Below are 57,671 nucleotides of genomic sequence, written 5' to 3' on the forward strand. Positions count from 1 at the left end.
CCACCGAGGAGGCGAGCCACATCCACAGGTCGACGGTGGAGCCGTGCTCGGGCCCGCGGGCGGGGACGGGTCGTCGGCGGTGGCGCAGCCACAGGCGGTGGGCGAAGGGCAGCAGGAAGGCCAGTCCGGCGCTCATCAGGATGGCGGAGTTGCCGAGTGCCCGGCCGATCATCTGGGGCCAGTTGGATCCGAGGCCGGCGTAGTCGCCGGAGCCGGTGACGACCCAGAACAGGAAGCCCTTGGGTTTGGTGAGGATGACGGCGACCAGCGCTATCGGCAGCGCGAACCCGAAGCCGATCTTGGCGAGCGCGGGGGGCCAGCGGACGCCGCGGCGGCGGGTGTCCTGGAGCAGCATCCACAGCACGGGGAGCATGACGGCGCCGCCGGTCTGCTTGGTGAGCGAGCAGAGCGCGACCGCGATGCCGGCGGCCAGCCAGCGGCGGCGTTCGGCGTAGCGGAAGGCGGCGACCATGGCGGGCAGCATGAAGACTTCGAAGGTCGCGGCCTGGGTGTCCTCGGGCGAGAGCCCGATGGAGACCAGCAGGTAGAGGACGCCGGCGCAGCGCCCGGCCCGGTCGCCCCAGCGGCCGCGGGCGAGCGAGGCGAGCAGGATCGCGGTGGCCAGGTGGGCGACGATCGCGAGGGTGCGCAGCGGCCAGAGCGAGGCGGAGCCGAAGAGCGCGAAGCAGGCTTCGTACAGCCAGGGCAGCAGCGGGGGTTTGCGGTCGACGACGGTGTCGTAGAGGACGCCGCCGTCGGCGAGCATCCGGGCCTGGGTGGCGAGGTAGCCCTCGTCGGGGCTCCACACCGGCCGCAGGAAGGACGGCAGGTGGGTGAGGGTGGCCAGCACGGCGAGCAGCGGGACCAGTCTGGTCCAGTACCCGGTGCGGAGGCGCTCTGGGAGGCGCTCGGCGAGGGTACGTCGCGGGCTCGTGAGGGTCTGGGACACGGATGACAACCTACCGGGCGTGGACGGGCGTAGTCAGTGCCAGTCCACTAATGAGTGTGACGGTCCGACAATAAGCGCACCGTCACAGGGCCGAAAGGCGGTCCCGTGACGGTGCGCGAGGGTGATTCCGGGTGGTCAGCTCCGCGCGAAGGAGCGGGTGCTGACCAGGGTCTCGATCTTCTTGGCGAGGGCGGGGGCGGTGAGCCCGATCTCCTCCAGGATCTCGCCGCGCGAGGCGTGGTCGAGGAATTCCTGCGGGATGCCGAAGTCGCGCAGCGGCACGTCGACGTCGGCGTCGCGCAGCGCCTGGGCGATCGCGGAGCCGACGCCGCCGGCCCGACCGTTGTCCTCGACGGTGACGACCAGGCGGTGCTGGGCGGCGAGGCCCGGCAGCGCGGCGTCGACCGGCTTGACCCAGCGCGGGTCGACGACGGTGCTGGTGATGCCCTGCTCGGCCAGGAGCTCGGCGACCTCCAGGCAGGTCGGGGCCATCGCGCCGACCGAGACGATGAGCACATCGGCGGCCTCGTCGGCGGAGCCGGCCTCGGAACGGCGCAGCACGTCCATGCCGCCGACGGTGCCGACGGCGGGCACGGCGGGGCCGACGTTGCCCTTGGAGTAGCGGACCACGGTGGGGGCGTCGGCGACCTCGACGGCCTCGCGCAGCTGCAGGCGGACCTGCTCGGCGTCGCGCGGGGCGGCGAGCCGCAGGCCGGGGACGACCTGGAGGATCGACATGTCCCACATGCCGTTGTGGGAGGCGCCGTCGGTGCCGGTGACGCCGGCCCGGTCGAGCACGAAGGTGACGCCGAGCCTGTGCAGGGCGACGTCCATCAGGACCTGGTCGAAGGCGCGGTTCAGGAACGTCGCGTAGACGGCGACCACCGGGTGCAGGCCGTTGGTGGCCAGGCCGGCGGCGCAGACGGCGGCGTGCTGCTCGGCGATGCCGACGTCGAAGATCCGGTCCGGGTAGGCCTTGGCGAACGGGGCCAGGCCGACCGGGTGCAGCATGGCGGCGGTGATGGCGACGATGTCGCGGCGCTCGCGGCCGAGCGCGACCATCTCCTCGCCGAACACCGACGTCCAGTCCTTGCCGGAGGTCTTGACCGGCAGGCCGGTGTCGGGGTGGATCACGCCGACCGCGTGGAAGCGGTCCTCGTCGTTGTTCTCGGCGGCGTGGTAGCCGCGGCCCTTCTCCGTGATGCAGTGCACGATGACCGGGCCGCCGAAGTTGCGGGCCTTGGTGAACGCGGACTCCAGCGCCTGGAGGTCGTGGCCGTCGATCGGGCCGAGGTACTTCAGGCCGAGGTCCTCGAACATGCCCTGCGGGGCGATGAAGTCCTTCAGGCCCTTCTTGGCGCCGTGCAGGGTGTCGAACATCGCCTGGCCGACCACGGGGGTGCGCTGCAGCGCGTCCTTGCCCCAGGACAGGAAGCGCTCGTAGCCCTGGGTGGTGCGCAGGGTGGCGAGGTGGTTGGCGAGGCCGCCGATGGTCGGCGAGTAGGACCGCTCGTTGTCGTTGACGACGATGACGATCGGCAGGTCCTGGCTGTCGGCGATGTTGTTCAGCGCCTCCCAGGCCATGCCGCCGGTGAGCGCGCCGTCGCCGATCACGGCGACCACGGGGCGGTCCTTGTGGCCCTGGATCTTGTTGGCCTTGGCGAGGCCGTCGGCGTAGCCGAGGACGGTCGAGGCATGCGAGTTCTCGATCACGTCGTGCTCGGACTCGGCGCGCGAGGGGTAGCCGGACAGGCCGCCCTTCATCTTCAGCCGGGAGAAGTCCTGGCGGCCGGTCAGCAGCTTGTGGACGTAGCTCTGGTGGCCGGTGTCGAACAGGATCCGGTCGCGCGGGGAGTCGAAGACCCGGTGCATGGCGAGGGTCAGTTCGACCACGCCGAGGTTGGGTCCGAGGTGGCCGCCGGTCTTGGAGACCTCCTCCACCAGGAAGGCGCGGATCTCCTCGGCGAGCTCCGCGAGCTGCGCGGCCGTGAGTCGATCGAGATCGCGCGGTCCCCGAATGCGGGTCAGCAGGGCCACCCGTTCCTCCTCGTCCAAGTTCTCGCGCCCGCATGGGCCCGGAGGGCGTACGCCCCGCTTGAGTCTAATGTCCATTACCCGGCAGCAGTGCGGCGGGCAACCCCGTCGCCCGTTCGGGTGGCGGGGGCGGAAAAGCACCGAACCGCGCGACCGGCCCCGCTATGGCGGGGAGGTGTGCCGGTCGCGCGGTTGCGGGTGGTGCCGGGTCAGCCGCGTCCGTTGGACTTCTGGGTGCGGCGGGAGACCGAGTCCAGGACCACGGCGGCGAGCAGCACCGCGCCGGTGATCATGTACTGGATGGCCTGCTGGGCGTGGACCATGTCCAGACCGGTGGTGATGGACTGGATGACCAGGATGCCGAGCAGCGCGGACCAGGTCTTGCCCCGGCCGCCGAACAGGCTGGTGCCGCCGATGACGGCCGCCGCGATGGCGTTCATTAGCATGTTGGCGCCGCCGAGGCCCTTGTCCGCCGAACCCTGCTGGGAGGCGATGAACAGGCCGCCGAAGCCGGCCAGGCCGGCCGAGATCATGTACACCGAGGTGCGCACCCAGGCGACGTTGATGCCGGCCCGGCGGGCCGCCTCGATGCCGCCGCCGACCGCGAAGATCTGCCGGCCGTAGGTGGTGCGGCGGAGCACGAAGTCACCCAGCGCGACGATGCCGACGAACAGCACCAGCGGCAGCGGCAGGCCGCGGTCCTGGTTGAGCACGTAGGCGACCAGCAGCACGACCACGGCGAGCGCGCCGGTGCGCAGCGCGATCTCGGCGATCGGGCGGGCCGGCAGGCCGGCGGCCACCCGGCGGCGGGCCTCCAGCAGCTGGCCGGCGCCGAACAGCACGATGGTGAGGATCGCGAACAGCCAGGCCCAGATGATGTCGCCGTCGCCCAGGAAGTAGGTGTCCAGGTTGGCGATGACGCCGTCGTTGAGGTTGTTGACGGTGCCGAGGCTGCCGATGACCAGGTACTGCAGGCCGCTCCAGGCGAGCATGCCGGCCAGCGTGACCAGCAGCGCGGGCACGCCGATCTTCGAGAAGAAGAAGCCGTGCAGGGCGCCCAGGGCGACCGCGGCCGCGATGCCGATCAGCACCGCCAGCCACTCGTTGACGCCCTGGCGGACCGCGAGCACCGAGGAGATCGCGGCGCTGGCGCCGGCCACCGAGCCGAGCGAGAGGTCGATCTCGCCGAGCAGCAGCACGAAGACCACGCCGGTGGCGATCAGGCCGGGGCCGGCGATCCACTTGGTGATGTTGGTGAGGTTGTCGGCGTTGAGGAAGGAGCCGGTCTTCCACTGGAAGATGGCGGCGATGATGATCAGGCCGATCACGACCGGCAGCGAGCCGAGCTCGCCGCTGCGGACCTTGCGGCCGAACTCCTCGAAGTAGCCGGCCAGGCCCTCCTTGCGGACCAGCAGGCGCGGGTCGACGGCGGGCGGGGTGGGCGTGGTGGGGGTTTCGGTGCTCACTTGGCGTCCTCCGCGATACGGGCCTGACGACGGGTCACCGCGTTGTCGGTGGCGCCGGTGATGGCGGAGATGATCTCCTCGTGCGAGGTGGTGGCCACCTCGAAGCTGCCGTTGTTGCGGCCCAGGCGGAGCACCGCGACGGTGTCCGCGACGGCCTTGACGTCGGCCATGTTGTGGCTGATCAGGATCACGCCGAGGCCGCGCTCGCGCAGCCGCTCGACCAGGTCGAGGACCTGGGCGGTCTGCTCGACGCCGAGGGCGGCGGTGGGCTCGTCCAGGATGACGATCTTCGGGTCGCCGACCAGGGCGCGGGCGATCGCGACCACCTGGCGCTGGCCGCCGGACAGGCCGGCGATCGGGATCCGGACGCTCGGGATGCGGATCGACAGGGTGTCGAGGAGTTCGCGGGCGCGCTTCTCCATGGCGACCTCGTCCAGGGTGCCGAAGCGCTTGAGCTCGCGGCCGAGGAACAGGTTGCCGACCACGTCGAGGTTGTCGCAGAGCGCGAGGTCCTGGTAGACGGTGGCGATGCCGAGCGTCTGGGCGTCGTGCGGGCGGCCGATGGAGACCGGCTTGCCCTCCCACTCGATGACGCCCTCGTCGATCGGGTGGACGCCCGCGATGGTCTTGACCAGGGTGGACTTTCCGGCGCCGTTGTCGCCGACCAGGGCGACGACCTCGCCCGCATGGACCTCCAGCTGCACGTCGGTGAGTGCCTGGACGGCGCCGAAGCGCTTGGAGACCCCGCGCAACGCCAGTACGGGTGCGCCTGTCACGTGAACCATCTCCTTGAGTTCCGTGTCGGACCTGACGTTTCCGACACGGGCGACCCGCGCGCCGGTCCGGACGCGCGGGGTGGGACTGCGGGAACAAAAGGGGCCGGCGGGGGCTTCCGGGTGGTCAGGAAGCCCCCGCCGGACGGGAATTACTGCAGGCCGGCCGCGGTGCAGGCGGCGGCGAAGTCGGCGGTGCAGATGTCCGAGACCTTGTACAGGCTGTCGGCGATCACGGTGTCCTTGATGTTCGCCTTGGTGACGACCTTGGGCTCCAGCAGGGTGGCCGGGATGCCCTTGTCGGTGTCGCTGTCGACGGTCGCGGTGGCGACGCCCTTGATGTCCTTGCCCTGGAGCAGGTTGACCGCGAGCTCGGCGGCGCCCTCCGCCAGCGGCTTGTAGGCCTTGTAGATGGTGTAGGCCTGGTCGCCGGAGACCAGGCGCTGGATCGCGTCCAGGCCCGCGTCCTGGCCGCCGACCGGGACGTTGATGCCCTGGGCCTTCAGCTGGGTGATGATCGCGCCGGCCATGCCGTCGTTGGCCGAGTAGACGGCCTGGAAGCCGTCCTTGCCGAGCGAGGAGATGGCGGCGCCGATCTTCTGGCCCGCGACGGTGGGCTTCCACTCGCCGCTCTGCTCGTAGACGACCTTCTTGACCTTGCCGTCCAGCGCCTTGTGCGCACCGGACTTGAACTTGCCGGCGTTCGGGTCGGCGTCGTCACCGTTGATCATCACGATGTTGGCGTCGGCGGCCTTGGCGCCGAGGGCCTCGACCAGGGCCTGGCCCTGGAGCTCGCCGACCTTCTCGTTGTCGAAGGAGACGTAGGCGGAGACCGGGCCGGTGGCCAGGCGGTCGTACGCGATGACCTTGACGCCCTTGTCGGCGGCCTCCTTCACCCAGGACTGGGTCGACTTGGCGTCGAACGCGTCCAGGATGATCACCTTGACGCCCTGGGCGATCAGGGTGTCGAACTGCTGCTTCTGCTTGGAGGCAGAACCCTCGGCGTTGCTGTACTCGACCTTGCAGTCGGAGCAGAGCGCGTTGACCTTCGCCTCGATGAACGGCTTGTCGAAGGACTCGTAACGGGTCGAGGACGCGTTCTCCGGCAGCAGCAGGCCGATCGACTTGTTGTTGCCCGAGGCCGCGCCGTCCTTCTTGTCACTGCCGGCCTTGCCGCAGGCGGCCATGGTCAGAGCCATCGAGACGGCGGCGGTGCCGACGACAACGCGACGCATCATTGCGTTCATGGTGAGGGGTGCCTCCCTGACAGAGCCGCAACGTTGCGGCGAGGTGGGCAGGAGTCAACCCCGTCACCGAGCTTGTCGTCAATAAGTAAAGCATCAGGCCTCGGGATTCAGACCCTTTCGTTATCTTCCTGAAGGCTGACCCGATACCGGACGGTCACTTCCGCGCCCCACGGGGCCGCTCAGAGCCCGCCCGTCTCCCCCATCTCGCTCATCACCAGGGCCAGTGCGCCGAGCACCTCGGCCCGGCCGCCGAGCGTTCCCGGGACCACCGACAGCTGGCGCGCGGCACTGGGGATCGCGTACCGGGCCACCGAGTCCCGGATCGGGGAAAGCACCAGCTCACCGGCCTCGGCCAGGTCTCCGCCCAGGATCACCCGGCGGGGGTTGAGCAGATTGCACAGGGTGGCCACGCCCATGCCGATCTGGCGGCCCGCGTCGGCGATCACCCGGCGGCAGCCCAGGTCGCCCTGCTGGGCCAGCTGCACCACCTTTCCGAGGGTCAGTTCGCCCGGGTGGTTGGCGTTCAAGAGGTTGAGCAGGTAGCGGGAGCCGACGAAGGTCTCCAGGCAGCCGCGGTTGCCGCAGCGGCACACCGGGCCCGCCTCGTCGAGCGTGATGTGGCCGATCTCACCGGCGGTGCCGCCCGGGCCGCGGTAGATCTGGCCGTTGATCACCAGACCGGCGCCGACGCCGCTGGCCACCTTGATGTACGCCAGCTCGCCCAGGCCCCGGCCGGCGCCCCACACCAGCTCGCCCAGCGCGCCCAGGTTGGCGTCGTTGTCCACGTGCACCGGCATGCCGAGGCGCTGCGCGAGTTCCTGACCGGGCATCACGCCCGTCCAGCCCGGCAGGATCGCCGTCGAGCCGAGCGCCCCGGTCTCCTGGTCGATCGGGCCGGGCACGCCCAGGCCCACGCCGATCACCTTGTCGCTCCGGAAGCCTGCCTGCTCCAGCAGCCGCGCCACCATCCGCTCGGCCAGGTCGAAGCCCTGCTGCGCGGAGACGTCCACGTCCAGCGGCTCGCTCTCCTCGGCCAGCACCCGGTGGGCCAGGTTGCCGACCGCCACCCGCAGGTGGGTGTGGCCGAAGTCCACGCCCACCACGATCCCGGCGTCCCCGCTGAGCGAGACGCTGCGCGCCCGGCGCCCGCCCGATGAGGTGTCGGCGACCACCACGGTGCCGGACTCCTTGAGCTCCCGGACGATGTTGGACACCGTCGCGGCCGACAGACCCGTGCCCCGGGCGATCTCGGCCTGGGTCAGCGATCCGGCCATCCGCACCGCCCGCAGCACCCGTTCGAGATTCGCCCGGTGCAGCGAGGACTGCGATCCCGGTGTGTCCGTCGACATGTTCGACCCTCCAGGGCGCGCTTGAATTCGTTCAGCGTTCAGCTTCAACTTCTGAACCCTATGCTCCGGTACCTGTCGGAGGGGCAGTCAAGTACGAACACGGATCGTTACGCACGTGGGAGGATGCCCGGTAACCAAGCTCTGACGAAGGAGTCCTAGCGTGCCTGGCACCAACTTGACCCGTGAGGAGGCCCGCACCCGGGCCGCGCTCCTGCATGTGGAGGCGTACGACATCGAGCTCGACCTGAGCTCGGCGCGCGAGGGCGGCACGTTCCGGTCCACCACCGTGGTCCGGTTCACGGCCGCCGAGCCCGGCGCTTCCACCTTCATCGACCTGGTCGCCCCCGCGGTCACCGAGATCGTCCTCAACGGCAGCCCGCTGCCGCTGGAGAACTTCGCCGACAGCCGCATCGCGCTGCCCGACCTGGCCGCCGACAACGAGCTGCGCGTCGTCGCCGACTGCGCCTACACCAACACCGGCGAGGGCCTGCACCGCTTCGTCGACCCGGCCGACGGCGAGACCTACCTCTACACCCAGTTCGAGGTTCCGGACGCCCGCCGGGTGTTCGCCAACTTCGAGCAGCCCGACCTGAAGGCCGCCTTCGCCTTCACCGTCACCGCCCCGGCCGGCTGGGTCGTCATCTCCAACTCGCCTACCCCCGAGCCCACCGGCGACGGCGACACCCGGGTGTGGACCTTCGAGCCCACCCCGCGGATGTCCACCTACATCACCGCGCTGGTGGCCGGCCCCTACGTCGGCGTCTTCGACAGCTACCGGAACGGCGCGCAGAACGTGCCGCTGGGCGTCTACTGCCGCCCCTCGCTGCGCGAGTTCCTCGACGCCGACGCCATCTTCGCCGTCACCAAGCAGGGCTTCGACTACTTCCAGGACAAGTTCGACTTCGCCTACCCGTTCGCGAAGTACGACCAGCTGTTCGTCCCGGAGTTCAACGCCGGCGCGATGGAGAACGCGGGCGCCGTCACCCTGCGCGACCAGTACGTGTTCCGCTCCAAGGTCACCGACGCCTCCTACGAGCTGCGCGCCGCGACCATCCTGCACGAGCTCGCCCACATGTGGTTCGGCGACCTCGTCACCATGGAGTGGTGGAACGACCTGTGGCTGAACGAGTCGTTCGCCACCTTCGCCGAGGCCGTCTGCCAGGCCGAGGCCCCCGGCTCCAAGTGGCCGCACTCCTGGACCACCTTCGCCAACCAGATGAAGACCTGGGCGTACCGGCAGGACCAGCTGCCGTCCACCCACCCGATCATGGCGGAGATCAACGACCTGGAGGACGTCCAGGTCAACTTCGACGGCATCACCTACGCCAAGGGCGCCTCGGTGCTCAAGCAGCTGGTGGCGTACGTCGGCCAGGACGCCTTCTTCCAGGGCGTGCGCGCCTACTTCAAGCGCCACGCCTGGGGCAACACCCGCCTCACCGACCTGCTCGGCGCCCTTGAGGAGGCCAGCGGCCGCGACCTGCGCACCTGGTCCAAGGCCTGGCTGGAGACCGCCGGCATCAACGTGCTGCGGCCGTCGCTGGTCGTCGACGCGAACGGCGTCATCGAGTCCTTCGCCGTCCTGCAGGAAGCCCCCGCGCTGCCCGCCGGCGCCCGCGGCGAGGCCGTGCTGCGCCCGCACCGCATCGCCATCGGCCTGTACGAGCTGGTCGACGGCGACCTGGTCCGCACCGACCGGATCGAACTCGACGTGGACGGCGGGCGCACCGAGGTCCCGCAGCTGACCGGCCGGCAGCGGCCCGCCGTGCTGCTGCTCAACGACGACGACCTGTCCTACGCGAAGGTCCGCCTCGACGCCGACTCGCTGGCCGCCGTCACCGAGCACCTCGGCGACTTCACCGACTCGCTGCCGCGCGCCCTGTGCTGGGCCTCCGCCTGGGACATGACCCGCGACGGCGAACTCGCCACCCGCGACTACCTGTCGCTGGCGCTGTCCGGCCTGCGCCGCGAGAGCGACATCGGCGTGGTCCAGTCCGTGCACCGCCAGGTCAAGCTCTCCCTGGAGCTGTACGCCGACCCGGCGTGGCGCGAGACCGGCCTGCAGCGTTGGGCGGCCGCCGCCGAGACGGCGCTGCGCGAGGCCCCCGCCGGCAGCGACCACCAGCTCGCCTGGGCCCGCGCGCTCGCCGCCTCCGCCCGGACGGACGGTCAGCTCGCGCTGCTGGCCGCCCTGCTGGACGGCACGGAGAGCATCGAAGGCCTGGCCGTCGACACCGAGCTGCGCTGGACCCTGCTCGGCCGACTGGTCGCCACCGGCCGCGCCGACGAGGCCGCGATCGAGGCGGAGCTCGCCCGCGACAACACCTCCTCCGGCCAGGAGCACGCCGCCTCCTGCCGCGCCTCCCGCCCGACCGCCGAGGCCAAGGCCGAGGCGTGGACGTCCGTGGTGGACTCCGACACCCTCACCAACTACGTCCAGGAGGCCGTCATCGCCGGCTTCCAGCAGCCCGACCAGCGGGACCTGCTCGCGGCGTACACCGAGAAGTACTTCGCCTCGGTGAAGCACGTGTGGGAGACCCGCAGCCACGAGATCTCGCAGCAGATCATCGGCGGCCTGTACCCCGCGTACGCGGTCTCGCAGGCCACCCTGGACGCCACCGACGCGTGGCTCGCCGACGCCGAGCCGGCGCCGTCGCTGCGCCGCCAGGTCGTCGAGGCGCGGGCGGGCGTGGAGCGGGCGCTGAAGGCCCAGTCCGCGGATCGCTGACGCGAGGTCTGAGCGGGGGCCCGGGGGACTTGTTCTCCCGGGCCCCTGGCGTTTTCGGGTGTGCAGGGCCGGGGGCTGCGCGGCAAGCGCCGGCCGGTCCGTCAGGTCGCGAGCACGTGCAGGTCATTGCCCTGGGTCGCGATCTTGCAGGTGGGTGCGTTCCCCTTCGCGCAGTTCCTCGCGCCCCTGGTGGTGCGCGGGGAGGGTAGCGCGGAAGACCGTCGCGGCGGGGGTGCTGTGGGCGGTGGCGGTGCCGCCGTGGGCCTGGACGACGGCTTGGACGATGGCGAGGCCGAGGCCGGTGGAGCCGGTGCGGCGGGAGCGGGTGGGGTCGCCGCGGACGAAGCGTTCGAAGACGTGGGGCAGCAGGTCGGGCGGGATGCCGGGCCCGTTGTCGGTGACGGTGAGTCGGGTTCCGGTGGCGTCGGTGGCGAGGCGGAGGGTGACTTCGGTGCCGTCGGGCGTGTGGGTGCGGGCGTTGGCGAGCAGGTTGGCCACCACCTGGGTGAGCCGGTGCGGGTCGCCGGGGACGGTGACGGGCTCGGCGGGCAGTTCGAGCCGCCAGCGGTGCAGAGGGGCGGCGGCGCGGGCGTCGGCCGCGCAATCGAGGGTGATCCGGGTCAGGTCGACGTCCTCGACGGCCAGTGGGCGGCCCGCGTCGAGGCGGGCGAGCAGCAGCAGGTCCTCGACGACGGTGCCCATCCGCTGTGATTCGGCGGTGATCCGTTCCAGCGAGTGCCGGACGGGTTCGGGCACCGGCCCGGGGTGCCGCAGGGCGAGTTCGGCGTGGCCGCGGACGGCGGCGACCGGGTTGCGCAGTTCGTGGCCGGCGTCGGCGGCGAACGCGCGCAGGCGTTCCTCGACGTCCTGGCGGCGGGTCAGCGCGTCGCCGATGTGGCCGAGCATCCGGTTGAGCGCGGCGCCGACCCGGCCGACCTCGGTGCCGGGGTCGTCGTCCGGGACGCGTTCGCCGAGGTCGACCGCGCCGCTGGCCAGCGGCAGCGCGGAGACCCGTTCGGCGGTGGCGACCACCCGTTCCAGCGGGCGCAGCGCGAGCCGGACGCCGAGCGTGCCGGCGGCTGCGGCGACGGCCAACGCGGCGGCGAACACCACGAGTTCGATGAGCAGCAGGCGTTGGACGGTCTCGTCGACGGGGTGCAGGGGCAGGCCGGTGATCAGCACGTCCCCGTCGTGGCCGACGACGGCGGCGGTCCGGTAGTCGCCGAGCGCGGACAGCGTGATGTCGTGCGGCCGGCCGGTCGGCGGGAGGGCGCGCAGGGTGCGCACGTCGGCGTCGCTGAGCGGGACGGCGGCGTCGCCGGCCCCGCCGCCGACGATCGGCACGGGGTCGTCGTCGCCGGGCGGGATGCCGCCGACCACGGCGGCGTGGGTGACGGTGCCGTTCAGCAGTCGGGCGCCGAAGGTGCCGGGCGACTGGGCGCGGGTGTCGTGACCGTTCTGGTCGGGGTGTTCGAGGCTGGTGGCGTAGCGCCCGCCGGACGCGCTCAGCTGCTGGTCGAGCCGGTCGACCAGGAAGTGCCGCAGGGCCGCCCCGGTGGCGACCGCGACGCCGCCGCAGATCACGGCGATCAGCACGAGCACGCCCACCACCAGCCGGGCCCGGAGGGTGCGGGGCATCAGCCGCCCGGCGGCCGTCATCCGGTGGGGGCCTTGAGGACGTAGCCGGCGCCGCGGACGGTGTGGATCATGGGAGTGCGGCCGACGTCGATCTTGCGGCGGAGGTAGCTGATGTAGAGCTCCACGACGTGGGCCTGGCCGCCGAAGTCGTAGGACCAGACGGCGTCCAGGATCTGGGCCTTGCTGAGGACTCGGCGGGGGTGCTCCATCAGGTAGCGGAGCAGGGCGAATTCGGTGGGGCTGAGGTCGATGTTCTCGCCGCCGCGGCTGGTTTCGCGGGCGGTCGGGTCGAGGTGGAGGTCGCCGACGGTGAGGGTGTCGGGGGTGGCGGGGCCGGCCGGGGCGGTGCGGCGGAGCAGGCCGCGGAGCCGGACGACGACCTCTTCGAGGCTGAACGGTTTGGTGACGTAGTCGTCGCCGCCGGCGGAGATGCCGGCGATGCGGTCCTCGACGGCGTCGCGGGCGGTCAGGAAGAGCACCCGGACCTCGGGGTCGGTGCGGTGGACGCGGCGCAGGACTTCGAGGCCGTCGAAGTCGGGGAGCATGACGTCGAGCACGATGGCGTGCGGGTGCCAGGCGGCGGCGGTGGTGACGGCGTCGAGGCCGCCGGTGACGCCGCGGGCCTGCCAGCCTTCGTAGCGCAGGGCGCCGCAGATCACCTCGACCAGGTCGGGTTCGTCGTCGACCACCAGGACCCGCCAGGGGGTGTCCGCGTGCTGCATGGGCCCATTCTTGCGCTCCGGCATGAGAAAGCGGTGAGATCGTCCGACCGCAGCGGAGCGGGTGTCACCGCTGTGACCTGCGTGAACGCTGTCGGTGAGGTCCGGGGGGCGGCGTCCTTTCATAGGGAACTGAGAGCTTCCGGTGCCACGGTGGCGGAGCACCGCCGAAGGAGGGCCGTTGACCGCACTGACCACCCCGGGCCGGGCCGCCCGCCGCACCGCCCCGCGCCGGGGCCTCCCGCCGGACGCCGTCCGCCGCGGCGCGCTCGCCGTGATCGTGCTCGGCGCGCTCGGGGTGCTGGCCCTGTGGTGGGCCGACACCCCGCGGGTCGCCGGCGCCGCGGACTGGCTCACCGGCGCGGGCAGGATCACCGGCCTGCTGGCCGGCTACGCCGCGCCCGTCCTGCTGCTGCTGATGGCGCGGATCCCGTTGCTCGAACGGGAGGTCGGCGCGGACCGGACGGCGCGCTGGCACGCGTTCGGCGGCCGCTACCTGGTGTCGCTGGTCACCGTGCATGTGCTGACGGTGATCTGGGGCTGTGCGCTGACCAGCGGTCAGGGCCTGTGGAACCAGGGCGTGGAGATCGTCTTTCACTTCCCCGACATGCTGAAGGCGTCCGCCGGGACCTTGCTGCTGCTCGGCACCGGCGCGGTCTCCGCCCGGGCCGCCCGCCGCCGGTTGAGCTACGAGGCCTGGTACTACCTGCACCTGGCCGGCTACCTGGCCGTCGCCCTCGGCTTCGGCCATCAGCTGACCACCGGCGCGGACCTGGCGGACGGGCCCGCGAAGGCTGCCTGGTCCCTGCTGTACGTCGGCACCGCCGCCGTCCTCGGCTGGTACCGGCTGCTGCGGCCGTTCCTGCGCGACCGCCGGCACCGGCTGCGGGTCGCCGAGGTCCGGCCCGAGGGCGCGGGCGTGGTGTCGGTCTTCCTGACCGGCCGGCGCCTGGACGAACTGCGGGCCGAGCCGGGCCAGTTCTTCCGTCTTCAGTTCCTCGCGCCGCAGCTGCGCTGGGCCGCCAACCCGTACTCGCTGTCCGCTCCCCCGCACCCGCACTTCCTGCGGTTCACCGTCAAGGGCCTGGGCGCGCACAGCGCCGCCGTCGCCGCGCTCCGGCCCGGCACGGCCGTCCGCGCGGAGGGACCGTACGGGGCGTTCACCGCGCGCCGCCGCCACGGCGGGCCGGTGCTGCTGCTCGGCGCGGGCGTCGGCGTCACCCCGTTGCGCGCGCTGTTCGAGACGCTGCCCGGGCCGGTGACGCTGGTGCAGCGGGCCCGGCTCGACCAGGACGTGCTGTTCCGGCACGAGTTGGCGGCGGTCGCGGCCGGCGGCCGGGGCCGGCGCGTGCACGAGCTGCTCGGCAGCCGCGAGCAGGTCGGCGACCTCGGCGCGGCGCTGCACCGGCTGGTGCCGGACCTCGGCCGGCACGAGGTGTTCCTGTGCGGGCCGGAGGCGTTCACCGCCGAGGCGGTCCGCGCGCTGCGCGCCGCCGGGGTGCGGCCGTCCCGCATCCACCACGAGTCCTTCGCCCTCTAGGAGCCCCCACCGCCATGCGCCGAGCCGTCATCACCGCCTCCGCGACCGCCGCCGGGGTCGTCCTGCTGCTCTCCCTGAAGCCGCACGAGCCGTCCACCACCGGCGCGATATCCACCGCCCCCGCACCCGCGCCGGCCGCCACCGGAGGGACGGCGTCGGCGGCGCCGCAGAGCGGGGGCACCCGGACGCTCACCGGCACCGCCGTCAACACCCGGTACGGGCCGGTCCAGGTGCGGGTCACCATGGACGGCGGCGCGATCAGCAGGATCGACGTCATCCAGTACCCCACCCGGGACCGCCGCGACCGGGAGATCAACACCTACGCCGTCCCGCAGCTCAACCAGGAGGCGATGGCCGCGCAGAACGCCCACATCGACGTGGTCTCCGGCGCGACCTACACCAGCGACGGCTACACCCGCTCCCTGCAGAGCGCCCTCGACCAGGCGGCGAAGCAGTGACGCTCACCCATGTCGAGCACGTGATGGGGACGGTCTTCTCCTTCTCCGTCCGCGACCCCGGCCCGCGCACCGCCGACGCCCTGGCCCGGATCGTCGCCCGCCTGCACCGGATCGACGCGGTGTTCTCGCCGTACCGCGAGGACAGCGACGTCAGCCGGCTCGGGCGCGGCGAGGTCCGGCTCGCCGGGTGCGACCCCGAGGTCGGGTGGGTGCTGGACCGCTGCGCGGAACTCGCCGCCGAGACCGACGGCTACTTCACCGCGACGCCCGGCGGACGCCTCGACCCGAGCGGATACGTCAAGGGCTGGGCCGTCGAGGAGGCCTCCCGGGCGCTGCGCGAGGCCGGCTCCGGCCGGCACTGCGTCAGCGGCGGCGGCGACGTCCAGACCGCGGGCGGCCCCTGGCGGATCGGCATCGCGGACCCGCACCGCCCCGGCGCCGTCGCCCACGTCGTCACCGGGCACGACCTCGCCGTCGCCACCTCGGGCACCGCCGAACGCGGCCCGCACATCCTCGACCCGCACACCGGCCGCCCGGCCACCGCTCTCGCCTCGCTCACCCTGCTCGGCCCCCGGCTCGCCCGCCTCGACGCCCTCGCCACCGCCGCGTTCGCCATGCCCGACCCGCTGCGCTGGCTCTCCGCCCGCGGCGTCCCCGCCCTCGCCGTCCGCCCGGACGGCGCCCGCGAGCGCACCCCGGACTTCCCCTGAGCGGGCCGGATACCGTGGGGCTCCACGAGTGAGGGGGCGCAGCAGTGATCGTCAGGTACGGGGCCGGGGGCGGACTCATCGACGTCCACCGGCCGGTGACCAGGTCGGGGCCGGTGCCCGCGGTGCTGCTCTGGCACGGCCGGGGTCCCGACGAGCGGGACGTGCTCGCGCCGGTCGCCCGCGCCGCGGCGGAGCTGGGCGTCCTCGTGCTGGTACCGGACTGGCGTCCCGACGCGCCGGACGGCGGGCGGGCGCAGCTGTGGGAGTCGGCGGTCTTCGCGCGGGAGCGGGTGGCGGACTTCGGCGGGGATCCCGGGCGGATCGTGCTCGCCGGCTGGTCGCTGGGTGGCAAGGCCGCGGTGGGTGCGGCGCTGAATCCCGCCGCGTTCGGCGGGTGGCGGCCGCACGCCGCGGTGGGGATCGCCGGCGCGTACGGGTCGGCGGCGCCGTCCACCGGCACCGTGCCGATCGACGACGTCTGCGCAGGCGGGCCGCCGGTGCCGGTGTGGCTGGTGCACGGTACGGCCGATCCGGTGGTGCCGGTCGAGCGTTCGCGCGAGTTGCGGGCGGCGTTGGCGGAGCACGGGCGGCCGGTGTCGCTCAGTGAGGTGACCGCGGATCACGCCGGTGTGGTGATGACGGAGTTCGTCCCGGAGCGGGCCCGCTGTCTGCCGACCACGGCCCGGCAGGCCGTCGAGGCGGGGACGCGGACGGCGGAGGTGCTGGCTCGCGCGGCGTTCTCCGGGTGAGCGGACAACGACGACTGCCGGGGCGGCCAACGGAATGCTGGCCGCCCCGGCAGTCGCCGTTCGGGTCCGGGGACCCGGAGGGTTACTTCTTCCGACCCGGGATCATGCAGAGGCCCGCGATCACCAGGAAGGAGACGATCGGGAGGGCGACAAACAGGCCCAGGGTCTGGCCGACGCTCAGGCCGGTGCCCGGATCGTCGCCGTCGTCGCGTACGAGCGCCATGGCGGGCGACGACATCAGCATCATCAGCGTGGCCGCCGCGGTGACCGCACCGGCGCGCATTGCGTTCCTCTTGTCCACGTTTCCCAAGGTACCGGCCCCCTACAGCGGCTCGCCCGGCGGGGTGCGCCTGTCGGCGTGTCCCGTCATCGGGGCGAGTGTCGAGGCGATGGCGGCGGCGCCCGGGGAGGCGGCGACGGCGTCGAGGGTGCGGGGGGTTCCGGTGGCGTCGGCGACGGGGAGCCGCCAGTTGGGGTACTGGTCCCAGGTGCCGGGCAGGTTCTGCGGGCGGGGGTCGCCGACGGTGTCGGGCAACCAGACGCCGACCAGTCGGGCGGGCGTGGCGAGCAGGTAGGCGTACAGCGCCTCGATGATGACGGGTACTCCGTCGGCGAGCAGGCCGAGTCGGACGAGTTCGTGCTGCCAGTCGGCGAGTTCGGCGGCGGCGGCGTGCTGTTCCTCGGCGAGCGGGCGGGCGAGCAGGCCGAGTTGGTGGCGCAGCGCGACGTGGTCGCCGGTGAGGCGGGCGGCGGTGCTGGGCAGGTCGTGGGTGGTGAGGGTGGCGAGGCAGCCGGCCCGCCAGCGGTCGGGGGGCAGGACCTCGCCGCCGGCGTTCCAGTCGCGTTCGAACCAGAGCACGGAGGTGCCGAGGACGCCGTGTTCGGCGAGGCGTTCGCGGACGCCGGGTTCGACGGTGCCGAGGTCCTCGCCGATGACGGCGGCGCCGGCCCGGTGGGCCTCCAGGGCGAGGACGGCGAGCATCGCCTCCGCGTCGTAGCGGACGTAGGTGCCCTCGGTGGGCCGGGCGCCGACCGGCACCCACCAGAGCCGGAACAGGCCCATCACGTGGTCGATCCGGATCGCGCCGGCGTGCCGGGCGGCGGAGCGCAGCAGTTCGGCGTACGGGGCGTAGCCGGCCTCGGCGAGGGCGTCGGGGCGCCAGGGCGGCAGGCCCCAGTCCTGGCCGTGGGCGTTGAACGCGTCGGGCGGGGCGCCGGTGGAGATGCCGGTGGCGAGGACGTCCTGGAGCGCCCAGGCGTCCGCGCCGTCGGGGTGGACGCCGACGGCGAGGTCGTGGATCAGGCCGAGCGGCATGCCGGCGTCGGTGGCGGCGCGCTGCGCGGCGTGCAGTTGTTCGTCGACCAGCCAGGCCTGCCAGCGGTGGAACTCGATGCGGTCCGTCAACGCGGCTTTCTCGGCGGCGACTTGGGGGTTGGCGGGGTGGCGCAGGCCCTTCGGCCAGGAGTGCCAGGCGGGGCCGTGCACCTCGGCGAGGGCGTTCCACTCCGCGTACTGCTCCAGCCATTCGCCCTCGCGGCGGACGAACGCCCGGTACGCGGCCTCCCGGCCGACGCCGCGCGGCACGGTGTGGAGGAGTTCCAGGGCCTCTTGCTTGAGCGCGCGGACGGCGTCGCGGTCGATCAGCGCGTCGTGGTCGAGCACTTCCTCGCGGAGCAGCCGGGCGCGGCGGGCGAGGTCGCGGACGTGGTCGTGGCGGGTGTATTCGGGGATCGCCTCGATCCGCAGGTGCACGGGGTCGGCGAAGCGGCGGGAGGACGGGCGGTAGGGGGACGGGTCGGAGGGTTCGCCGGGCATGCCGGCGTGCAGCGGGTTGATCTGCAGGAAGCCGGCGCCGAGTTCGGCTCCGGCCCACTGGGCGAGTTCGGCGAGGTCGGCGAGGTCGCCCATGCCCCAGGAGTGCTCGCCGAGCACCGAGTAGAGCTGCGCGAGGAAGCCCCAACTGCGGTGCGGGGGTTCGGGGATGCGCGGCGGGGCGACGATCAGCGCGGCGCGGCCGGTGCGTTCGCCGGCGGCGGCGTGCAGGGTGTGGCGACCGAGCGGGAGGTCCTCGGGCAGCCACCAGGAGTGGTCGTGCGTCAACTGCCAGGCGCCGCCGTCCTCCAGTTCGACGCGCGCCTCGGCGTCGGGGGGCAGGTCGAGGGCGGTGCGGCGGCCGTGCCAGGCGACCACGGTGGGGGGCAGCAGTCGCCGGGCCTGGTCGGCGCGGTGCCGTTCCAGTGCGTCGGCGGCGAGTTCGGGCGTGCCGGCGTCCACGCCGAGCGCGGCGAGCACGGCGCTCAGGGTGCGCGGCCCGACCTGGACGGGCCCGGCGCCGGCGTCGTAGCTGGTGTCCACCCCGTACGCGTGGGCCAGTGCGAGCAGTTCCGGTGGCGCGGCCGGATTGTCCTCCGCCGGCACCTGCTCGGTTCCCACCTGCTCGCGGTCAAGGTATGCGGCCACCCAGCGCACTCCGTCCTCGGGTTCCCGAACGCCGACAGGCACAGTCCTACCCGCGCGCCCCTCCCCCGACCCCGACCGACACGGCGGCCCGCCTTCACCGGACGGGTGAACGTGGCATCGCCGGGTTGCCGCGGGCCCGGCCTCCGTCCGCCCGAGGTGTCGTCCCGTCATCGCCGCGGTGTCGGCGGGGTGTTCGACGGCACCGGCGATATCAGCCGATAACGGACATAGCCGCCAGGGACGTTGACAGGGACGCGGAGAGCTGATGGGCTGGTCGGGCCGGATGGCCGCGGGGGGCCGGGGCGGGCTGTGGGGGCCGGTGAGCTGGCGGTTCGGGCGAGGAGGCTCCGGTGCGGGCACGGGTGTCGGTGGCGGCCGGGCGTCGGCTGCGTCAGCAGTTGGAGCAGAGCGCGGCGTTGCGTGAGGTGCTGCACCACCCGGCGGCGCTGACGGCGCGCCAGGTGGCGGCCAGGACGGCCCGCCAGTTGGCGCCGAAGGCGGCGGACCGGTTCATCGCGGACATCAAGGGCACGGACCCGCTGCTGGCGTCGGTGCGCGCCGAGCGGCGGGCGGGCCGGCGCGGCAGCGCGCTGCGGCTGGCGGCGACGCTGTCGGCGGCGGCCGTGGTCGGCGGGCTGCTGATCCCGGGCGAGAGCTTCGCGGCGCAGCCGGGCGACCGGCAGGCGGTGTCGGCGGAGGCCGAGGTCCCGGCCGCGGTGGAGGCCCCGCTGCCGCTGGGTTCGCTGACGGACCCGCAGGTGTTCCCGCGTCCCCAGCAGTTGCGTCCGGGCGGGAAGCCGGTGGCGGTGCCCCGCAAGGCGACGGTGGTGATGGCGGACGGCGCGGACGGGGCGGCGATGGACGCGGTGCGCGCGCTGCTGACCCGGGCGGGCGCGGCCGAGGTGACGACAGTCCCGGAGGCCCCGGAGACTCCGGAGGCCGGGTCGCTGGTGGTGTTCGTGGGCGGCCCGCGCGAGGGCACGGGCGGGGCGACCGACCGGGCGCTGCGGGCGCTCGCGGCGGCGGGGGGCCTGAAGGACACCGAGGTGCCGCCGCTGGCGGGCCTGCCGTCCGGCGGCCACCTGCTGGCGACGGGTCAGCTGCCGACGGCGGGCGGCGCGTACGGCGCGGTGGTGCTGGCGGGCGTGGACGGCGAGGGCACGTTCTACGCGGCGCAGTCGCTGGCGCAACTGCTGGCGCCGGTCGGCGCGGGGCAGGGCCAGGGCGCGGCGGCCGACGGCAAGGGCTTCCCCGGCGTGCTGGTGCGGGACTGGCCGAGCGGCTCGCCGGTGCGCGGCACCGCCGAGTCGTTCTACGGGGAGCCGTGGAGCGCCGCGCAGCGGCTGGCGACGGTGGACTTCCTGGGCCGCACCAAGCAGAACTTCTTCCTGTACGCGCCGGGCGGCGACCCGTACCGTTCGCGCCGCTGGGCCGAGCCCTACCCGGCCGAGCAGGTGCGGGAGTTGACCGAGCTGGCGGGCCGGGCGCGGGACAACCACGTGACGCTGGCGTACTCGGTGAACCCGGGGCAGTCGTTCTGCTTCTCCTCCGCCAAGGACCTGGACGCGCTGGTCGCCAAGCTCGACGGGCTGCGCCAACTGGGCTTCCGGGCCTTCCAGTTGGACTTCGTGAACGTCTCGTACGACGAGTGGCACTGCGGCACGGACCGGCGGAAGTTCGGCACCGGCCCGGCGGCGGCGGCGAAGGCGCAGGCCGCGGTGGCGACGGCGGTGCAGAAGCGCCTGGTGGCGCCGCACCCGGAGCTGGCACCGCTGTCGGTGGTGCCGACGGAGTTCCAGAAGCAGGGCGCGACGCCGTACCGGACGGCGCTGGCGGCGGCGCTGCCCGCCGAGGCGCAGGTGGTGTGGAGCGGCGGCGCGGTGATCGCCAAGCAGGTGACGGGCTCCCAACTGGCCGACACCCGGCGGCTGTTCGACCGTCCGCTGGTGACGCTGGACAACTACCCGGTGAACGACTCGGCGCCGGACCGGCTGTTCCTGGGCGGCTACGGCGGCCGGGACGCGGAGGTGGCGCAGCGTTCGGCGGTGCTGCTGACCACGGCGATGAGCCAGCCGGTGGCGTCCCGGATCCCGCTGGCCACGGCCGCCGACTTCGGCTGGCAGCCGGCCGGCTACCAGCCGGAGAAGTCGATGTCCTCGGCGCTGCGGATGCTGACGGCGGGCCCGGCGCAGCAGGCCGCGGTGGCGGCGCTGGCGGGCAACAGCGCGTCCTCGCCGCTGGGCGGCAAGGAGTCGGCGTACCTGACGCCGCTGGTGGAGCGGTTCTGGGCAGCGGCGGAGCCGGCCTCGGGCGGGCCGGTCGACCAGGCGAAGCTGCGGGAGGCGGCGCAGCCGCTGCGCGAGGCGTTCACGGTGATGGCGGACGCCCCGAAGACGCTGGCGAGCGACCCGCTGGGCGCGGACGCCGCGCCGTGGCTGTCCCGGCTGTCGGCGTACGGCGCGGCGGGCCGGGCGGCGCTGGACATGCTGCTCGCGCAGCACGCGGGCGACGGCACCGCGGCCTGGCAGGCCCGGCTGGAGCTGGGGCGGCAGCGCTCGGCGCTGGAGCAGAACCCGGTGACGGTCGGCAAGGGCGTGCTGGACCCGTTCCTGGACCGGGCGGTGAAGGCCGCCGACACCTGGGCGGGCATCACCTCGGGCGCGTCCCCGACCACCACGCTGGGCACCGCGCACGACCACGGCCCGGCGCTGATGGCGGACGGCTCCGCGCAGACCTTCTACTGGTCGTCGGCGCCGCCGCAGGTCGGCGACAGCTTCGGCCTGGACCTGGGCACCCCGAAGCCGCTGGGCACCGTGACGGTGCTGATGGGCGGCCAGGGCGACGACCCGGACGCGTCCTCGGCGGCCGACGACTACCTGCGCGACGGCGTGCTGGAGTACTTCAGCGGTTCGGGCGGCTGGCAGCGGCTGGCGACGGTCCACGACCAGCGGACGGTGGTCGTGAACGCCCCGGCGGGCGCGGTCGCCAAGGCGGTGCGGCTGCGCTCCACGGGCGGGCAGAAGACCGCGGTCGCGGTGCGCGAGTTCACCGCGGTCGCGCCGGGCGCGGTGGACGCCGAGGTCAGCGGCCCGCCCGCAGTGCCGGGTTCGTCCCCGGACGCGGTGCTGTCGGGCGACCCGGACTCCGCGTTCCGGGCGGCGGCCCCGCCCCGGGTGGGCGACGCCCCGCTGACGGTGGAGCTGGACACGGCCCGCCCGCTGGACCGGCTCACCGTGCTGACCGACCCGACGGTGCGCGCCGAGGCGACCGCGCAGGTGCGCCACGCGGACGGCACCTGGGCCGACCTCGGCGCGGTCCACCCCGGCTACAACGAGCTGCGCGCCGACGGCGGCCCGGTGGACGCGTTCCGCCTGGTGTGGCGTCCCGGCGGCGAGGCCCCGGTGGTGAACCAGGTCATCCCGTGGTACTCGGACGTCCCGGCGGCCCGGGTGACGCTGGCCGACCCGACGCTGGACGCGGTGGCGGGCGGCGCCCCGTCGCAGACCCGGGCCACCGTGGAGTCCGGCCGCCCGGACGCGCTGACCGGCCAGCTGAAGGCGGAGGTCCCGGCGGTCGCCAAGGGCCTGACGGTGACCCCGGCCCCGACGGTGACGGTGCCGCGCGGCGGCAGGGCGGGCGCACCGGTGCAGGTGTCGGCGGCCGCCGACACCCCGTCGGGCACCTACCGGGTGCCGGTGGTGTTCACGGCGGGCACGCTGACCGTCCGGCAGGAGCTCCTGGTGCACGTGGTCCCGCCGACCGGCGGCCCGGACCTGGCGCGGTCCGCCGCCGCGTCCTCCTCGGGCGACGACTCCGGGAAGACCCCGGCGGCGGCGATCGCCGACGGCGACCCGAAGACCTCCTGGACGTCCCCCGCGAAGGACGACGCCTGGGTGCAGCTGCGGCTGCCGCAGGCCGCCCGGCTGGGTTCGGCGGTGCTGCGCTGGGGCGACGCGTACGCCTCCCGGTACCGGCTGGAGACCTCGGCCGACGGGGTGACGTGGACGACCGTGGCGGTGGTGGAGAACGGGCAGGGCGGCACCGAGACGGTCCGCTTCGACGCGCCGGGCGCGCAGTACCTGCGGGTGCAGGGCGTCAGCCGGGCCGGCCGCTACGGCTACACGCTGTCCGCCGTCGAGGTGTACGCCGTCACGTCCTAGCCGCCGCCACGTCCCGGCCGCCGTCACGCCCCGGCCGCCGTCACGCCCTGCACGCGGCGGGCCGCCGACGCTCCCGCTGAGGGGTGCGCCGGCGGCCCATGAGGCGTACCGAATGTCGTGTCGGGCAGGCCCTTGTCTGATCAGGCGGAGAGCGGAGCGTGCTGCTCGCCGCGGCGGACGGGACGGGTGCGGACCGGGGACGGAACGGCGGGCGGCAGCTCCGTATGGTCGTGGTGTTCGAAGTCCCGGAACTGGTCGAGGCCGCCGTACGGCTCCAGGTAGGGCCGCCAGCGCGGATCCTTGATCCCGGTGCCGATGACCCGCCAGGCCAGGCCGCTGGGCGCGGCCGGGGGGCGCTTCATCCGCCAGCCGAGGTCGGCGAGGTGCCGGTCGGCCTTGGTGTGGTTGCAGCGGCGGCAGGCCGCCACCACGTTGTCCCACCGGTGCTGACCGCCCCGGCTGCGCGGGATCACGTGGTCGACGCTGGTGGCGGCGGCCCCGCAGTACACGCACCGCCCGTGGTCGCGTGCGAACAGCGCACGCCGGGTCAGCGGTACGGGGCCTCGGTAGGGGACCCGGACGAAACGGGTCAGTTTGACGACGGACGGCGCCGGAACGGCGCTGGTGGCGCTGTGCAGAGTGGTTCCCGCGTCCTCCAGGGCGATCGCCTTGTGGTTGAGGACGAGGATGAGTGCGCGTCGCATCGAGACGACACCGAGTGGCTCGTACGACGCGTTGAGGACAAGGACATGCGGCACGGGGCCTCCTTGGACGCCTGCGGCGCGTGGCTCGCGCCGAGTCGAGCGGTCGATCGTGCCCCTCGCGGGACGCGATCTCCCTCAGTGTCGCCTTACGCCCAGGCACGACGCCACCATTTCTCTGTGAACGGGCCGTCCGGGCGGGTGAACGGGCCTCTGGGGAGGCAATCGTCAGGCTCTAGAGTGGGGCGATGCTCGCCGATTCTCCTCCTGACAGCACGCCGCCGACCTTCAACCTGCCCACCAGCGCCGCCGAGGTGACCGACTCCACCCGGCAGGCGGCCAGCTGGCTCGACGACAACTGGCAGGGCTGGCTGGTCGACGGGCTGCGGATCGTCTTCATCCTGCTGCTCGCGCTGATACTGCGGGCCGTGGTCCGCAAGGTCATCGACAAGCTGGTCTCCCGGATGGGCCGCCCGTCCGTGGCGGACGACGACCACGGCGTGCTCGGCGGGCTGCTGGCCAACAGCGGCGTCGTCAACACCGAGCGCCGCCAGCAGCGTTCCGAGGCGATCGGCTCGGTGCTGCGTTCGGTGGCGTCCTTCAGCATCCTCGGCACCGCCTCGCTGATGGCACTGTCGGTGCTCGGCGTGGACCTCGCGCCGCTGCTGGCGTCCGCCGGTGTGGCCGGTGTGGCGATCGGTTTCGGCGCCCGGAACCTGGTCACCGACTTCCTCTCCGGCGTCTTCATGATCATGGAGGACCAGTACGGCGTGGGCGACGAGATCGACACCGGCGTCGCCACCGGCACCGTGCTGGAGGTCGGCCTGCGGGTCACCAAGCTGCGCGGGTCCGGCGGCGAGATCTGGTACATCCGCAACGGCGAGGTCAAGCGGATCGCCAACATGAGCCAGGGCTGGGGCACCGCCTCGGTGGACGTCCAGGTCGGCTACAAGGAGGACCTGGACCGGATCGAACTGCTGGTCACCGAGGCCGCCGACCAGCTCTCCAAGGAAGCGCCCTACGACGAGCTGATCTGGGGCCGGGTCAAGGTGCTGGGCGTCGAGGAGGTGGCCGTCGACTCGATGCTGCTGCGGATCGAGGCCCGCTGCACGCCCGGCAAGTCCGCGCAGGTCTCCCGCGCGCTGCGGCTGCGCCTGAAGGCCGCGTTCGACCTGGCCGGCGTCAAGCTCAAGGAGGAGGCGGCCGCCGCCGTCCCCGCGCAGGCCGCCGCCCCCGAGATCCTGCCGCCGTCCGCGCTGTCCGACCCGAGCTCGGCGCGGTCGCTGGCGGCCAAGCCGATACCGACGCAGCCGTAACGCGCCGCCGACGACGAGAGGGGCCCCGGGAGTTCGCACTCCCGAGGCCCCTCTTTCCGTCCCTGCCGATCAGCTGCTGCGGCGCCTGCGGACGGCGACCAGCAGGCCGGCGCCGGCCGTCAGCAGGGCCGCGCCGCCGACCAGGGTGTACCTGAGGGCGGTGTCGTCCGTGCCGGTGTAGGCCAGGCTGCCGCCCGAGGACTGTGCGGGCTGCGAGGGCTGCGACGGCGCGGGCGCGGGGTCCGCCGTGGGCGTCGGGGTCGGGGCCGGGGTGCTCGGGGACGGCGGGAGCAGCTCGTTGACGGCGGTGGTGCTGACGCCGTCCTCCAGGTGCTCGTCGTCAAGGACCACCGGGCCGAGGACCGGCTGTTCCGGGGCCTTGTAGCCCTTGGGCGGGCTGACCTCCTGCCAGTAGTACGCGCCCGCTTCGGCGCGGCGGGTGCAGGTGCCGTCGTCGCCGGTGGTGCACGGGTCGCCGACCTTGGCGTCGGCCTTGTAGCCGTCGGTCTGCAGACCGTCGGTGCCATTGGTCTCGCGCCACAGCTGGAACACGGCTCCGGGCAGCGCCTTGCCGTCCTGGTCGTTCTTGACCAGGCGCAGTTCGCCCTGCTGGCGGCCGAAGCCGAAGTCGAGGCTGTGGCTGTTCTGGCCGGGGCCGCCGGTGGTGAGGGCCAGTTCGGCGCCGGTGGTGGGCGTCCAGTGGTGGAGCGGGCCGCCCTTGGCGTAGTCCGCCGGGTTGTCCGGGCGCACGGTGTAGGCGGTGTTGGGCTTCAGGCCGCCGGTGACGTTGGTGTTGTCGAAGTAGTACTCGCCGCGTTCGTTCGTGGTGGTGGTGCCGACCTTCTTGCCGTCCGCGTCGTACAGGTTGACGGTCACTCCGGCGGCGGGCCGCTGCTGCGGGAGTTGCTGCCCGGAACGCTCGGGGTCGTACCAGACCCGGTTGCCGATCTGCAGCGGGGCGCGGTCGCAGAGCACTTCGAGGTCGCCGATCGAGGTGCCCTTGCCGAAGGTGGGGTGCGCCTTGTCGTTGAGGCGCAGGCCCGCGCCGGGGTCGACGCCGCCGTCGCGCAGGGTGAACAGCGGGCCGTAGCCGTAGGTGGTGTTGTCCGGGTCGACGCCGGCGGTGGCGATGGACGGCTCCACCTTGGACAGCGCCAGGCCCGCGTAGGCGGCGTACGGGTGGTAGACGGTGACGCGGTGGACGTCGAAGAACTTGCTGCCGCGCGTGTCGATGCCGCAGCCCTGGTTGACGTCCAGCACGTACCTGCCGCCGGACGGGCAGGCCTTGTCGAGGTCGCCGCTCGCCCAGACCGGGGCGGTCAGGTTGTCGGCGGAGATGCGGTCGGCCAGCCGGTCGCGGAAGGCCAGCAGCATGGAGCCGTCGGTCTCGAAGCCGATCTCGCCGAGCTGCGGTTCGGGCTTGGCGAAGGCGGTTCCCGTGCAGAGCGCGCCGTCGGTGCCGGTGGGCCAGGCGTCGGTCCACGGGAACCAGCCGGTGCCCCGGCAGAGCGGGTCCTTGTTCCAGCTGGTCTGGACGGTCTGCAGGCGGGGGTGGTCGAGCGGCTGGTCGAGGACGGCGACGCCGAACGTGCCGGTGGCCGGGTCGAAGGGCAGCACGATCGCCCGCAGGTCGCCGGCCCGGCCGGTGGACTGGCCGGAGCAGACGCCGCCGAGGTAGCCGGTGCCGTCCTGCATGCCGAGGCCGAACGGCCGCCAGTCGTCCGCCGACGGGCAGTCGGGCGTCGGAATGGCGTAGACGGCCTTGGGCTTCTCGACGGTGGCCGCCGTGGCATCGTAGCGGTACAGCTTGCGGTTGTTGAGGTTGACCACGTACAGGTCGCGGCCGTCCTCGGAGAGCTTGATCCCGCCGAGGCTCTCCTTGCCGGGGGCCGCGATGAACCCGGCGTCGTCGCCGCCGTGCCGGGTCGGGCCGGCGTCCGGGACGGTGGTGAACAGCGAGGTGGTCTTCGCGGCCGGGTCGGTGACGTAGATCGCGCCGGGTCCGTTCGGGCCGTACGGGGAGCCCGCCTTGGCGAACGCCGCGCCGAACAGCCGCCGGTCGTCGCGGTTCCAGGCCAGGCCGAAGACCGTGCCGGTCTGCGGGGCGGTGGCCAGGTCGGTGATCTGCGCGGCGCCGCCGTTGGACGTGCGGGCCCGGTACGGGAAGCTCACCAGCGTGTGCCCGCCGACCGGTTCGGTCCGGGTCGGCTGGCAGGCGGTGGCCAGCGGGGCGTTCTGCTGACAGTAGTCGGACGGGTTCCACAGGCCGGTGGTGACGCTGGCCTGCTTGCCCGCCGACAGGTCGACGAACTCCTCGTTGCTGCTCAGCGCGTTCGGGGCGCCCAGGCCCGCGCGGGAGGCGAACGCCGGGTACAGCACGCCGGGTTGAGGGTTGACCACGTCCACCCGGTACCTGCCGGTGGCGGTGGGCTTGGCGGGCGTCAGCGTGACCGTGCCGTCGGCGGCCGTGACGCCGGTGCGCACCGCGCCGTCCTCGCCGGTCAGGGTGACGGTGACCCCGGCCAGGCCCGGCTCCAGCGCCGGGGTGTACGTCCCGCTGTCGTCCACGGCGCGGACCACCCGCACCGTCACCGACCCGTCGGCGGTGGCGGCGGGTGCGGACACCGCCGGGCCGGTGGCCAGGCCGGCCGCCAGCAGAGCGGCCAGCGCGGCGGATCGCCGGAGCCGCTGTCTCGTGGGTTGCACGTCTCTCCTTCGTTCCGGCGCGCCCCTCCCCCCAGGAGGGGCGCGCTCCGACGGAGGCTAGCGGGTCGCAGCGGCGGTTCGGAAGCGATGATTCCGTTTTCACCCGATAGGACAACAGCACGACTGAGTAACGGAGATGACGAATCTTCAGCTCGCGGAGACGGCAAGGGCCCCGGATGGCTTCCGGGGCCCTTGTCCGTCATTGACCGTGCGTCAGCCGGTACGCCGCCTGCGGACGGCGATCAGCAGTCCGGCGCCGGCCGTCACCAGGATCGCGCCGCCGACCAGGGCGTACGTGAGGGTGGTGTCGTCCATGCCGGTGTAGGCCAGGCCGCCCGAGGGCGCCGACGGCGTCTGGGTGGGCGCCGGCGTCGGGGCCGGGGTGCTCGGGGCCGGGGGGATCAGCTTGTTGACGGCCGTGGTGCTGACGCCGTCCTCCAGGTGGTCGTCGTCGAGCACCACCGGTCCGAGGACCGGCTGTTCCGGGGTCTGGTAGCCCTTGGGCGGGGTGACCTCCTGCCAGTAGTACATGCCCTTGTCGGTGACGGTGCGGCAGGTGCCGTCGTCGCCGGTGGTGCACGGGTCGCCGACCTTGGTGTCGGCCTTGTCGCCGTCGGCCTGGAGCCCGTCGGCGCCGTTGGTCTCGCGCCACAGCTGGAACACGGCTCCGGGCAGCGCCTTGCCGTCCTGGTCGTTCTTGACCAGGCGCAGTTCGCCCTGCTGCTGCATGAAGCCGAAGTCGAAGGTGTGGTCGTTCTGGCCGGGGCCGCCGGTGGTCAGGGCGCGTTCGACGTACTTTCCGCCCTTGGGGACGGTGCCGTCGGAGTCGATCGCCCGGTTGGAGCCGACGTTGTCCTTGGTCGGGACCCAGTGGTACAACGGGCCGCCCTTGGCGTAGTCCGCCGGGTTGTCGAGGCGGACGGTGTACGCGGTCTTCGGCTTCAGCCCGCCGGTGACGTTGCTGTCGTCGAAGTAGTACTCGCCGCGCGCGGTGGTCTTCGCCGTGCCGACCTTCTTCCCGTCGCCGTCGTACAGATTGACGGTCGCGCCCGCCACCGGCTTCTGCTGCGGCAGTTGGAGACCGGAGCGCTCCGGGTCGTACCAGACCCGGTTGCCGATCTGCAGCGGCGCCTTGTCGCAGAGCACCTCCAGGTCGGCCATCGACGCGCCCTTGCCGAAGCTGGCGGTGCCGTTGGACAGCTCATTGCCCAGACCCGGGTCCTTCGCGCCGTCGCGCAGGGTGAACATGGTGCCGGCCGACCACGCGTGCCCCAGCACGTCGTAGCCGGAGGTGGCGATGGAGTTCTCCACCTTGGACAGCGCCATGCCCGCGAAGGTCGCATAGACGTGACCGATGCGCTCGGTGTTGAAGAAGCCCTTGCCGCGGGTGGTGATCCCGCAGCCGAGGTTGACGTCCAGCACGTACTGGTCGCCGGACTTGCACGCCTTGTTCAGGTCGCCGGAGGCGGCCGAGACGATGAACTCGGCGCCCGGCACCCCGGAGCCGCTGGTCTGGTCCGAGTAGCGGTCGCGGAACGACAGCAGCATCGAGCCGTCGGTCTCGAAGCCGATCTCGCCGAGCTCGGGCTGCCCGTAGTAGTAGCACGTCCCGGTGCCCGGCTTGGCGTTGGTCCACGGGTACCAGTAGTAGCCGCCGCACACGGCCGGCGGCGTGCCCCGGTGGTCGAGGGGCTGGTTCAGCACCGCGGCGCCGAACTTGCCGGTCTCCGGGTCGAACGGGAACACCACGGCCCGCAGGTCAGCGAGCTTCTGGGTGGACTCGCCGGAACAGACGCCGCCGACGTAGCCGACGCCGTCCTGGATGCCGAGGCCGTAGGGCCGCCAGTCGTCCGCCGACGGGCAGTCGGGCGCCGGAATGGTGTAGACGGCCTTCGGCTTCTCGACGGTGGCCGCCGTGGCGTCGTAGCGGTACAGCTTGCGGTTGTTGAGGTTGACCACGTACAGGTCGCGGTTGTCCTCGGAGAGCTTCAGCCCGCCGAGGCTCTCCTTGCCGGCCGCGGTCAGGTAGCCGACGTCGCCGCCCGCGGTGTGCGGCGTGGCGCCGACATCGGGGACGGTGGTGAACAGCTTGGTGGTCTTCGTCGCCGGGTCGGTGGCGTAGATCGCGCCCGGGCCGCCGGGGCCGTAGGGCGCGTCGCGCTTGGCCTGGGCGGAGCTGAACAGCCGCCGGTCCTCGCGGTTCCAGGCGATGCCGAAGACGTTGCCGGTGTCACCGTTGGTGGCGATGTCGGTGACGTCCTTGTTCATGCCGCGCGACTCGTACGGGGCGCTGAGCAGGGTCCGCCGGGTGGCGGGCTCGGCGACCGAGGGCTGGCAGGCGGTGGCCAGCGGCGCGTTCTTCTGGCAGTAGTCGGACGGGTTCCACAGGCCGGTGGTGACGCTGGCCTGCTTGCCCGCCGACAGGTCGACGAACTCCTCGTTGCTGCTCAGCTTGTCCGGCGCACCGGCCAGGCCCTCGCGGGAGGCGAACGCCGGGTACAGCACGCCCGGCTTCGGATTGACCACCTCCACCCGGTACTTGCCGCTGGCGGTCGCCTTGGCGGGCGTCAGCGTGACCGTGCCGTCGGCGGCCGTGACGCCGGTGCGCACCGCGCCGTCCTCGCCGGTCAGGGTGACGGTGACCCCGGCCAGGCCCGGGTTCAGCACCGTGCTGTACGTTCCGCTCTCGTCCACCGCGCGGACCACCCGCACCGTCACCGACCCGTCGGCGGTGGCGGCCGGCGCGGACACCGCCGGGCCCGTGGCGATCCCGGTCGCGAGTAACGCCGCCAGTGCGGCGGTGCGCCGGTATCCGTTCTTCTTGAGTTGCACGTTCTCCCCTCCTCCTGTCGCGCGCCCCTCCCCCGGAAAGGCACACACGATGGGACGGAGAGTAGCGGTCCCGTGAAGTCTTCGGAACACCGCCCTCCGTTTCACCCGTTCGGGGCAACACGACTGCCTGGCAGCAGACCTGACGATGCGTCAGGCAAGGGGCGGCCGACACCTCGCCGCACGCCCCCGAAACGAACGCGCGCCCGACCGTTGACATCGCGGCGCGCCGATTGGAAACTTTCCTAACAGTCGGCCGCGTCGGTGTCACCGGATGGAGGATGATCGGGCCTGTGACCACCCCGAACAGATCCCGTAACCCCCTGGCCGGCACGCCCAGCCTGCTCCGGGCCATAAACGACCGCGCCGCACTGGAACTACTGCTCGCCAACGGCCCATTGTCCCGCACCCAGATCGGCAGCCTGACCGGCCTGTCGAAGCCGACCGCGTCCCAGCTGCTGGCCCGGCTGGAGGCTGCGGGGCTGGTGGTCCCGGTGGGCACCACCGCGGGCGGGCCGGGGCCCAACGCCCAGCTGTACCAGGTGAATCCGGCGGCCGGGTACGTCGCGGGCCTGGACGTGACCAGCACGACGGTGCGGGTCGCGGTCGCCGACATCACCGGGGTGACGCTGGCCGAGCACCAGGTGTCCTGCAAGGGCTGGCCGGCGGCGACGACGGTCCCGCGGGTCGCCGAGGCGGTCGCCGAGACGGTGCGCCGCGCGCAGCTCCCGCCGGGCTCGCTGCGCGAGGCGGTGATAGGGATCGGTGGCGCTCCGGACCCGGTGACCGGCAAGCTCCGCTACGCCTCGCACCTGCCGGGCTGGCACTCGCCGCGCCTGACCGAGGAGTTGGCCGCGGCGATCGGCGCGCCGGTGACCATCGAGAACGACGTCAACCTGGCGGCGGTGGCGGAGCAGTCCGTGGGCGCGGCGGCCGGCTGCGAGGACTTCGTGCTGCTGTGGGCCGAGGAGGGCATCGGCGCGGCGATCGTGCTGGCCGGCCGCCTGCACCGCGGCTTCACCGGCGGCGCGGGCGAGGTCGGCTACATGCCGGTGCCGGACGCGCCGGTGACGGTGAGCGCCCGCCGCAAGCACACCGGCGGCTACCAGGACCTGGCCGGCGAGCCGGCGGTGCTGGCGCTGGCCCGGGCGCACGGCATCCGCGGGGCCGACGCGGCGCAGGCGGTGGCCGCGGCCCTGGACGCCCCCGGGGGCGAGGCGTTCCTGGCGGAGCTGGCCGAGCGCCTGGCGGTCGGGCTGGCGGTGATCGCCTCGGTGGTCGACCCGGAACTGGTGGTGCTCTCCGGCGGCACCCCGACCGCGGGCGGCGAGCGCCTGCGGGAGCTGGTCCAGCAGGCGCTGGGCCGGATGTCGCTGCCCCGCCCGGAGGTCAGGCTGTCCGCGCTGCCCGGCTCCCCCGTCCTCGCCGGTGCGCTGCAGCGCGCGCTGGCCACCACCCGGGACGCCCTGTTCAGCACCCGCTGAAAGGTTCCCGCCCGCACCTCCGCTCCGCACGCCCACTCCGCACCTCCGCTCCGCACCTCCGCTCCGCACCTCCGCTCCCCCGTCAGATCCGCAGTCCGATCCGCACGAACCCGCTCCCTCCCCCCGCACGGGCGCCGGACCCACCGGCTTCGCCCGTACCCTCGTCAGGAGTGCCATCCCGTGGACACCACTCGCAGCTCCCCGCTCGCCCGCCGCCGCCCGCTGGCCGCGCTCGCCGCCGCGCTCTGCACGGCCTTCCTGGCCTCCGCCTGCACCGGCACCGACTCCGGTGGCGCGGAGGACGGTTCGGCGGCCGGGCAGGACGTGACGATCACCTTCTGGCACGGCTGGAACCAGGACAACGAGGTGAAGGCGATCAACGACAACGTCGCCGCCTTCGAGAAGCTGCACCCCAACATCCACGTCAAGGTGCGGGGGGACATCGCCGACGAGAAGAGCGAGCAGGCGCTGCGGGCCGGCGGCCCGGACGCGCCGGACGTGGTGTCCTCGTTCAGCACCGACAACGTCGGGAAGTTCTGCTCCTCGCACGTGTTCGCCGACCTCGGGCCGCTGCTGAAGAAGGACGGCATCGACCCGGCGAAGACCTTCCCGCCGGCGATGCTCCAGTACAGCCAGTACCAGGGCAACCAGTGCACGCTGCCGCTGCTCGGCGACGCCTACGGCCTGTTCTGGAACAAGACGGCCTTCGCGAAGGCCGGGATCAGCGGCCCGCCGAAGACCTTCAGTGAACTCGCCGAGGACGCCGTCCGGTTGACGATCCCGTCCGGCGACTCCTACCAGCAGCTCGGCTTCATGCCGAACTACCACGGCTACGAGACGCCGATCGCGCACTACCTCGGCCAGTACGGCTCCACCTGGTTCGGCCCGGACGGCAGGTCCACCGTGGCCACCGACCCGACCGTGACGGCGATGCTGACCTGGCAGAAGCAACTCGTCGACCGGCTCGGCGGGTTCGAGAAGCTGGAGAAGTACCGGACCGGCTTCGGCGACGAGTACAGCGCGAAGAATCCGTTCACCACCGGGCAGGTCGCGATGAGCATGGACGGCGAGTGGCGGACCGCCGCGCTCGCCGACGACAAGCCGGACTTCGAGTGGGCGACCGCGCCGTTCCCCGTCCCCGACGAGCTCGCCTCCACCTACGGGCGCGGCTACCAGACCGGCACCATCATCGGCGTCGCCAACAACTCCCGGAAGCGCACCGCCGCCTGGGAGTTCGTCAAGTACCTGACCACCGACACCGACGCGGTGGTGTCCTTCGCCAACGCCATCCACAACGTGCCGAGCACCCTGGCCGCGCTGGACTCACCGAAGCTTCAGGTCGACGCCAACTCCAGGACCTTCCTGGACATCGCCCGCAACCCGAACTCCTCCACCACCCCGGCCAGCATCAACGGCGGCGCCTACCAGATCTCGCTGCAGAACTTCAGCTTCGAGGTGGAGTCCGGCCAGCAGACCGACCTGAAGGCGGGCCTCACGGCCACCGCCAAGGAGATCGACGACGCCGTCAACCAGGCGAAGAAGTGACGGGCGCGCCATGGCACTGGTGACTTCCCCCGTCCCGCCGGCGCTGCGGGCCAAGCGCCGCCGGGAGCGGGTCAGGACGCTGGCGTTCCTGTCCCCGTGGCTGGTCGGGTTCGGGTTCTTCTTCCTGTACCCGCTGGTCTCGACGGTCTACTTCTCGTTCATGAGCTACGACGGGTTCCTCCCGCCGAGCTTCTCCGGACTGCAGAACTGGGACTTCGTCTTCACCAAGTACCCGCCGTTCTGGACGGGCCTGGGCAACACGCTGTGGCTGGTCGTCGTGATGGTGAGCCTGCGGGTGGTGTTCGGCCTCGGCATCGGGATGCTGATCACCAAGGTGAAGAGCGGCGCCGGGTTCTTCCGCACCGCCTTCTACCTGCCGTACCTGGCCCCGCCGGTGGCCGCCACCATGGCCTTCGCGTTCCTGCTGAACCCCGGCACCGGCCCGGTCAACCACCTGCTGGGCGAGCTCGGCCTGCCGCAGCCGGGCTGGTTCAACGACCCGTCCTGGTCGAAGCCGGCGCTGACCCTGCTCGCCATGTGGGGCATCGGCGACCTGATGGTGATCTTCATGGCGGCGCTGCTGGACGTCCCCCGGGAGCAGTACGAGGCGGCCGAGCTCGACGGCGCGAGCGCCTTCCAGCGGTTCCGGTACGTCACCCTGCCGAACATCTCGCCGATCGTGATGTTCGCGGTGGTCACCGGGGTGATCCAGACCATGCAGTACTACACGCAGGCGATCGTCGCCGGGAAGGTCGCCTCCGGCGTGATCGGCGGCTCCGGGCAGCAGTTCGATCCCGGCTACCCGTCCGGCTCCACCTGGACGCTGCCGCAGATGGTCTACAACCTCGGCTTCCAGCACTACGACTACGGCTCGGCGTGCGTCGTCGCGGTCGTCCTGTTCGCCCTGTCGATGGCGTTCACCTCGCTCCTGCTGCGCCGCAGGTCCGGCTTCCTGGCGGAGGACTGACTGCCATGACCCTTGCCCCCGCCCTGCCGCGCGAGGCCGCGGCCCCCGGCTCCGCCACCGGCGCCGCGCGCACCGCCCGCCGCCGGGCCGCCCTGCACTGGGTGGCCGTGCACGCGCTGGCGATCGCCGCCGCGCTGTTCTTCGTGCTGCCGTTCGTGTTCGTCTTCCTCACCTCGGTGATGACGGACCACCAGGCGCTCACCTCCGACCTGTGGCCGACCCACTGGCAGTGGTCGAACTTCGCCAAGGTCTGGAACACCCCCGGCTTCCTCACCTGGTGGCGCAACACCCTGCTGTACGCGGCGGGCGGCACCGCGCTGACCGTCGCCTCCAGCCTGCCGGTGGCGTACGCGCTCGCCAAGTTCCGCTTCCGGGGCCGCAACCTGGCCCTGATGGCGGTGGTGTCGATGATGATGCTGCCGCCGCAGGTCACGATCATCCCGATGTACCTGTTCTGGGCCAAGCAGCTGCACCTGACCGGCTCGCTGTGGCCGCTGATCATCCCGATGGTCTTCGGCGACGCGTTCTCGATCTTCCTGCTGCGGCAGTTCCTCCTGACCATCCCCCGGGAGAACATCGAGGCCGCCCGGATCGACGGCTGCGGCGAACTGCGCACCCTGCTGCGGGTGGTGCTGCCGATGGCGAAACCCGCCGTCGCCGCCGTCGCGCTGTTCCAGTTCTTCTACTGCTGGAACGACTACTTCGGCCCGCAGATCTACGCCAGCGAGAACCCCGGTGCCTGGACCCTGAGTTACGGCCTGGAGTCCTTCAAGGGCGCCCACCACACCAACTGGAACCTCACCATGGCGGCCACGCTGCTGGTGATGGCGCCGGTGATCGTTCTGTTCTTCTTCGCGCAACGCGCCTTCGTCGAAGGCGTCACACTGACAGGGGTCAAGGGCTGATGTCCGCACTGAAGTTGGCAATAGTCGGCGGCGGTTCCACCTACACGCCGGAGCTGATCGACGGGTTCGCGCGGCTGCGCGACACTCTGCCGATCGGCGAACTCGTGCTGATCGACCCGGCGGTCGACCGCCTGGAGCTGATCGCCGGCCTGGCCCGCCGGATCTTCGCCAAGCAGGGCCACGACGCCGTCGTCACCACCGCCACCGACATCGCCGCCGGCGTGCGGGACGCCGACGCGGTGCTGCTGCAACTGCGGGTCGGCGGGCAGGCCGCGCGCAACCAGGACGAGACCTGGCCGCTGGAGTGCGGCTGCGTCGGCCAGGAGACCACCGGCGCGGGCGGCCTCGCCAAGGCGCTGCGCACCGTCCCCGTGGTCCTCGACATCGCCGAGCAGGTCCGCCGCACCAACCCGGACGCCTGGATCGTCGACTTCACCAACCCGGTCGGCATCGTCACCCGCGCCCTGCAGACCGCCGGTCACAAGGCCGTCGGCCTGTGCAACGTCGCGATCGGCTTCCAGCGCAAGTTCGCCGCCCACCTCGGCGTCGACCCGGAGCTGATCCGCCTCGACCACGTCGGCCTCAACCACCTCACCTGGGAGCGCGGCGTCACCCTGCTCGACGCCCCGAACGCCGCCGGCGGCCGCGAGGTGCTGCCGCAGCTGCTCGCCGAACACGGCGCGGCCATCGCCGCCGACCTGCACCTGCCGGAGCCGGTGATCCGGCGGCTCGGCGTCGTCCCCTCCTACTACCTGCGCTACTTCTACCAGCACGACCTGGTCGTCGAGGAGCTCAAGGTCAAGGGCTCCCGGGCCGCCGAGGTCGCCGCCATCGAGCGGCAGCTGCTGGAGATGTACGCCGACCCGACCCTCGACACCAAGCCCGAACTGCTCGGCAAGCGCGGCGGCGCGTTCTACTCGGAGGCCGCCGTCCAGCTGATCGCCTCGCTGCTCGGCACCGACGGCCGCACCACCGTGCAGGTCGTCAACACCCGCAACGACGGCGTGCTGCCGTTCCTGCCCGACGACGCGGTGATCGAGGTCCCCGCCGAGGTCGACGCCGCCGGGGTCCGCCCGCTGCCGCAGCGGCCCGTCGAGCCGCTGTACGCCGGCCTGATCGCCAACGTCACCGCGTACGAGCACCTGGCGCTGGACGCCGCGCTGCACGGCGGCCGCGACCGGGTCTTCGACGCGCTGCTCGCGCACCCGCTGGTCGGCCAGCTGGAACTCGCCGAGCAGCTCACCGACCGGCTGCTCGCGCACAACCGCGACCACCTGAGCTGGGCGTGAACCGCACCATGAGAACGATCCGCACGAAGCACCGCCACGGGGGGACCGGCCGATGAGCCACGACGCACACCTGCCCGGCGTCCTCGCGATAGACGCCGGCAACAGCAAGACCGACCTGGCCCTGGTCGGCGTCGACGGGCGGGTCCTCGGCACCGCCCGCGGCGGCGGCTTCCAACCGCAGCACACCGGCCCGCAGGCCGCGATCGCCGCACTCGCCCCGCTGGTCGAGGACCTCGCCCGCCAGGCCGGCGTCCAACTACGGCCCGGTGGACGGCCGTTGACCGACCACGTCAGCGCCTGCCTGGCCAACGCCGACCTGCCGGTCGAGGAGCAGCGGCTGCACGAGGCGATCGCCGCGCACGGCTGGACGACGTCCGTGCACGTCGCCAACGACACCTTCGGCCTGCTGCGGGCCGGCACCGACGGGCCGCTCGGGGTGGCCGTGGTGTGCGGCGCCGGCATCAACTGCGTGGGCCTGCGGCCGGACGGGCGCACCGCGCGCTGGCCCGCGCTCGGCAAGCTCACCGGCGACTGGGGCGGCGGCGGCGGGCTCGCCGAGGCCGCGATGTGGCACGCCGCCCGGGCCGAGGACGGGCGCGGCGCGCCCACCCTGCTCTCCCCCATGATCGGCGCCCGCTTCGGCCTCGCCGGGGCCAACGCGTTCGCCGAGGCGATGCACCTCGGGCAGCTCGACCCGGCCCGGCTGCACGAGGTCTCCCAGGTGCTGTTCGAGGCCGCCGAGGCCGGCGACGCGATCGCGCTGTCGCTGATCGACCGGCAGGCCGACGAGGTCTGCCGGCTCGCGACCGTCGCGCTCACCCGGCTCGACCTGCTCGACCGGCCGGTGCCGGTGGTCCTCGGCGGCGGCGTGCTGGCCTCCCGGCACCCGCTGCTGATCGACAACCTGACGGCCCGGCTGGCCGCCGCCGCGCCGCTCGCCGAGCCGCGCATCGTGGTCGCCCCGCCGGTCCTCGGCGCGGCCCTGCTCGGCCTCGACCACCTCGACGCCGACCCCGCCGCGCACCGCCGCCTGCGCGACGCCTACCCGACCGCCCACCCGGTCGCCGTCTGACCCGCCGCCCGCCCCGCCGCGGACGGGAGCGCCAGGGACGGGAGCGCCGGGGCAACGGCCCTCGGCGCTCCCGTCGGCACTCCCGGGCTTGACCTTCACCTTCGGGGAAGGCCCAGCATCGGTGGAGCCGGACACCGGTCCGGTACGAGGAGGCGGGGATGGAGCTGCTGACCATCGGGGCGTTCGCCCGGGCGGCCCGGCTGTCGCCGAAGGCACTGCGCCTGTACGACGAACTCGGGCTGCTGCGGCCCGCCGAGGTGGACCCGGCCACGGGCTACCGGCGGTACGCGCCGGGCCAGTTGGAGCAGGCCCGGCTGGTGCTGTGGCTGCGCCGGCTCGGCATGCCGCTGGCCCGGATCCGGCTGGTGCTCGGTCTGGAGCCCGCCCGGGCGGCCGAGGAGGTCGCCCGGTACTGGGAGTCCGTGCGGGCCGAGACCGAGGCCCGCCGGGAGCTCGCCGCCCTCCTCGTCGACCACCTCTCGGGGAAGGACCCCACGATGACGGACGGAACGACGGGCGCCCTGCGGATCCGCTACGCGGCCCGCACGGACGCCGGACTGGTCCGCGAACGCAACGACGACGCCGCGTACGCGGGCGACGGCCTGGTCGCGGTCGCCGACGGCATGGGTCCGCAGGGCGGCGGCGCGCTGGCCGGCGCCGCCGCGATCGACGCGCTGAAGGAACTCGCGCTGCCCGCCGGGGAGTTGCTCAACGCCCTGGAGGACGCGGTGGCCCGGATCGACGGCCGGGTCGGCGCGGCGTCCGAACTCCCGGACGCGGGCACCACGTTGACGGCGATGCTGTGGTCGGACGCGCAGCTCGCCCTGGTGCACATCGGCGACTCGCGCGCCTACCTGCTGCGCGGCGGCGAACTCTTCCAGATCACCCACGACCACACCCTGGTGCAGTCGATGGTCGACGACGGCCGGCTGACCCTGGCCGAGGCCGCCTCTCATCCCCGACGCACCCTGCTGGTGCGGGCGTTGACGGGCTCCGGCGACAACCGTCCGGACGTCTCGCTGCACCCCGCCCGGGCCGGCGACCGCTACCTGCTGTGCACGGACGGCCTGTCCCGGTGGGTCCCCGACGACGCCCTGCACACCGTGCTGAGCGCCGTCGCCGCCCCCGAGCAGGCGGTCCAGCAGCTGGTCGCGCTGGCCAACCGGGCGGGCGGGCCGGACAACATCGCCTGCGCGGTCGCGGACGTCGTCGCGGACTGACCGGGCGGAGAGACCGGGCGACCTGACGGCGGGGCGACCGGGCGGCGGGGCGATCCCGCAGGTGACGGTACGTCACCGGTGGGACAAGTTCCGCAAACGCATCTCGATTGGGGAAAATTTCGGCGAGGTGCGAAGGATGCCCCGATCTGTCCGTTGAAGGCACCGCACGGGCCCGCTAGCGTCGCGCTCTCACAGCGTGTCCGACGGGGGTGCGCGGGGAGTCCGGGAGCCGACGCCAGATGGCGATCCGTAAGTCCACCATGCAGGAGCAGGTCGCCGCGGCGATCGCCGCGATCGAGCCGAACGACCGCCCGGTCGTGACCTTCCACACCATCTCGGGCCCGAGCCCGTGGCTGATGAGCCAGCTCGGCCTGATCGGCCAGCTGTTCGTGAAGTACTACTTCGTGACCCTGACCCAGCGGGTGGTCACCGTGCACCGCGCCTCCCGGATGAGCAACCGTCCGCAGGAGCTCGTGCACGTCATCCCGCTGGACCAGGCGCGCGCCGCGGTCACCGACGTCAACCGCGCCACCCTGTGGAGCTCGCTGAAGTTCCAGTTCCCGGGCGAGCCCAAGCCGACCCGCCTGAACATCGGCCGCTACTGGCGCGCCGAGCTGGACACCTTCGTCAACGGCCTGTTCGGCGGCGGCCAGGCCGTCCCGCCGCAGGGCCAGCCGTACCCGCCGCAGGGCGCGGCCTACCCGCAGCAGGGCCAGCCGAACCCGTACCAGAGCTGAGCCACGGCCGAAACGGTCGACACGGCCGAAACGGCGGAAGCGCCCGTCCGGACCCCCGGGCGGGCGCTTCGTCGTGCCGGCGGGCAGGTCAGCGCAGGTGGGCGGCGACCCACTCGGCGAGCAGCCGGGCGCAGCCGTCCACGGACGCCTGCCAGCTGAGCCCCGCGCCGTCGCCCGCGCCATCGCTGACGTGCTTGACCAGGCGGACGGGCAGCCCGGCGCGGCGGGCGACGGTGGCGATCGCGTAGCCCTCCATGTCCACCAGGTCGGCGGTGCGGGCGAGTTCGTCGCGGTCGGCGTCGGAGGAGACGAAGCGGTCGCCGGTGGCGAGCACCGGCCCGGCGGGCGCGAGGTCGATCGGGCCGTCCAGCGGGCGACCGACGAGCTGTTCCAGCAGCGGGGTGTCCAGGTCGTGCTGGAGCACCCGGCCGATCTCGTGGGTGCCGGCCAGGCCGGGCCGCAGCGACCCGGCGGTGCCCAGGTTGACCACCGCGGACGGCTTCGGTCCGGCCGCCAGCACGGTGGCCAGCGCGGCCGCCGCGTTGACCTTCCCCATACCGGTCAGCAGCACCGGCAGGGCGGCGTCCAGGTGGGCGGCCTCCTCGGGCAGCGCGAGGACGAGCAGCGGGCGGTCGGGGGTGACGGTTCCGATCAGGCGCATGGCGCCCAGCTTACGAGGGCAGGAACCGTCCGATGCCGACCAGGCGTCGCAGCAGGCGCGAGCCGCACACCGGCCGGACGGGCACGAAGAGATCAACTCCCGCTCAAGTCAGGTGTGATGGACGCCGCGAACCGCCATACTGCGGGACGACGGGGGACGTCGGACGGGGAGGTCGGACGGTGGCAGCACCGGCGGTGGCACAGAAGCAGGCGGGCACGGTCGTACCGCCCGCGGCCCGCGAACCCGGGCCGGTGGCACGGCTGCGCCTCGCCGCGGCCACCCCGCCGGGGCGGCTGCGCGCGGCGGGCGCGGTACTGGCCGCACTGGTGCTGCTGTTCGGCACGGTCGCGGTGTGGCAGTCCGCACACCGTTCCCGGGCGGCCGGGCAGGTGGTGTCGGTCGGCGGCCCGCTCAGCCAGGACGCCGCCGAGATCTACCGCCGGCTGGCGGACGCCGACGCGACCGCCGCCGCCGGATTCCTGCTGGCCGGCGACGAGCCCGCCGAGGTCCGCGCCCGCTACCAGGACGACCTGGCGACCGCCGCCCGGCTGCTCGCCGAAGCCGCGGGCCGCAGCGGCGACTCGGCCGAGTCGCAGTCCGCGCTGGCCGAGCTCAACCGGCAACTGCCGCGCTATGCGGGCCTGGTGGAGACCGCCCGGGCCGTCGACCGGCAGGGTCTGCCGCTCGGCGGGGCCTACCTGCGGTACGCCTCCGACCTGATGCAGGGCACCGTACTGCCGCAGGCGCAGCGCCTCGCCGACGCCGAATCGGCCGGCCTGGACGCCGACTACCGCACCGCCGGGGCCGTCCCGTGGGCGGCGCTGGTGCTCGGCGTGCTGGCGCTGGCCGCGCTGGTCCACCAGCAGATGCAGCTGTTCCGGCGCACCAACCGGGTGTTCAACCTCGGGCTGCTCGGCGGTTCGCTGGCGGTGCTGGCCGCGCTGGGATGGCTGCTGGCGGGCACCGCGTCGGCGGGCGCCGACCTGGCGGGCAGCCGCACGCACGGCACCCGGCCGCTGCGGGAGCTGGACCAGGTGCGGATCAAGGCACTTCAGGCGCACACCGCGGAGAACCTGGACCTGGTGGCCCGCGGCGCCAGCGACAAGTACACCAAGCAGTGGGAGGGCCTGGTCGCCACGCTCGACGCCGACGGGCGCACCACCGGCTCGGTCGCCGGGCTGGCGGCCGGCGCGGACCCCGCGACGGCCGGCCCGCTGACCGACGCCGGGAACGCGTACCGGCAGTGGCAGGACCGACACAAGGACGCCGCCGCGAAGAACGCGGCCGGCGACTACGAGGCCGCGCTGCAACGGACGTTGATGGCGGGCGGCGCCGACACCGCCGACGCCGCGTTCCGGGCCGCCGACGGGAAGTGGGCGGCCGCCGCGCAGACCGAGCAGGAGGCGTTCGCCCGCAGGGCGGGCGGCGTGGACGGCGTGCTGGCCGGGCAGGCGGTGGCCGCCGGCGTGCTGTCCGTGCTGGGCGCGGCCGCCGTGCTGCGCGGCATCGGCCGCCGACTGGCCGAGTACCGGTAGGAGGGGGACGAGGGATGCGCACGGCAAGGTCACGTTTCCTGGTGGCGGCGGCGGTGCTCGCGGCCGGGGTGCTCGGCACCGGCAGCGCCGACGGCGCGGGCGGGCCCGCCCCGCAGGCCGCGCTCGAAGCACCGGCAGCCCCCGCGGCACCCGCCGACGGCTGCGACCCGACGGATTCGCTGCCGCCCCGCCAGGCGGCCGGGGCGAAGATCGCCAAGATCCGCGAGCGCGGCACCCTGGTGGTCGGCGTCGACCAGAACAGCTACCACTGGGGTTTCCGCAACCCGCAGACCGGCCGGATCGAGGGCTTCGACCTCGACCTGGCCCACGCCATCGCCAAGTCGCTGCTCGGCGACCCGGACAAGGTCACCCTGAAGACCGTGCCCACCTCCCGCCGGGTCGATGCGGTGAAGAACGGCGAGGTCGACCTGATCACCCGCACCATGACCATCACCTGCGAGCGCAAGAAGGACATCGCTTTCTCCGCCCCGTACTTCCGGGTCGCCCAACGGGTGGTGGTGCCGAAGGCCGCGCACGCGACGACGCTGGACGGCGCACTGAACGGCAAGCGGGCGTGCGTGGCGCAGACCTCCTCCTCGGAGGCCGAGCTGAAGCGCAACCCGCACGGCACCGTCTCGGTGCTCGCCCTGGAGAACCAGCTGGACTGCCTGGTGCGGATGCAACTCGGCGAAGTGGACGCCACCTTGACGGACATCGAGCTGGCCGCTGCACAGGTCGCCCAGGACCCGCAGGTGGAGATGGTCGGCGAGCCGTTCCTGCCCGCGTACATGGGGGTGGCGATGAACCAGAACGACACCGACCTGATCGCCTGGGTCAACCAGGTGTTGGCCGACCGGCGGGCCGACGGCAGCTGGCGGGCGTCCTACGACCACTGGCTGCGCGACACCATGGGGGCCCCGGAGCCGTACCTGCCGTGACCGACCGAGCGTGACCGCGGGGGACCGCCGTCCGCGCCGCACCGGGCGTCGGGGAGACTTGCCGCCGACGGGCCGACGCCCCGTCACCACGAGTGTGCCCGAGAGGAGGAACCGCGATGGCCGGAGGGACCCGCCCGGTGATGAACCGCGAGCAGGTGGACCGCGCACTGGCCCGGCTCGGCGCCGAGCGCGACGCGGTCGAGGCGGCGCTGCTGGCGCTCCAGGACCACCCCGGGCTGCGGCTGCTGACCGGCGCCGAACTGTCCGGGCGCACCCGCGAGCGCTGGGCGGTCGCCGAGGGCGGCCTGGCCCTGCTGTGGGCGCTGTTCGACCAGTACGCGGAGGCGCTGGCCTCGGCCCGCGCCGTGCGCTCGCGCCGCACCCGGCCCACCGCCGCCGAACTCGCCGAGCTCGGCGAGCTGCTGTCCGGCCGGGCGGTCGCCGTCTCCGGCGGCCGGCTCCCCGAAGCGGCCGGCCAAATCGGCGCGCCCGCCCGGCTGGTGGAGCGCGTCACGCTCGCCGAGCTGCTGGAACGGATGAACGGCTGGTACGCCGTGGTGGTCGAGGTGGTCAGCGCCGTCGACGCGGTGTGGTCGGCGCTGCCCGCCCGGATCGACCTGCTGCTCGCCGAACTCGGCCGGGTCCAGATGCTCGCGCTGTCCGTCGGCGTGCGCCCCGGCGGACACCCGCTGGCCGACGATCTCGCCGGGCTGGCCGAGCAGTTGACGGCGCTGCGGGCCGAGGTGGTGGCCGACCCGCTGGCGCTGTGGCGGCCCGGCCGGGTGCCCGCCCAGCGCGGCCGGGCCGCCGAGGGCGCAGCCTGGGCCTCCCCCACCGGCGCGGTCGACACCGCCGACTTCGACCGGCTGGGCCGCACCCTGGACGACGTCCGGGTCGAGCTCGAAGGACTGCTACGGCTGCGCGACGAGTCCCACGAACGCCTCCAGCAGGTCGCCGACCTGCTCCAGCGCGCCGACCTGACGCTCGCCGAGGCCCGCCGGGCCCGCGGCGAGGTGCTGGCGAAGATCGCCGCCACCGAGGTGCCCGCCGTGCCCGGCCCGGCGTCCGCGCTGCGCGAGGCGATCGGGCAGGCCGTCGACTACCAGCAGACCGGCCAGTGGCACCGGCTCGGCCCGCTGCTGGACGCCTTGGAGAACGCCGCCGCCAAGGAGCTCGGCCGGGCCCGGCAGGCGCTCACCGAGGTCGCCCAGCCACTCGCCGTCCGGGCCGAACTGCGCGGCCGGCTGGAGGCGTACAAGGCGATGGCCGCCCGACTCGGCCTGGCCGAGGACCCCGAGGTGGTCGAGCGTTTCGAGAAGGCCCGCTGGCTGCTCTGGAGCGCGCCGTGCGACCTGCGGGCCGGCGCCGAGGCGGTGGCCCGCTACCAGCAGGTGCTGCGCGCCCCGGAACGGCAGCCCGCACCGCCGACCGAGGACAGTACCGAGGGGGAGGAAACCGATGGCTGAGGCGTGCGCCCGTCCGGACTGCGACGGCGAGATCGACGGCGACGGGTACTGCACCGAGTGCGGCCTCGCACCGACCGCCGCCGTGCCACCCGCCGCCGTGCCACCCGCCGCTTCGTCCCCCGCCGCCGTGCCGTGCGGCCGCCCGGGGTGCGACGGCGAGATCGACGCCGACGGCTACTGCACCGAGTGCGGCCTGGCCGGCTCCGCCGCCGTGCCACCCGCCGCCGTCCCGGCCCCGCGCAGCGCGCCCGGCGACCCGTGCGGCCGCCCCGACTGCGACGGCGCGATCGACACCGACGGCTACTGCGACGACTGCGGCCTGGCCGGCTCTGTCTCCGTCCCCCTCGCGCCCGCCGGCTCCGGCCGTTCCACCTCGGGCAGTTCCACCTCCGGCCGCTTTACCTCCGGCCGCTTCACCTCGGGCCGCTCCGCCTCCGGCCGTTCCGTCTCGGTGCGCAGCTCCGTGCGCGGCTCGACGGGCAGCACCGGCACCGGTGGCCGGCGCGGCAACCTCGGCGCGGGCCTGGTCACGGTGCCGCCGGTGCCGGCCGCGGACCCGTCGAAGGCGGTGCTGGCGAACCCCCAGGTGCCGGAGGGCCGGCGGTTCTGCTCGCGCTGCGACCAGCCGGTGGGCCGGGGGAAGAACGGCGTCCCGGGCCGCCCGGAGGGTTTCTGCACCAAGTGCGGCACGCCGTACTCGTTCACCCCGAAGCTGGTGCGCGGCGATCTGGTCGGCGGCCAGTACGAGGTGATGGGGTGTCTGGCGCACGGCGGGCTCGGCTGGATCTACCTGGCGGTGGACCGCCGGGTCAACGACCGCTGGGTGGTGCTCAAGGGCCTGCTGGACACCGGTGACGAGGACGCGCTGGCGGTGGCGATCGCCGAACGCCGCTTCCTGGCCGAGGTCGACCATCCGAACATCGTCCGGATCATCAACTTCGTCGAGCACCCCGACGCCCGCACCGGCGCCGCCGACGGCTACATCGTGATGGAGTACGTCGGCGGCAAGTCGCTCAAGGACATCGCCGGCGAGCGCCGCACCCCGGACGGCCGCCGGGAGCCGATGCCGGTCGAGCAGGCCGCCGCGTACGCGCTGGAGGCACTGCCCGCACTCGGCCACCTGCACGCCCGCGGGCTGGTGTACTGCGACTTCAAGCCGGACAACGTCATCCAGTCCGACGACACCCTCAAGCTGATCGACCTGGGCGCGGTGCGCCGGCACGACGACGACGGACCGATCTACGGCACCGTCGGCTACCAGGCCCCGGAGATCGCCGCCGACGGGCCCTCGCCCGCCTCCGACCTGTACACGGTGGGCCGCACGCTGGCCGTGCTGACCGTCGAGTTCCCCGGCTGGACCGGCCCGCGACAGCACGAACTGCCGGGCCCGGACGAGGCCGAGGCGTTCGCCCGCTACGAGTCCTTCCACCGTCTCCTGCTGCGCGCCACCGACCCGGACCCGGCCCGCCGGTTCGCCTCCGCCGAGGAGATGGCCGGCCAGCTCACCGGCGTGCTGCGCGAGGTCCTCGGCCTCCAGGACGGCCGGCCCCGGCCCGCCGTCTCCACCCTGTTCGGCCCCGAACTGCGGGTGGTGGACCCGGACTTCGGCGCGCACACACCGGACGCCCGGGCCACCGCGCTGGCGCTGCCCGCGCCGCTGGTCGACCCGGCCGACCCGAACGCCGGCTTCCTGTCCGCGCTGCCCGCCGCCGACCCCGCCGAGGCGCTCACCGCCCTGCGCGCGGCCGGCGCCGACTCCCCGGAGCTGCGGCTGCGCACGGTCCGCGCCCACCTGGAACTCGCCGACGACGAGGCCGCCGCACAGGAGTTGGCCGCCCTGGAGGACGACCACGCCGGTGACTGGCGGGTGGTGTGGTACCGGGGCCTGGCCGCACTCGCCGCGGGCCGGACCGAGGACGCCGCAGAGGCCTTCGACGCCGTGTACGACGCCTTCCCGGGCGAGGCCGCGCCCAAGCTGGCGCTCGCGGTCTGCGCCGAACTGCTCGGCGACACCGCCGCGGCCGCCGCCCGCTACGCGCTGGTCGGCGGCACCGACCGGTCGTTCGTCGGCGCCGCGTTCGGCCTGGCCCGGGTCCGGCTGCGGGACGGCGACCGGCCCGGCGCGGTCGCCGCGCTGGAGGCGGTGCCGGAGAGCTCCACCCACCACACCGCGGCCCGGATCGGCGCGGTCCGCGCCCGGCTGCGCGGTCGCGCCGCCACCGAGGCGCTGGCGCCCGAACTCGCCGACAGCTCCACCCAGCTGACGGTCCTCGAACTCGACGCCCGGCGGCGCGCCGAACTCGCCGCCGAAGTACTGGAGACCGCCCTCGACTGGGTGCTCGCCGGAGCGGCCGGCAGGCCCGCCACGCTGACCTTGCTGGGACATCCCGCCGCGGAACGGGAACTGCGGCTTGCCCTGGAACACTCCTACCGGGTGTTGGCTCGGTTGACCGACCGGGCCGAGAAAAGGATCGAGTGGGTGGAACGGGCCAACCGGGCCCGCCCCCGGACGTGGGTGTGAACATGCCGCAGCAGACCGAGTGCCCGACCTGTGCCGAACCGCTGGGGCCCCAGGACGCCTTCTGCGGGGCCTGCGGCACGGCCCTGACCGGGCCACCGACCCTCCGCGACCTGCCGGTCGTGCCCAGCTGCCCGAACTGCGGATCCACCGAGCTCGCCGACGGCTGGTGCCAGCGCTGCGGCCACGCCCAGCCCCGCGAACGCGACCACCAGGAACACGAGGTGACGGGCGTCGCCGCGGTCTCCGACCGGGGCCTGCGCCACCACCGCAACGAGGACGCGTTCGGCGTCGCCGGCGCCGAATGCCCGGACGGCGCACCCGCCGTGATCGCCGTGGTCTGCGACGGCGTCTCCTCCTCGGCCCGCCCCGACGAGGCGTCCGCGACCGCCGTCACCGCCGCCACCGACTCCCTGGTCGCCGCGCTGAAGGCCGGCCGCGACCCCGGGCAGGCCATGCACGAGGCGATCGGCGCCGCCAACCGGGCCGTCACCGCGCTCGCCCACGACGGCACCCCCGCCGAACCCGGCCGCCACAACAACGCGCCGGCCTGCACCTACGTCAGCGCGATCAGCGCCGGCGGCCTGGTCACCATCGGCTGGGTCGGCGACACCCGCGCCTACTGGATCCCCGACGACCGGGAGTCCGCCGAGCCGTACCGCCTCACCGAGGACGACTCCTGGGCGGCCCGGATGGTCGCCGCCAAGCTGATGGACGAGGCCGAGGCCTACGCCGACCCGCGCGCCCACGCCATCACCGGCTGGCTCGGCGCCGACGCCGAGGACCTCGACCCGCACACCGTCAGCTTCACCCCGCACGTCCCCGGGGTGCTGCTGATCTGCACCGACGGCCTGTGGAACTACGCCGAGGCCGCCACCGACCTGGCGTTCTTCGTCCGCGCCGACGCCCGCACCGAACCGCTCGCCGCGGCCCGCGCGCTGGTGACGTTCGCGGTCGAACGCGGCGGCCACGACAACATCACCGTCGCCGTGCTGCCGATCGACCCACAGGTCTCCCCCACCGACCACGACGACACCCTGCTCGACGTCCCGCTGCCGCGCGCCGCCGCCGACACCGACGCCACCGTGCCGCTGCGCCGGGCCGAGCCGGCCGCCAACTAGCCACTCCCGACTCTCCGACAGGAGCCCACCGCATGGCCTCGTTGTCCAAGCCCGACGCGCCACGATTCGACGTCGACGTCTTCCAGAACGAGTACCTCGCCCAGGGCGCCCGGGAGGTCAACGCGATCGTCACCGTCACCGCGACCGGCGGCGGCACCTCCGGCGGGCGGCCGCTCGGCGCGGCCGCCCCCGGGCCGGGCACCGCCGTGGTGCTGGTGATCGACTGCTCCGGCTCGATGGAGCACCCCAACACCAAGATGCGCAACGCCCGCGAGGCCACCGCCGCCGCCATCGACACGCTGCCCGACGGCGTCGCGTTCGCCGTGGTCGCCGGCACCAACCGTGCGGAGGACGTCTTCCCCGGCAACGGCACCCTCGCCGTCCTCGACCCGTACACCCGCGTCCACGCCAAGGAGGCGCTGCACCGCCTCAAGCCGTCCGGCGGCACCTCGATCAGCACCTGGATAGACCGGGCCCGGAAGCTGTTCGACGCACACCCGGGGACTACGATCCGGCACGCCGTGCTGCTCACCGACGGCCGCAACGAGCACGAGACGCCCGCCGACCTGCAACGCGCCCTGGACGCGGCGACCGGCGCGTTCACCGCCGACTGCCGGGGCGTCGGCACCGACTGGGAGGTCGCCGAACTGCGCCGGATCTCCTCCGCGCTGCTCGGCACCGTCGACATCGTCGCCGAACCCTCCGGCCTCGCCGAGGACTTCCGCGCCATGATGGCCACCGCCATCGGCAAGCAGGTCGCCGACGTGGCGCTGCGGGTCTGGACGCCCGCCAACGCCCGGGTCACGTTCGTCAAGCAGGCCGCGCCCGCCGTCGAGGACCTCACCGGGCGTCGCACCGAGGCCGGGCCGCGGGCCGGGGACTACCCGACCGGGTCCTGGGGCGACGAGTCCCGCGACTACCACGTCTGCGTGGAGGTCCCGGCCGCCGCCGTCGGCAACGAGATGCTCGCCGCCCGGATCAGCCTGGTGCTGCCGGGGCCCGACGGCACCACCGAGGTGCTCGGCCAGGGCCTGGTGCGCGCCGTGTGGACCGACGACCTGGCCTCCTCGACCCGGATCAACCCGCAGGTCGCGCACTACACCGGCCAGGCCGAACTCGCCGAGTCCATCCGCGACGGCCTGGAGGCCCACCGGGCCGGCGACCTCGACCGCGCCACCGCCAGACTCGGCGCGGCCGTCCGCCTCGCCCACGCCAGCGGCAACGAGGGCACCCTCAAGCTGCTGCGGAAGGTGGTGGACGTGGTCGACGCGAGGGAGGGTACCGTTCGGTTCCGTAAGAACGTGAGCGAGGCCGACTCGATGACACTCGAGACCCGATCGACCAAGACCGTACGCGTGAAGAAGTGAGCCGGACACCCGCCGGACCCGAACCTGCTGGAGTGTGGGGGACCTGATGCCGATCTGCCCTAGGGGACACGAGTCTCAGGCCGAGGACTGGTGCGACTACTGCGGATTCCCGATGACCCCGCCGCCCGGCCTGGCGATCCCCGGGTTCCCGGCCGCCCAGGAGCGGCCCGGCGGCCCCGGCTCGCCGGGTGCGCCCGGCGCGCCGCAGGCTCCGTACGGCGGCGGCTACCCGCCGGCCGGACCGGGCAGCACCCCGCCGGCCGGCACCCCCGCCGGGGGCGGCGGCTACTTCGAGCCTCGCCGCGCCGCCACCCCGCCGAGCGGCACGCCCACCGGCCAGGCCCCGGGCCCCTACGGCGCTCCGCCGCAGGCCGCGGAAGCCCCGGGCCCGTACGGTGCCCCGCCGCAGGCCCCGGAGATGCCCGGTCCGTACGGCGCTCCGCCGCAGGCCCCGGAAGCCCCCGGCCCGTACGGCGCTCCGCCGCAGGCCCCCGCCCCGGCGCTGACCAGCTGCCCGATCTGCCGCACCCCGCAGACCGGCCGGTACTGCGAGGACTGTGGGTACGACTACAACCTGGCCACCTCGGCCCGCCCGCCGGGCGGCCCCGCCCCGCTCGGGCACCAGCCGCCGCCCGCGCCGCAGCCCGCCGGCGGCCCGCACGGCCGCCCCGAGCAGGGCCGGGCCCAGCAGGCCCCGCCGTCCGCGCAGCACGGCTACGGCTTCCCGCCGCCCTCCGCGCCCCCGGCCGCGCCCACCGGCTTCGAGCCGTCCGCGTTCGAGCCGGCCGCCCCCGCGCCCGCCGGCTTCGAACGCCCGACGCCGTTCGAGCGGCCGCAGCAGCCGTACGAGCAGCAGAACCCGTACGAGCCGCAGTCCCCGTACGAGCGGCCGGGCTACCAGCAGCCCGCACCCGCCGCCGGCTACCCGGGTGCGCCGGGCGCGCCCTCGTTCGACAAGCGCCCGCCCGCCGCCTTCCCGGACGGCGACTACGAGCGCCCCGGCCCGGTCTACGCCGAGCCGACCGGACCGCAGCCGGGACAGCCGGGACAGCCGGGACAGCAGCAGCGTCCCCCGCAGCAGGGCGGCGACGACTTCGGCACCTCGTTCCGGCTCACCCCGCCCGGACAGCACGGCCAGCCCCAGCACGGACAGCACGGCCAGCCCCAGCCCGGGCAGCACGGCCAGCCGGGCCACCAGGGTCACGGGCAGCCGTCGGCCGCTCCGCAGCGCACCGCCTGGGTCGCCGTGGTGGCCGCCGACCCCGACTACTTCAACGACATGATGGCGCGCAGCGGCCCGGAGGCGGCCGGGCTGTCCTTCCCGCCGTACACCCCGGAGCGGCGGATCCCGCTGACCGGCCGGGGCCAGCTGCGGATCGGGCGGCGCAGCCAGCAGCGCGGCACCGTGCCGGAGATCGACCTGTCGGTCTCCCCGGAGGACCCGGGCGCCTCGCACCAGCACGCCCTGCTCGCCGAACAGCCCGACGGCAGCTGGGTGGTGGTCGACCAGGACTCCACCAACGGCACCACCCTCAACGGCGGCCCGGACACCCTGCCGCCGCACACCGCGATCCCGCTGAACGACGGCGACCGCGTCCACATCGGCGCCTGGACCACCATCACGGTGCACCGGGCCTGACCGAGCGTCACGCCGGACCGGCGGCGGGGAGCCTGCCTCCCCGCCGCCGGTCGGCATGCCCGACCATCACCGAGCGATCAAAGTTCATACAAATGCGCTCGTGGGGAGCGCCCCAGCGCCTACGCTTCGGCCCATGACTGAAGCAATAACCGCGGACGGGATCCGGAAGCGGTACGGGGACGTACAGGCAGTTGACGGGGTGTCACTCTCCGTCGCTGTCGGCGAGTTCTACGGCCTGCTCGGGCCGAACGGGGCCGGCAAGACCACCACGCTGGAGATCCTGGAAGGCATCCGGGAGGCCGACGAGGGCCGCGTCGAGCTGCTCGGCATGTCGCCGTGGCCGCGCAACGCCAAGCTGCTGCCACGCATCGGCGTGCAGTTCCAGGCGTCGGCGTTCTTCAACAAACTGACCGCGCGCGAGACCATCCGCACCTTCGCCTCCTTCTACGGCATCGGCCCGAAGGCGGCCGACACGATGCTGGAGCGGGTCGGCCTGACCGAGTCCGCGGGCGTGCTGACCGACAAGATGTCCGGCGGCCAGGCCCAGCGCCTGTCCATCGCCTGCGCCCTGGTGCACGACCCGGAGCTGGTGTTCCTCGACGAGCCGACCACCGGCCTCGACCCGCAGGCCCGCCGCAACCTCTGGGACCTGCTGCGCGACATCAACGCCGAGGGCCGCACCGTCGTCCTCACCACCCACTACCTGGACGAGGCGGAGATCCTCTGCGACCGCGTCTCGGTGATGGACCACGGCAAGGTGCTGAAGACCGGAGCGCCCGCCGCGCTGGTCCGCGAGATCGACGACACCGTCCGGATCCGGGTGGAATCCGGAATGCTGACCGCCGACCGGGCCCGTGACCTGCTCACCACCGCGGGCGCCACGTTCAGCAACCTGGAGGACGACGGCACCACCCTGGCCCTGTCCACCCACGCGCCCGGGCCGGTGCTCTCCATGCTGGCCGAGGAGAACGCGCTGCGCGGCCTCGAAGTCCGCGGCGCCACCCTGGAGGACGTGTTCCTCCAGCTGACCGGACGGGAGTACCGGGCATGACCGCCACCGACCAGGCCCGCACCTCCCCAGCCGCCGACGGCGGGAAGGAGAAGGCCAACGCCTTCGTCGGACTGTCCCGGGTCATGCTGCTCGGCTTCGTCCGCGACAAGGGCACCCTGTTCTTCACCCTGGCGCTGCCGCTGATGTTCCTGGTGCTGTTCGGCGTCCTCTACAAGGGCGGCGGCACCTCGCACGTCAAGGTCGCCGAGGTCGGCCAGGTCAAGCTGCTCGACCAGCTGAAGGACCAGAAGGACGGCCCGCTGTCCGTCCTGGAGATCACCACCTTCTCCGACGAGGAATCCGCCCTGACCAAGGTCAAGAAGGGCGAGCTCGACGGCCTGGTGACCGAGGGCCCCGACGGCAAGCTGGTGCTCCGCTTCAGCCAGGCCGACCAGGTCAAGGCCGGCACCGTGCAGGGCATCATGGACTCCCTGGTGCAGACCGCCAACCAGGCGGCCTCGCACGCCACCCCGGCGTTCACCCTGGACGCCTCCAAGGTCGAGGACGACTCCACCAAGCCGATCCAGTACCTGACGCCCGGCCTGCTCGCCTACGCCGTCTCCATGGGCGCGGTCTACGGCGCCTCGTTCACCCTGGTGACCTGGCGCAAGAAGCGGGTGCTGCGCCGCCTGCGGCTGGCGCCCATCTCGGCGGGCACCATCGTCGGCGCCCGGGTGCTGGTCAGCGTGATCGTGGCGCTCGCCCAGACCGCGCTGTTCCTCGCGGTCGCGCAGCTCGACTACTTCGGACTCAAGCTCACCGGCAACTGGTGGCTGGTGATCCCGCTGGTGATCTGCGCCACCCTGGCCTTCATGTCGATCGGCCTCGTCACCGGCTCGCTGGCGAAGTCCGAGGAGTCCGCGAACGGCATCAACCAGCTGATCATCCTGCCGATGTCCTTCCTCGGCGGCGCGTTCATCCCGCTGGACTTCGCACCCAGCTGGCTGCAGGACGTCTCCAGGGCCCTGCCGCTGCGCTACCTGATCACCCCCGCCAAGTCGGTGCTCAGCCAGGGCGGCGGCATCGCCGACGCGCTGCCCGCCATGGGCATCCTGCTGGGCTTCACGGTGGTCCTGTCCGCCATCGCCTGGCGCTTCTTCAACTGGGACGACGCGTAGCCTCCGCCCCGCCCGCGACAGGGGTCGTACACCGAAAGTCCCGGTGTACGACCCCTGTCGGCGTCTGCGACCATGGACAGGTGACTGACACCGGACGCGACACCGCACACGAGGAGACCGGGCAGCCGTCGGCGGCGGAGCAGGAGAGCTTCTACGACCGCGTCGGCGGCGAGCAGACCTTCCACCGGCTGGTCCACCTGTTCTACCAGGGCGTCGCCCAGGACGAGTTGCTGCGCCCGATGTACCCGGAGGAGGACCTCGGCCCCGCCGAGGAGCGCTTCGCGCTGTTCCTCATGCAGTACTGGGGCGGCCCGCGCACCTACAGCCAGCGGCGCGGCCACCCGCGCCTGCGGATGCGCCACGTCCCGTTCCAGGTCGACCGCGCCGCCCACGACGCCTGGCTGCGCCACATGCGCGCCGCCCTCGACCAGCTCGGCCTGCCCGCCGAGGACGACCGCGAACTGTGGCACTACATGACGTACGCCGCCGCCTCGATGATCAACACGGCGGGCTGAGAAGGCTGTTCCGCAGTCCGCGGTTCCGCAGTCCGCGGTTCCGCAGCCCGCAGTTCCGCAGTCTCAGCGCAGCGGGCTGAGACCGAGGCCCGCGCCGGGGGCGCCGCCCGCCCGGAGGGCGACCGAGCCGGCCGGGGCGTCCAACCGCAGCCAGGGGCCCGAGCGGTGCGCGCGCAGCAGGGCGCCGGGGCGCAGGAACCCGATCGCGTGGGCGGCGTGCGCGGCCCGCAGCGGCAGGCCCTCGGCCGCGCCCAGCGGCCGGGACCAGATCTCGTCCGCTATCGCGTCCACCGCCTGCCGGCTCCGGTGGTGCTCCGGCACCTCGGCGGTGCGCTGCTTGAACTCGGCGACGGCGGTGCGCACTTCGTCCATCACCTGGTCGACCGGCGGCTGCCCGAGCGGCTGCCAGCCGGAGCGCGGCGGCAGCAGGCCCGCCCAGGACGGGCCGGTGACCGGGGCGGGCAGCGTCAGGCTCGCGCCCGGCTCGTCCACGGAGTCCATCAACTGTCCGGCGGAGACGGTCAGATCGGCGGCCGCGAGCTCGCCGGTGAGCCGGACGGTGCGCACCGCGAGCACCGCCGAGCCGCCGAGCGGGAGCCGGCCGAACACCGCCAGCACTCCGCCGGCGTCCGCGCCCGGCACCGCCTGCAGGCGGACCGCGGCGGCCCGGTCGAAGCGGAGCAGCCGGCCCAGGAAGGCGGCCAGGTCGGCGGCCTCCCCCTGGTCGGCGAGGTCGAGGCGGGGCTGCGCGGTCACCGGGCGTTCAGCTCGTTTCGTCAGTGCGGCGGGCTCGGGGCGTCGGGGGCCGGGGCCCGTCAGGCGGCGCAGCCGGCGGGCTGCTCGTCCATGAAGCGGCCGAGGAACTCCCGCTCCACGGGGCTGATCCGGCGCGGCCGGCCCTCGGCGAGGTTGTAGGGGACGACCACGGTGGAGGCGGTGACGTAGACCGTCTCGGTGCCGTCCGCGGCGACGTCCTTGATCTTGTAGGAGACGGTCAGCGAGGCGCCGCCGATCTTCGTCACCCAGGTCTCGATGGTGACCGGCTCGGGGCGGTGCACCAGCGGCCGCTTGTAGTCGATCTCGTGGCGGGCCACCACGGACCCGCCGGCGAACTCCCCGGCGCCGGCCTCAGCGGCCTGGGTGAACATGAAGTCGATCCGGGCCTCCTCCAGGTAGCGCAGGAAGACCACGTTGTTGACGTGACCGAAGGCGTCCATGTCCGACCACCGCAGGGGGCAGGCGTAGATGTGGCGTGCCACGGTGTTCTCCTCACATCAGGTGGACCCGTAGGAAGCCTACGGGCCGCGGCCCGGCAGTCCGCCCCGAGGGGTGGGCTGCCGGGCCGCCGGTGCGTCCGCGGATCAGCCGCGGGTGAGCTTCTTGTAGGTCGCGCGGTGCGGGCGGGCCGCATCGGCGCCCAGGCGCTCGATCTTGTTCTTCTCGTAGGACTCGAAGTTGCCCTCGAACCAGAACCACTTGCTGTCGCCCTCGTAGGCGAGGATGTGGGTGGCCACTCGGTCCAGGAACCAGCGGTCGTGGGAGATGACCACGGCGCAGCCGGGGAACTCCAGCAGCGCGTTCTCCAGCGAGGACAGCGTCTCGACGTCGAGGTCGTTGGTCGGCTCGTCGAGGAGCAGCAGGTTGCCGCCCTGCTTGAGGGTGAGCGCCAGGTTGAGGCGGTTGCGCTCACCGCCGGACAGCACGCCGGCCGGCTTCTGCTGGTCCGGGCCCTTGAAGCCGAACGCGGAGACGTAGGCGCGGGACGGCATCTCGACCTGGCCGACGTTGATCCAGTCCAGACCGTCGGAGACGACCTCCCAGAGGGTCTTCTTCGGGTCGATGTTGGAACGGGTCTGGTCGACGTAGCTGATCTTGACGGTCTCGCCGACCTTGACGGTGCCGCTGTCCGGGGTCTCCAGGTCCTGGAGCATCTTGAACAGGGTGGTCTTGCCGGCGCCGTTCGGGCCGATGATGCCGACGATGCCGTTGCGCGGCAGGGTGAAGCTCAGGTCGTCGATCAGGACCTTCTCGCCGAAGGCCTTGTTGAGGTGGTCGACCTCGATGACGACGCTGCCCAGACGCGGGCCCGGCGGGATCTGGATCTCCTCGAAGTCCAGCTTCCGCATCTTGTCGGCCTCGGCCGCCATCTCCTCGTAACGGGCGAGGCGGGCCTTCGACTTGGCCTGGCGGCCCTTGGCGTTGGAGCGGACCCACTCCAGCTCTTCCCTGAGCCGCTTGGCGCGCTTGGCGTCCTTCTGGCCCTCGACCTTGAGGCGGGTCTGCTTGGTCTCCAGGTAGGTGGAGTAGTTGCCCTCGTACGGGTAGGCGCGGCCGCGGTCGAGTTCGAGGATCCACTCGGCGACGTTGTCCAGGAAGTACCGGTCGTGGGTGACGGCGACGACGGTGCCGGGGTACTTCTCCAGGTGCTGCTCCAGCCAGTTCACCGACTCGGCGTCCAGGTGGTTGGTGGGCTCGTCGAGCAGCAGCAGGTCGGGCTGCTCCAGCAGCAGCTTGCACAGCGCCACGCGGCGCTTCTCGCCACCGGACAGCTTGGTGACCGGCCAGTCGCCGGGCGGGCAGCCCAGTGCGTCCATGGCCTGCTCCAGCTGGGCGTCGAGGTCCCAGGCGTTGGCGTGGTCCAGGTCTTCCTGGAGCTTGCCCATCTCGTCGAGCAGCGCGTCCGAGTAGTCGGTCGCCATCAGCTCGGCGATCTCGTTGAACCGGTCGAGCTTGCCCTTGGTCTCCTTGACGCCGTCCTGGACGTTCTCCAGCACGGTCTTCGTCTCGTCCAGCGGCGGCTCCTGCTGGAGCATGCCGACGGTGAAGCCCGGCGAGAGGAAGGCGTCGCCGTTGGAGGGCTGGTCCAGGCCCGCCATCATCCGCAGCACAGTGGACTTACCGGCGCCGTTGGGGCCGACAACGCCGATCTTCGCCCCGGGGAGGAAGGAGAGCGTCACGTCGTCAAGGATGACCTTGTCGCCGTGTGCCTTGCGCACCTTGCGCATGGTGTAGATGTATTCCGCCACGTGAGATCGCTCCGGCGTCGTCGTCGAGTAATCGGCTTGCAGCCTTCCATTGTGCCGTAAGGCCGGTGCCGCCCCGAACGCCCTTCGGGCCCGGCGGGAACCGGCCGGCCCGCGGACCGCCTGCTGCGGGGGCGGCCCGGGATGCGAACGGCCCCGCCCCTCGGGTGCGGGGGCGGGGCCGGCCGGGGGCCGATCACCCGGCGGGCTGCCGGGTGACGGTCGGCGTACGGGTCAGGCGCGGCTGTGGCGGCCGCGGCGGCGCAGGCCGTAGACCGCGGCGCCACCGGCGACGACCAGGACGCCGGCGATCGCGGCGGTGACGCCGGTGCCCATGCCGCCACCGGTGGTGGCCAGCTCAGGGCCGGACGAGCTGGGCGCCGGGGTGGACGGCGGCACGGTGTTGCTGTCGGTCTTGCAGTTCAGCACGCCGCTGAAGGTCTGCGAGAAGCCGGCCGGGCCGGTGACGGTGAAGTTGTAGGCGGTGTCCTCGGCGACCGGCAGGACGACGTCCTGGGTGGCGCCGGGCTTCACGGTGACGTCCTTGCCGCCGACGGTGAACTTCCAGTCCTGGTCGCCCTTGTTGGAGACGGTGAGGACCAGCGCGCCCTGCGTGCAGTCGACCTTGCCGGTGACGGCCGGGATCGCGCCCGTGGGCGCCCAGGCCAGCGTGGCGAGGGCGTGGACCTTGACCTTGTTGGTGCCGGCCAGGATCAGCGTCTGGCTGTGCTTGCCGTTGTCGTCGCCGACGAACGCGCGGCCGAGCTTGATGGTGGCGCTGGCGTCCGCGGTGATGCCGGCGCTGCCGGCGTCCGCACCGGCGGGGACCTTCGCGAACAGCTGGTCGCCGTTCTTGGCGGTCTTCACGGGGGCGCCGTTCTTGTCGACCAGGGCGAGGCCGGCGTCGGTGCCCTTCTTGTCGAGCGCGACCGCGACGTCGGCGGCGCCGCCGCCGGTGTTGACGGTGATC

43 protein-coding genes (1 of these 43 running past the window's edge) are annotated in these 57,671 nt (G+C 73.4%); 25 read left to right on the forward strand and 18 right to left on the reverse strand.

Annotated features, from left to right (window positions below):
* The 6 genes from ACFV4P_RS31780 to ACFV4P_RS31805 all read right to left on the reverse strand — a co-directional run.
* The coding region (locus tag ACFV4P_RS31780) for an ArnT family glycosyltransferase (protein ID WP_380476947.1) at positions 1-949 on the reverse strand (949 nt) is incomplete at its 3' end.
* Between the two features lie 135 nt (positions 950-1,084).
* Positions 1,085-2,986 (reverse strand): 1-deoxy-D-xylulose-5-phosphate synthase, encoded by a 1,902-nt coding sequence (dxs, locus tag ACFV4P_RS31785; protein ID WP_380476949.1) that lies wholly within the window; start codon positions 2,984-2,986, stop codon positions 1,085-1,087.
* A 206-nt stretch (positions 2,987-3,192) separates the two neighbouring features.
* A complete protein-coding gene (locus ACFV4P_RS31790; protein WP_380476951.1) occupies positions 3,193-4,449 on the reverse strand; it encodes a sugar ABC transporter permease in 1,257 nt (418 codons plus the stop codon).
* Positions 4,446-5,234 carry an ATP-binding cassette domain-containing protein gene (locus ACFV4P_RS31795; protein WP_380476953.1) on the reverse strand — a complete coding sequence of 263 codons (789 nt, stop codon included), beginning with the start codon at positions 5,232-5,234 and terminating at the stop codon, positions 4,446-4,448. Before ACFV4P_RS31795 ends, ACFV4P_RS31790 begins: the two co-directional genes overlap by 4 nt.
* 140 nt (positions 5,235-5,374) lie before the next feature.
* Positions 5,375-6,469, reverse strand: a complete 1,095-nt coding sequence (locus ACFV4P_RS31800) for a sugar ABC transporter substrate-binding protein (protein WP_073814938.1) — start codon at positions 6,467-6,469, stop codon at positions 5,375-5,377.
* A 179-nt stretch (positions 6,470-6,648) separates the two neighbouring features.
* Positions 6,649-7,818, reverse strand: coding sequence for an ROK family protein (locus ACFV4P_RS31805; protein WP_380476955.1), 1,170 nt, complete (start codon positions 7,816-7,818; stop codon positions 6,649-6,651).
* 160 nt (positions 7,819-7,978) lie between these two features.
* On the opposite strand from ACFV4P_RS31805, the gene pepN reads away from it, so the two are divergent.
* Entirely contained in the window at positions 7,979-10,543 is a 2,565-nt protein-coding gene (gene pepN, locus ACFV4P_RS31810) for an aminopeptidase N (RefSeq protein WP_380476957.1), read from the forward strand.
* Positions 10,544-10,666: 123 nt separating this feature from the next.
* On the opposite strand, the gene ACFV4P_RS31815 is transcribed toward pepN, so the two are convergent.
* The gene (locus ACFV4P_RS31815; protein ID WP_380476959.1) at positions 10,667-12,202 is read right to left on the reverse strand and encodes a sensor histidine kinase; all 1,536 of its coding nucleotides are present in this window, start codon (positions 12,200-12,202) and stop codon (positions 10,667-10,669) included.
* The gene (locus ACFV4P_RS31820) at positions 12,199-12,903 is read right to left on the reverse strand and encodes a response regulator transcription factor (protein ID WP_380476961.1); all 705 of its coding nucleotides are present in this window, start codon (positions 12,901-12,903) and stop codon (positions 12,199-12,201) included. Before ACFV4P_RS31820 ends, ACFV4P_RS31815 begins: the two co-directional genes overlap by 4 nt.
* A gap of 178 nt (positions 12,904-13,081) precedes the next feature.
* Between ACFV4P_RS31820 and ACFV4P_RS31825 the strand changes: the two genes are divergently transcribed.
* The 4 genes from ACFV4P_RS31825 to ACFV4P_RS31840 are packed head-to-tail and all read left to right on the forward strand — an operon-like array spanning position 13,082 to position 16,357.
* A complete protein-coding gene (locus tag ACFV4P_RS31825) occupies positions 13,082-14,440 on the forward strand; it encodes a ferric reductase-like transmembrane domain-containing protein (protein ID WP_380476963.1) in 1,359 nt (452 codons plus the stop codon).
* 14 nt (positions 14,441-14,454) lie between these two features.
* Positions 14,455-14,898 carry an FMN-binding protein gene (locus ACFV4P_RS31830; RefSeq protein WP_380476965.1) on the forward strand — a complete coding sequence of 148 codons (444 nt, stop codon included), beginning with the start codon at positions 14,455-14,457 and terminating at the stop codon, positions 14,896-14,898.
* 23 nt (positions 14,899-14,921) lie between these two features.
* Positions 14,922-15,608, forward strand: a complete 687-nt coding sequence (locus ACFV4P_RS31835) for an FAD:protein FMN transferase (RefSeq protein WP_380477033.1) — start codon at positions 14,922-14,924, stop codon at positions 15,606-15,608.
* Positions 15,609-15,652: 44 nt separating this feature from the next.
* Positions 15,653-16,357: an alpha/beta hydrolase gene (locus ACFV4P_RS31840; RefSeq protein WP_380476967.1), complete on the forward strand. Its 705-nt coding sequence runs from the start codon at positions 15,653-15,655 to the stop codon at positions 16,355-16,357.
* Between the two features lie 82 nt (positions 16,358-16,439).
* On the opposite strand, the gene psbW is transcribed toward ACFV4P_RS31840, so the two are convergent.
* Together psbW and malQ are read right to left on the reverse strand one after the other, a co-directional pair.
* Positions 16,440-16,658: a photosystem II reaction center protein PsbW gene (gene psbW / locus ACFV4P_RS31845; RefSeq protein ID WP_073814952.1), complete on the reverse strand. Its 219-nt coding sequence runs from the start codon at positions 16,656-16,658 to the stop codon at positions 16,440-16,442.
* A gap of 21 nt (positions 16,659-16,679) precedes the next feature.
* Positions 16,680-18,818: a 4-alpha-glucanotransferase gene (malQ, locus tag ACFV4P_RS31850; RefSeq protein ID WP_380476970.1), complete on the reverse strand. Its 2,139-nt coding sequence runs from the start codon at positions 18,816-18,818 to the stop codon at positions 16,680-16,682.
* Between the two features lie 350 nt (positions 18,819-19,168).
* On the opposite strand from malQ, the gene ACFV4P_RS31855 reads away from it, so the two are divergent.
* Positions 19,169-22,978, forward strand: a complete 3,810-nt coding sequence (locus ACFV4P_RS31855; RefSeq protein WP_380476971.1) for a beta-N-acetylglucosaminidase domain-containing protein — start codon at positions 19,169-19,171, stop codon at positions 22,976-22,978.
* A 140-nt stretch (positions 22,979-23,118) separates the two neighbouring features.
* Here ACFV4P_RS31855 and ACFV4P_RS31860 read toward each other — a convergent pair whose 3' ends face one another.
* A complete protein-coding gene (locus tag ACFV4P_RS31860; RefSeq protein ID WP_083647247.1) occupies positions 23,119-23,736 on the reverse strand; it encodes an HNH endonuclease in 618 nt (205 codons plus the stop codon).
* Between the two features lie 191 nt (positions 23,737-23,927).
* On the opposite strand from ACFV4P_RS31860, the gene ACFV4P_RS31865 reads away from it, so the two are divergent.
* Entirely contained in the window at positions 23,928-24,995 is a 1,068-nt protein-coding gene (locus ACFV4P_RS31865; protein WP_380476973.1) for a mechanosensitive ion channel family protein, read from the forward strand.
* 69 nt (positions 24,996-25,064) lie between these two features.
* Here the strand turns inward: ACFV4P_RS31865 and ACFV4P_RS31870 are convergent, their stop codons facing one another.
* Both ACFV4P_RS31870 and ACFV4P_RS31875 read right to left on the reverse strand, forming a co-directional pair.
* The gene (locus ACFV4P_RS31870) at positions 25,065-27,701 is read right to left on the reverse strand and encodes an SdrD B-like domain-containing protein (RefSeq protein ID WP_380476975.1); all 2,637 of its coding nucleotides are present in this window, start codon (positions 27,699-27,701) and stop codon (positions 25,065-25,067) included.
* 213 nt (positions 27,702-27,914) lie between these two features.
* The gene (locus ACFV4P_RS31875) at positions 27,915-30,533 is read right to left on the reverse strand and encodes an SdrD B-like domain-containing protein (protein ID WP_380476977.1); all 2,619 of its coding nucleotides are present in this window, start codon (positions 30,531-30,533) and stop codon (positions 27,915-27,917) included.
* A 278-nt stretch (positions 30,534-30,811) separates the two neighbouring features.
* Here ACFV4P_RS31875 and ACFV4P_RS31880 point away from each other — a divergent pair, with 278 nt between their 5' ends.
* From ACFV4P_RS31880 to ACFV4P_RS31915, 8 genes are all read left to right on the forward strand, one after another.
* Positions 30,812-32,014, forward strand: coding sequence for an ROK family transcriptional regulator (locus tag ACFV4P_RS31880; RefSeq protein ID WP_198953417.1), 1,203 nt, complete (start codon positions 30,812-30,814; stop codon positions 32,012-32,014).
* 180 nt (positions 32,015-32,194) lie between these two features.
* Positions 32,195-33,559 carry an ABC transporter substrate-binding protein gene (locus tag ACFV4P_RS31885; protein WP_380476979.1) on the forward strand — a complete coding sequence of 455 codons (1,365 nt, stop codon included), beginning with the start codon at positions 32,195-32,197 and terminating at the stop codon, positions 33,557-33,559.
* A 10-nt stretch (positions 33,560-33,569) separates the two neighbouring features.
* The gene (locus ACFV4P_RS31890) at positions 33,570-34,526 is read left to right on the forward strand and encodes a carbohydrate ABC transporter permease (protein ID WP_380476981.1); all 957 of its coding nucleotides are present in this window, start codon (positions 33,570-33,572) and stop codon (positions 34,524-34,526) included.
* 5 nt (positions 34,527-34,531) lie between these two features.
* Positions 34,532-35,431, forward strand: a complete 900-nt coding sequence (locus ACFV4P_RS31895) for a carbohydrate ABC transporter permease (protein WP_380476983.1) — start codon at positions 34,532-34,534, stop codon at positions 35,429-35,431.
* An 8-nt stretch (positions 35,432-35,439) separates the two neighbouring features.
* On the forward strand, positions 35,440-36,720 hold the full coding sequence (locus tag ACFV4P_RS31900) for a 6-phospho-beta-glucosidase (RefSeq protein ID WP_073815135.1): 1,281 nt from the start codon (positions 35,440-35,442) through the stop codon (positions 36,718-36,720).
* Positions 36,721-36,772: 52 nt separating this feature from the next.
* A complete protein-coding gene (locus tag ACFV4P_RS31905) occupies positions 36,773-37,792 on the forward strand; it encodes an N-acetylglucosamine kinase (protein ID WP_380476985.1) in 1,020 nt (339 codons plus the stop codon).
* 158 nt (positions 37,793-37,950) lie between these two features.
* Entirely contained in the window at positions 37,951-39,012 is a 1,062-nt protein-coding gene (locus ACFV4P_RS31910) for a MerR family transcriptional regulator (RefSeq protein ID WP_380476987.1), read from the forward strand.
* Positions 39,013-39,251: 239 nt separating this feature from the next.
* On the forward strand, positions 39,252-39,749 hold the full coding sequence (locus ACFV4P_RS31915; RefSeq protein WP_380476989.1) for a hypothetical protein: 498 nt from the start codon (positions 39,252-39,254) through the stop codon (positions 39,747-39,749).
* 88 nt (positions 39,750-39,837) lie between these two features.
* On the opposite strand, the gene ACFV4P_RS31920 is transcribed toward ACFV4P_RS31915, so the two are convergent.
* The gene (locus tag ACFV4P_RS31920) at positions 39,838-40,410 is read right to left on the reverse strand and encodes a nucleosidase (RefSeq protein WP_380476991.1); all 573 of its coding nucleotides are present in this window, start codon (positions 40,408-40,410) and stop codon (positions 39,838-39,840) included.
* A 194-nt stretch (positions 40,411-40,604) separates the two neighbouring features.
* Between ACFV4P_RS31920 and ACFV4P_RS31925 the strand changes: the two genes are divergently transcribed.
* The 10 genes from ACFV4P_RS31925 (at position 40,605) to ACFV4P_RS31970 (ending at position 53,678) form a co-directional block, all read left to right on the forward strand.
* Positions 40,605-41,945: a hypothetical protein gene (locus ACFV4P_RS31925; protein WP_380476993.1), complete on the forward strand. Its 1,341-nt coding sequence runs from the start codon at positions 40,605-40,607 to the stop codon at positions 41,943-41,945.
* Between the two features lie 14 nt (positions 41,946-41,959).
* A complete protein-coding gene (locus ACFV4P_RS31930; protein ID WP_380476995.1) occupies positions 41,960-42,883 on the forward strand; it encodes a glutamate ABC transporter substrate-binding protein in 924 nt (307 codons plus the stop codon).
* A 116-nt stretch (positions 42,884-42,999) separates the two neighbouring features.
* Positions 43,000-44,349, forward strand: a complete 1,350-nt coding sequence (locus ACFV4P_RS31935) for a hypothetical protein (protein ID WP_380476997.1) — start codon at positions 43,000-43,002, stop codon at positions 44,347-44,349.
* Positions 44,342-46,870: a tetratricopeptide repeat protein gene (locus ACFV4P_RS31940; protein WP_380476998.1), complete on the forward strand. Its 2,529-nt coding sequence runs from the start codon at positions 44,342-44,344 to the stop codon at positions 46,868-46,870. The genes ACFV4P_RS31935 and ACFV4P_RS31940 overlap by 8 nt, the downstream gene beginning before the upstream one ends.
* A gap of 2 nt (positions 46,871-46,872) precedes the next feature.
* Complete coding sequence (locus ACFV4P_RS31945) at positions 46,873-47,988, forward strand: PP2C family serine/threonine-protein phosphatase (RefSeq protein WP_380477000.1); 1,116 nt, start codon at positions 46,873-46,875, stop codon at positions 47,986-47,988.
* 32 nt (positions 47,989-48,020) lie between these two features.
* Positions 48,021-49,355, forward strand: coding sequence for a VWA domain-containing protein (locus ACFV4P_RS31950; RefSeq protein ID WP_380477002.1), 1,335 nt, complete (start codon positions 48,021-48,023; stop codon positions 49,353-49,355).
* A 112-nt stretch (positions 49,356-49,467) separates the two neighbouring features.
* Positions 49,468-50,994 carry an FHA domain-containing protein gene (locus ACFV4P_RS31955; protein ID WP_380477004.1) on the forward strand — a complete coding sequence of 509 codons (1,527 nt, stop codon included), beginning with the start codon at positions 49,468-49,470 and terminating at the stop codon, positions 50,992-50,994.
* A gap of 133 nt (positions 50,995-51,127) precedes the next feature.
* Positions 51,128-52,045 (forward strand): ABC transporter ATP-binding protein, encoded by a 918-nt coding sequence (locus ACFV4P_RS31960; protein ID WP_380477005.1) that lies wholly within the window; start codon positions 51,128-51,130, stop codon positions 52,043-52,045.
* On the forward strand, positions 52,042-53,163 hold the full coding sequence (locus ACFV4P_RS31965) for an ABC transporter permease (RefSeq protein WP_380477007.1): 1,122 nt from the start codon (positions 52,042-52,044) through the stop codon (positions 53,161-53,163). The genes ACFV4P_RS31960 and ACFV4P_RS31965 overlap by 4 nt, the downstream gene beginning before the upstream one ends.
* An 80-nt stretch (positions 53,164-53,243) precedes the next feature.
* Positions 53,244-53,678: a globin gene (locus ACFV4P_RS31970; RefSeq protein WP_380477008.1), complete on the forward strand. Its 435-nt coding sequence runs from the start codon at positions 53,244-53,246 to the stop codon at positions 53,676-53,678.
* A 63-nt stretch (positions 53,679-53,741) separates the two neighbouring features.
* On the opposite strand, the gene ACFV4P_RS31975 is transcribed toward ACFV4P_RS31970, so the two are convergent.
* The 4 genes from ACFV4P_RS31975 to ACFV4P_RS31990 form a co-directional block, all read right to left on the reverse strand.
* Positions 53,742-54,434, reverse strand: a complete 693-nt coding sequence (locus ACFV4P_RS31975; RefSeq protein WP_380477010.1) for a hypothetical protein — start codon at positions 54,432-54,434, stop codon at positions 53,742-53,744.
* 59 nt (positions 54,435-54,493) lie between these two features.
* The gene (locus ACFV4P_RS31980) at positions 54,494-54,937 is read right to left on the reverse strand and encodes a thioesterase family protein (protein ID WP_073814983.1); all 444 of its coding nucleotides are present in this window, start codon (positions 54,935-54,937) and stop codon (positions 54,494-54,496) included.
* Between the two features lie 102 nt (positions 54,938-55,039).
* Positions 55,040-56,704 (reverse strand): energy-dependent translational throttle protein EttA, encoded by a 1,665-nt coding sequence (ettA, locus tag ACFV4P_RS31985; protein WP_073814985.1) that lies wholly within the window; start codon positions 56,702-56,704, stop codon positions 55,040-55,042.
* 231 nt (positions 56,705-56,935) lie between these two features.
* Positions 56,936-57,671, reverse strand: partial view of a Cys-Gln thioester bond-forming surface protein gene (locus tag ACFV4P_RS31990; RefSeq protein ID WP_073815142.1) — the 3' portion only. The gene runs 623 nt beyond the window's last position; 736 of the gene's 1,359 nt are visible here — the last part of the coding sequence; its start codon lies beyond the right edge, outside the window; its stop codon occupies positions 56,936-56,938.

It is taken from the genome of Kitasatospora sp. NPDC059795, assembly GCF_042732175.1.
In the GTDB taxonomy this organism is placed as follows: Bacteria; Actinomycetota; Actinomycetes; order Streptomycetales; family Streptomycetaceae; genus Kitasatospora.

What these genes read in the sequence shown, in the direction of transcription:
- ACFV4P_RS31795 (WP_380476953.1), bottom strand. Translation starts at nt 5,234, where the DNA reads ATGGTTCACGTGACAGGCGCACCCGTACTGGCGTTGCGCGGGGTCTCC.
- ACFV4P_RS31800 (WP_073814938.1), bottom strand. Translation starts at nt 6,469, where the DNA reads ATGAACGCAATGATGCGTCGCGTTGTCGTCGGCACCGCCGCCGTCTCG.
- ACFV4P_RS31805 (WP_380476955.1), bottom strand. Translation starts at nt 7,818, where the DNA reads ATGTCGACGGACACACCGGGATCGCAGTCCTCGCTGCACCGGGCGAAT.
- ACFV4P_RS31815 (WP_380476959.1), bottom strand. Translation starts at nt 12,202, where the DNA reads ATGACGGCCGCCGGGCGGCTGATGCCCCGCACCCTCCGGGCCCGGCTG.
- ACFV4P_RS31820 (WP_380476961.1), bottom strand. Translation starts at nt 12,903, where the DNA reads ATGCAGCACGCGGACACCCCCTGGCGGGTCCTGGTGGTCGACGACGAA.
- ACFV4P_RS31830 (WP_380476965.1), top strand. Translation starts at nt 14,455, where the DNA reads ATGCGCCGAGCCGTCATCACCGCCTCCGCGACCGCCGCCGGGGTCGTC.
- ACFV4P_RS31835 (WP_380477033.1), top strand. Translation starts at nt 14,922, where the DNA reads ATGGGGACGGTCTTCTCCTTCTCCGTCCGCGACCCCGGCCCGCGCACC.
- ACFV4P_RS31865 (WP_380476973.1), top strand. Translation starts at nt 23,928, where the DNA reads ATGCTCGCCGATTCTCCTCCTGACAGCACGCCGCCGACCTTCAACCTG.
- ACFV4P_RS31880 (WP_198953417.1), top strand. Translation starts at nt 30,812, where the DNA reads ATGATCGGGCCTGTGACCACCCCGAACAGATCCCGTAACCCCCTGGCC.
- ACFV4P_RS31890 (WP_380476981.1), top strand. Translation starts at nt 33,570, where the DNA reads ATGGCACTGGTGACTTCCCCCGTCCCGCCGGCGCTGCGGGCCAAGCGC.
- ACFV4P_RS31895 (WP_380476983.1), top strand. Translation starts at nt 34,532, where the DNA reads ATGACCCTTGCCCCCGCCCTGCCGCGCGAGGCCGCGGCCCCCGGCTCC.
- ACFV4P_RS31905 (WP_380476985.1), top strand. Translation starts at nt 36,773, where the DNA reads ATGAGCCACGACGCACACCTGCCCGGCGTCCTCGCGATAGACGCCGGC.
- ACFV4P_RS31910 (WP_380476987.1), top strand. Translation starts at nt 37,951, where the DNA reads ATGGAGCTGCTGACCATCGGGGCGTTCGCCCGGGCGGCCCGGCTGTCG.
- ACFV4P_RS31915 (WP_380476989.1), top strand. Translation starts at nt 39,252, where the DNA reads ATGGCGATCCGTAAGTCCACCATGCAGGAGCAGGTCGCCGCGGCGATC.
- ACFV4P_RS31920 (WP_380476991.1), bottom strand. Translation starts at nt 40,410, where the DNA reads ATGCGCCTGATCGGAACCGTCACCCCCGACCGCCCGCTGCTCGTCCTC.
- ACFV4P_RS31930 (WP_380476995.1), top strand. Translation starts at nt 41,960, where the DNA reads ATGCGCACGGCAAGGTCACGTTTCCTGGTGGCGGCGGCGGTGCTCGCG.
- ACFV4P_RS31935 (WP_380476997.1), top strand. Translation starts at nt 43,000, where the DNA reads ATGGCCGGAGGGACCCGCCCGGTGATGAACCGCGAGCAGGTGGACCGC.
- ACFV4P_RS31940 (WP_380476998.1), top strand. Translation starts at nt 44,342, where the DNA reads ATGGCTGAGGCGTGCGCCCGTCCGGACTGCGACGGCGAGATCGACGGC.
- ACFV4P_RS31945 (WP_380477000.1), top strand. Translation starts at nt 46,873, where the DNA reads ATGCCGCAGCAGACCGAGTGCCCGACCTGTGCCGAACCGCTGGGGCCC.
- ACFV4P_RS31950 (WP_380477002.1), top strand. Translation starts at nt 48,021, where the DNA reads ATGGCCTCGTTGTCCAAGCCCGACGCGCCACGATTCGACGTCGACGTC.
- ACFV4P_RS31955 (WP_380477004.1), top strand. Translation starts at nt 49,468, where the DNA reads ATGACCCCGCCGCCCGGCCTGGCGATCCCCGGGTTCCCGGCCGCCCAG.
- ACFV4P_RS31960 (WP_380477005.1), top strand. Translation starts at nt 51,128, where the DNA reads ATGACTGAAGCAATAACCGCGGACGGGATCCGGAAGCGGTACGGGGAC.
- ACFV4P_RS31965 (WP_380477007.1), top strand. Translation starts at nt 52,042, where the DNA reads ATGACCGCCACCGACCAGGCCCGCACCTCCCCAGCCGCCGACGGCGGG.